We start from the raw sequence: 57671 nt of genomic DNA on the forward strand, positions 1-57671 counted from the left end.
CCCGCGGAGCGGGTACCACCTCGCTGCGCGAGGTGCAAGCGAACCCCCGCGCTGCGCGCGGGGGTTGCGCTCCCGCTCCGCGGGAGCGCTGGTGACCCGCTGCGCGGGTCACTCACTTCCTGCGCTGCGCTTCGGAAGTGATGCTCCGTTCGCTGCGCTTCCGGAGCTGCGGGGCTGTGCCCCGCTGGCCCGGGGGTTTCGCTTCGCTTCACCCCGGGCCGGCGAGTCCGCTGCGCTTCCTCGCCTGAACGGTCCTTCCTGCTGCGCCTCCAGGACCTTGGGCCCACTGCGTGGGCTTGGCTGGCTGCGAGGGTGGGGATGGTTCGTTCGTGCGAGTTCCAGTGCAGTGCATGCATCAGGTTGATACATGCATGTAGCTTTGGCGAAAAGGCGAGACACCCCCCAACCACCTGGACGGGGCGTGTTTTTTGGGGAAACGTCAGCGCCCTTGTTTTGCCACCCAGTCATGCAAGGAATCATGAATTGAGCGCCTTCGGGCCTTAGCTACAAGACAGTATCTCGGATTTCGGAGAGCATGAATTCCGACGTACGGAGGTACCGGAGCCGAATCGCCCTTTGGGCCGGGCTGCGGAACCCGCCTGGGAGGCTGGCCCTGCCTCCTGGTGCTTGTTGGTCACGGTCGGCACCGCCCGAGACCCACAGCCGCTGCCGCTCTGCCGCCGCCTACGGTCTGCGCGGTCTCACGGGCCCGCACGCGAAGCCGCCTCAGCCACCAGGGGTCCGGCCGGCGCCTGCGGGTGGACCTTAGCCACCTAATACTTACGCAGATCAAGAACCCGCTGGTCAGCGGCCTGCACATCCGGCGATCTGTCACCTCAGGAGGTACACAACGTCTGCGATGTGTACCTCCTGAGTAGTCACATCGCAGACGAAATGTCAGCCAGACCGACAGGTTTGGGCTCGAAACGTCAGTCAGGCTGACGTTTACGATGGCGTCCCGCTGAACGGTCTGCCATCGCCTGGAGGGGGGAGATCTGTCCCCCCTGGGGAGACACAACACGCCGGAATGTCAGTGAGACCGACATATCTGTCGGCCTGGCTGACATACTGCTGGCGTCCAAGATCAGCGAAGTGGAGAGCAGCCTCGTGACACCCGAGCCACAGCGCCGTCGGCCCGCATCGAAGCGGGCAGTGCGCCGTACGGAGCTGCCCCACGGTGATGAGATCCAAGCGTGGTCCAAGCCGGTGCAGCCGGTTGAGGACCTCGACTCGGTCGCTCGCCGCTACCCGCGCCGGAAGCTCTCGCTGAGCAGCGAGCGCAAGCCGCTGGAGTTCTACGAGCACCCGGAGCGCCCCAAGGCGTTCTCCATGGACTCGCTGGAGTTCTTCTTCCTGATCGCGCAGTACTTCCGTGAGGCGCTGCCGCTGCGGCTGATCCTGCTGCTGATCGCTTGCCAGAAGGCCGGCGGACGGATCCGGCTGACGCAGGAGGAGATGGCTACGGTCCTGGACGTGCCCCGAGCGAAGACCAACGAGGCGCTGCAGGAAGTCATGAGCCATGGCATCGTCTTCAAGGTGCGCCGCGGTGTCTACCAGTTCAACCCGCCCTACTCGTACCGTGTAGCGGAGTTCATCCCGGGCACGGAGCTGGTTGAAGCTGAGTACGTGCAGGTCGACCAAGACAAGACGATCGCGAAGATCCGCAGGGACGAGAGCCTGCCGGATCTAGTGCGGTTCCCGTCGCTGGAGCACATGCGCGAGGCGATTGAGGAACTGCGGAAGAAGCGGGCCGAAGAACGCGCTGCACGCCGACTGGCCCGTGCGCAGCGCCAGGAGGAGGGATCAGCCCAGTGAGTACCTTGAAGTGGTCGGCGACCAACGCCGACGGTCTTCTCGCTGACCTGGACCTGCCGCCCGCCGCCTACCGGGCGCTGCTGAAGCTCCGGGCGCGGAGCGAGGCCGGCGGACGCATCGCGATGGACCAGGCCACCCTCGGCGAATTGCTCGGGCTCAGCCGTCCCAGCGTGAACGCCGCACTGCGGGAACTGGAGCTGGCCAAGCTCGTCAAGAAGGTCCGCAACGGCGTCTACCAGATCAACCCGATGCTGGCCGGCTACAACTCCCCCGAGGACGCCCTCGACGCCGTCAAAGCGATGCCCAAGGCAGACCGGCTGGACAGCAAGACCTACGTGACGGACTACCACCGGGCCGTCGCCGCCTACCAGGACCAGCTCGCCGAGCAGCGTAAGAAGCGCGCGGCCGTGGCCGCTGCCAAGAAGGCCGCGGCCACCAAGAGGCGCGGTTCGCTGCACGCCGTCAGCTGATCCGGCAGGCTCCTCCCACAGGTATCGGCGCTGCACCCTCCACTGGCGCAGCGCCGATCGCGTGCTAGTCCTAGGTCCTCCTTGTACTCGGGCGATCCCTCACCAACTGATAGACCCGATCCCTCACCAAACGAAGGACACGCGCAGAGGCCGGCCGCGTCAGCAGCGCGCGGTCCACCTGGTCCAGGACGTCGCGAGTCAGACCTCGATGAAGGCGACCACGAGCCGGACGCGTTCGACATCGTCGACGTACTGGCGCAGCCGCGGGCCGGTGCTGTCGCCGGGCAGGTGTTCGCCGGCCTCGGGGTCGACGGAGATGACGACCAGGGCGCGGTCCAGGGCGTGTAGCTCGGCTTCGCTGGTGATGGGCGTCCAGCTGCTTGGCGGCGGAGACGGAGAACGCGATCCGGGCGCGGCGGGGGCCGTGCGCTGCGGGCATCAGGCGACGGCCGGGCGCTGGGCGGCGAGCCGGGCGAGGTGGGCCTCGCGCAGCTCCTCCCACGGCGTACAGTCCTCCACCGAGGGCAGGCCATTGGCGGCGATGTCCTCCAGGGCGGCGGCGAGCGGCTCGGCGCTCTCGCGGGTCTTGGCCGCGTACGCGCGCAGAGCCGGGGCGTGAACACCAGCTCGTCGACGGCGGCGCCGGGGACCAGGCGGGCAGGTTCGGCAAGCAGCGCGGCGTGGGCGAGGACCGGCGGGGCGAGAAGGCCGGCGGCGGCTTCACGGGCAGCCGGGGCGCGGTAGTGCCTGCGGGGCGCGGCCAGGGCGTGCGCGAGCCAGGCGTCGACGTCGACCTGGACGTACCCGCCGGCTCGCCGGGGCAGCTCGTCGTGCACGGCTTCGTCCCCGTCGCGAGGCTCGGTCTGCTCCAGGGCGTTCAGCGCGCGCAGCGCCTGGAGCTCGTCGACGCGGGCCGCGACCCGGGCGGCTTCGCGCAGCTCGCGCCTCGCGGTCTGCGGCGGCCGCAACTTCGGCGGCGAGCTCGTCCCGGACGACATCGTCGGCGTCCGGGACGTAGACGGTGCCTGCCGGCGCGGCCGCGAGCAGCTGGTCGAGGCGGTCCCACTCCGCGAGCTCCGCCCGGCCGCGGACGTCGTCGGCCAGGTCCTCGTGGCGGGGGTCTTGGCGCGGGTCGAAGCGGGCGTCGTCGAGGGCCACCGCGGCAACGGAGGCATCCATGCCCTTCGCCCGGCGCCGTACGGCGCGGCGGCCGATGCGGGCCGGGTCGACCGGCTCGCGGGGCGCGGCGACGCGCGGGGCGAGCGGGCTGCCGGCGGTACGCCGGGGCGGCCAAGGCGTGGTCATCGTCGGCTCTCGTCTTCGTGGTGCGGATTCGGGGAGCGGGCCGCCGCCAGAGCGCTGTGCGGCGGCCCGTCGGATATGTTTCTGGCAGGTCGTGAATTCGTCCGGGTCAGAATCGTAATTCCATTTTCAAGACCTGTGTGAAATCTGCGGCCAGACCATGGGCACGGGTGCCCCAGTCGGTGAAATACCACTCCGTGATGGCCTCCGCGACGATCAGATGCAGGTCCTCCTCCGTCGCACTGGCCTCCTGGAGCTCCAGGATCTGCTTCGCGTAGGCGGGCGAGATTGCCGTGGTGACCTGGCGCTCGCGGCCGTCGTCCGAGCTGCCCTTGCACGTGAATCCGAAGGCCGTCACGTTCACCATCATCCCTCTGGAGGTGACCGCCGCCTCACGTACCTGTGCTCTGACCTGGGGTTGCCACTCGGATTCCGCCTCCTCCGCCAGGGCGGCTTGCAGGCGCTTCTGCCGGGTCGTCAGGTCCCGGCGCGGTAGCGCTCCACCGTTCGGCGCGAGACACCCGGCGCTCCGCCAGGGTCTTGGTCGAGCCCTTCGTCCGCGTGAGGAGGAATTTCACCTGAGCCTTTTCGGGTTTTGGCGCGGGCCGGGTGAACACCTGGCGCTCCGCCCGGGCGAGGGCTTCCAGGACGTTGCCGCGGCGCGGGGCCGGCTGCTGCTGTTCGTGATCGCTCATTCCCAACACGGTCGTGGTCATCCCCCACGTGGTCGTCGATGAAATCGACAAGAAGTCCTGCGCCACGAGCGACACCATCCGGCGGCGAGCCCGGGGCGTCTTCGCCCTGCTGGAGCAGACCCTCACGGAGCAGCGCCAGGGCCAGGCGACCGCCGGCGGGGTACGGATCGAGGTGCTCCTCGACGAGCCCCAGCACGTGCGGCTGCCGAACATCGACGACGAGATCGTGGCCGGGCCTGCGAACTCCAGCAGTCCATCGCACCGGTCCAGGTCACGGTCCTGACGGGCGACAACGGCATGAGGGCGCGAGCGCTCGCCTGGGGTCTGGACGCCGAGAAGCTGCCGGAGAAGTACAAGATCGAGCAAATCACGGCCGGGCAGAAGGACGAGTACCTGCGGACTATCACGGCGCCGGACGAGTCGGAGCCCGCTTCCGTACCCTGACCGCAGAAACCGAGCGGGCCCGGACCAAACGGTCCGGGCCCGCTCGCGTCCGGGGTTCTACAGGTCGAACTCGAGGTGCTCGATGTCCGTGAACCGGACCTCCTCCAGACTCCCGGCGCGGTGGCCGCCGTCCTGGAAGTACACCTCCTTGAGGGCTTCCGCGGCGATCTCCTGGAGCTGCTGGTCGCTTGCGCCGACTTCTTGGGCTTCGAAGAGGCGAGCGGCGTAGGTCGGGGGCAGGGCGACGGTAAGGTGCCGGATGCGGTCCTGGTCCGTGGACCCGATCGGCGCGGTGTAGCCCATGCGAGCGCGGGTGTCGATGACGATGCCGCCTGTAGAGGCCGCCTTCGCCCTGGCCCTGGCCCGGATCTGCGGCTGCCAGCGGGCTTTCACCTCACGCTCAAGGCGCGCGGCCAGGTCGGCGCGGGGCTTCTTGATCTGGTCCTTCACGTAGCGCTCGACGGTGCGCTGGGTGACCCGCAGCATCTGCGCGACTGCCTTCGTGCCGCCGAGCTGCTTGACGAGGTACCGCATCTGCGGGCCCGCATTCTTGGGCGCCGGGCGGGTGAACGCCTTCTGCACCGCCTTCTCCAGGCCGTCCCCGAACAGGCTCATCGTGGCCCTCTCCTACTCTCCGTTGTCGGCGTCGGTGACGGTGCCGTCCTTGATGTAGCGGGCGAGGTTGAGTTCCGGGGCATTAAACCGCTCGCGGACTTCCTCGCCCCACAGGACGGGCTGGGTGCCCTCGTGCTTGACCAGGCCGGGGTTGATGCCGAGCTTGAACCCGCCGGGTAGCGGCTTGTCCTCCCGGTAGGGCAGGAAGTCCAGCGGCGAAGGCCCATCGGAGGCGTAGACGACGCAGTCGGACAGGATCGCGATCGGGTACTGGCCGGTGAACGCGGCGTGCTTGACGATCTTCCTGTGGAGGTTGATGCGGGTGCGGGAGATGACCGCCGCCCGGATGTCCGGCCGCCAGGTCGGGCGGGACAGGGCACGCCACGGTTCGCCCGGACGCCAGCCCTCGGCCCGGGGCCGCTCGCGCAGCTTGCCCAGACCGCCCTTGACCGTCGCCTTGACCGCCGAGACGACGATTCCCAGCTCCGGGTCGCGGGCCTTGTAGCCGTTCATCGCCGTGAGGAAGTCGGCCGGGGGGAGATCGGCTTCGACACCGAGGTCCGCCATCGTGGCGAGGTAGGCGTCGCGGAGCCGCTGGTACCAGCCGTCCAGGTACCGGCCCGTCTCGTACCGAACCCATGCCTCGACTGGGCGCACCTCGTAGCCGAGCTCCGCCGCGTAGGCGACGGTGGGCGTCGCGTACCAGGCCGGGCCCTCGGGCCGCTCGCCCTTAGGCGTGAATGGGGAGGGCAGCAGCGAACCGTCCAGGTTCACCCACTCCTTGCCGACCTTCACGCGGGACAGGTCGACGTGGGAGAGGTCGACCAGCCAGGAGCCGGGCAGCTTCGGGTCGAACACGGGTGCCTTGGCGTGCGTCGCCTCGCCGAGGCCGACGGTCAGTCCGTTGGCGCCGGCGGCGAAGGCCATGTTGACGTCAATGCCGACCAGGTGGCGCAGGGTGCACTCCGCATCGGTCATCGGACGTGCCCGAACAGCTTCTCCGCCGGGCCGCGTACGTGGAACCGGGGCAGGTCCTTGAGGGCGGGGTGGCCGTCGGGGACCTCGCAGGGCGGGAAGGCCATCGGGTCGATGGCGTCCTTGCCCAGGCTGCCGGGGTTGTGCTCCGAGTGCCGCTTGCCGTCGGCGTCCGGCGCGGAGGCCCGGGTCGGCGGGTGCAGGGCGGTCATCAGCTCTAGGCCGGTGACTGCGGTCGAGCCGCGCGGCGTCATCACACGCGAGGCGTACACGCCCAGGACGCGGGCGAGCTCCGCAGGGGGCAGCTGCCCGGCAGTACCCCAGAACCGGGTGTCCAGCGCGTTCCACGACGGGATGCACAGCTGCACGCAGGCCCGCTCCGACCCGGTCGCGGGACGGTAGATCCGCGCCCACGGACCGAAGCCGCGCTTGGTCAGCTTCCACTCCGCACGCGCGAGTTGCTTGGTGACCTTGTGGCCCTCCGGTAGCCGGCCGGCGGTCCGCTCCTCCTCCGTGAGCGTGACGGGCAGGCCGTAGCGCTCGCACGCGGCCTCGGTGAGCACGATCAGCGGGTCGGCGTCCTTGCCCGGTCCGGACAGCTTCGGAGCACCGAGCTTGGCCTCGCGCAGCGTCCAGTCGACCAGGGCCGGGATGGACTTGGCGGGCACGTCCAGGACCAGGCCGCCGGTGCAGTACGCCAGCACCTTGCCGTCCTCGACGTCGACGACCGCCAGCGGGCCGTGCTCGAACCGCGGATCGGCGCCGCCCGCCGGGGCGCCGGCCGGGGCCGCCTTCTTCGCACCCGGGCGGCGCGACGTCGACGTTTCCCGGGTGGTGCGCGCCGGACGGGGCTCGGGGGCCGGAGCAGGGGTGGCGGGGGCTTGGGGGTGCTCGGGTGCCGACGCGCCCACAGCCTCGTTCGGCTTCTCCGTGGACACTTCGGCCGAGGCGGGCGAGTTGGTGAACGTCTCCGGGACCGGAGCGGTCTCGGCAGGCGCCGGGGCAGGCCCGGTCGTCGCAGGACCGGCCAAGCTGGGGCCACCGGCGGCGGGGTAGAGCTTGGCGAGCCCGTCCAGGAGCCGGGCGTACGCGTCACGCTCGGGCGGGCGCGGTTCGGTCTTGCCGGACTCCCAGTTCGTGACCGTGGCCCGGCGCACCTTCAGCGCGGCCGCGACCTCGTCGACCGTCAGGGCATGGGCCTGCCGCAGACGCTTGCGCTCCTCGGGCGGCGGCAGGACGGCGCGGGACGCGAGCAGCGCGTCGACCGCGTCGAACAACTCGGACATGAAGCACCTCCTGACCCACCCTACCTCGCGGACCGCACATCCTGCGTACGTTCTACGTACTTCTCGCGTACATAGAACGTGCGGTGATGCATCTGGGGTGACGGTGATCCTGCCGCTCGTGTCTGTGCCCGCTGAGCCTTGGCCGTTCTTATGTCCAGCCGGGCCTTCGTCGCCCACACCGACGAATCCGCCGGAGCGGACCGGAAACCTGCAGCAGAGTGTCGCGGTCAGGCAGAGGGACGCTGCCTGGTGCCGCCGCCGCTGCCGTTCAGCGGGATCAGGCTCTCCAGGTGAGAGCCCTTTACCCAGGAGCCCAGCAGGTCGCGGTGCAGGGCCACGACGTCCTGGCGCAGCGCCAGGCCCAGCGCGTCCCTCGTGAACGCGCGGCAAGTGGTGACGAACAGGGCGACGTCCGCCCGGTGCTCGAGACGGGCGGTGCCGACGAACTTCTGCATGTCCTGGGAGGACACGCTCCGATGCGCCGCGTACTTCTTGCACTGGATGACCAGCTTGCGGCCGTCGGCCAGATAGCCGACGACGTCCGCGCCCAGGTCGCCGCTCTTGCCGCTGACGACGACCTTTGTGCAGCCGTCCCGCCGGCACAGCTCCGCGACGTACGTCTCGAATTCCTGCCATGTCAGGGCGTCGACCTGGGCCATGGACAACTCGCGCGCTCGGGCCTCTTCCTGTGCCCGCCACGCGCGGTCCCGGCTGACCGCCTGGCGGTGCGCCCGCAGCAGCGCCCAGCCGGACCCGCCCAGCGCGGCCGCGGCGAGCACCGTCACCAGGGCGGGCCACACCGTCGACCAGTTCGCGGCGACCCACACGATTGCGGCCAGCGCCGCCACCGCGCCCCAGCCCTGCAGCTGCCTGCGGGGCTGCTTCTTCAAGCGCTGGCGCCGTCGTCGTGCCGCCATCACTCCCCCGCCCCTTGGGGTCGTGATCCGCAGTGCGCGCCGGCGGGCGCTGTCCAGACGGTGTGTGGGAAGGGGCTCATCGGCTGGCCTGAGTGACGCCGCTCGTGAGCTGCCCCAGGATGTTCAAGATCCCCTGACCGGCCGGGGTGGGGGCGAGCAGGACTCCCAGTGCCAGGACGATGACAACGGTCAGCTTCTCATCGAAGCGGCTGCGGGCCTCCGTGCGCCGCCGAAGCCTCCAGATGACGACGACTGCGAGTAGCACCGCCACGTTGATGGTCACCAACCGCCCCGACCTCCCGCCGACCGGCTTTCACCCCACGGACGGCTGGATGCTGCCGCCAGCCTTCTTGTGTAGCGGCACCTTCGTGATGGTGGAGGCGGGTTGTCGACGAATGGCACAAAGCCATCGGACCTGGCCGAATAGCACGGCGGCGCACTTCGGCCATCACGGCTCGCTCGGCACGCCTTGCACAGCCGGTAGTCCCGTCCTGCGCGCGGTCCGACGCGGTAGCCCCCGGCGTCGTGCACGTCGATGGCACCACTCACCCGCAGGTCCTTGAGGGGGATGAGGCGCCGACGGTGGCTGGACAGCTGGACAGACTGTCGGCCCTGGACCATCCGGCGGTATTTCTCAACACGTCGTTCAACGGCCGTGGCGAACCGATCGTGAACACGTCGTACGACGCACTGTGCGCCTTCCGGAGGATGGACCTGGACTTTCTGGTCCTGGGCGACATGCTCTACGAGAAGCGGAACGGGTGACCGCTGCTAAAACGAGTCAGGTGGGGTGGTTTTCTGCTCGGTTCGTTGTGCTTGGACTGCTTGGGGGCCTATCACGCCGTGATAGGCCCTCCCCTGTGTGGTCGGGTGAGGGTGGGTGAGGGGTTATCACGGCGTGATAGCCCTGGGAGAGTTCGTAAGTTTGCTAACGCGTCAATGGCAGAAATTGATCTAAGTCGTTAGTAGAGTGACGTCCATGACGTCACCTGACACGGGCGGCGACCGGGAGAAGGTCGTCACTAAGCTCACCAGCACCCTTCGGCAGGACCTCAAGGTTCGTGCCGCACTCCACGGCCTCGACATGCAGGACGCCGTCGAAGCCGGCATCACCACCTGGCGGGGACTGGGTTCGAACCCCGCAGCCGTCGACACCGGCGGAGCTGAGACCTACTCCACCTTCCTTCCCGAAGGGCTGTGGGACGACTTCCGGGACGATTGCAAGGGCCGCGGCGTCTCGCTCACCCAAGGCATCGCCCAGGCCGTCAGCATCTGGCTCGAGACCAACCCTGTTCCCGAGGTCAAACGTCCTGCGATGGTCCGGCGCATCGTCGTCTGCAACCAAAAGGGCGGCGTCGGCAAGACCGCCATCACCGCCGGCCTAGGCGAAGCCCTCGCCGAGGACCCTGCCGCGCTCGTGCCGGTACGTGTCTCCAAGCACTTCGCCGCACTTCTGGAAGAAGGCGACCGGCCGGAGGACCCGCTCGCTCTGGAGGACCTCCCCGGCCTCGGCCAGCGAGTCCTCCTCGTGGACTTCGACCCGCAAGGCCACCTCACCAGGCAGCTCGGGCACGAACTGCTTCCCATGGGAGGCGACTCGCTCACCAACCATATGGCCGCTGACGGCAAGGGAGAGTTGAGCGACCTCGTCGTCACCGTCAACGAAGGCCGTTTCGGCGACAGGCTTCACCTCCTGCCCGCCTGCACCGACGCGTTCCTCCTTGACGTCCGCATCGCTTCCGTCCGTGCGAGGGAGGCCGCGCTCGAGCGCGCCCTGCGCTCGATCGAAGCCGACTACGACGTCGTGCTCATCGACTGCCCGCCGAGCCTAGGCATCAGCATGGACGCCGCCCTGTACTTCGGTCGTCGCAGGGACAACGAGGACACCGGCAACTCCGGCGCGCTGATCGTCGTCCAGGCCGAAGACAGCAGTGCCGATGCCTATGGTCTGCTGACCTCCCAGATCGAGGACATGCGGAACGACCTCGCCCTGGACATGGACTACCTCGGCCTCGTCGTCAATCACTACGACGCCCGCCGCGGTTTCATCGCCACCTCGTCGCTCCAGGCCTGGATGGACATAAAGGATCCCCGAGTCGTCGGCGTCGTCGGCGATCTGAAGGAGCAGAAGGAAGCCGTTCGGGCCAAGCGCCCCCTGCTCGCCTACGCACCCAGGTGTGAGCAGTCCATCGCAATCCGAGCCCTCGCCCGGGAGATCAGCAAGTGAGCAAGGCCAAGAACCTCGGCGTCGGTGCCTCCTTCGCGCAGGCCCGCCCGATCAGCGCCCGCCGCGCCGCGATCGGAGCCGCCACGACCGCCCCCACCGAGGGAGTACCCGACCCCAGCGAGCTTCCGCTCGACCTCATCAGCCAGAACCCCGACAACCCGCGCGAGGAACTCCGCGACCTCGACGGCCTGGCCGAGAGCATCCGTGAGATCGGCCTCGTCAACTCCATCACGGTCGCCACCGTCGACGCCTACCTGGCCGAGCGGCCCGGGCGGGCAGCGGAACTCGACGATGGAACCCGCTACATCGTCATCGACGGCCACCGCCGCCTCGAAGGCGCGCGCCTCGCCGGGGCGTCCACGATCCGAGTCAGCGTCAACAACAAGCTCGTCGCTACTGACGAAGCCCTTCTGGAAGCCGCGTTCGTCGCCAACATCCAGCGCGACGACATGAACCCCATCGAGCAGGCACACGCCCTCAAGAGCCTCGTCGAGTTCTACGGTTCCCAGAACAAGGCCGCCAAGAGACTCGGCATCGGACAGTCCACCATCTCCTCCAAGCTGTCCATCCTCGATCTCGACCCGGCCCTCCAGGCTGACCTCGTCGAAGGGCGCCGGACGATCGAGCACGTCCGCAACCTGTCCAAGCTGCCCCCCGACGAACAGCGGGCCAAGGCCGACGCTCGTGCTCTGGCCGCCGGTAAGAAGGCCACGGCCACCCGCGACCTATCACGCCGTGATAACCCCCGCGCTGAGGCGCTCCCCTCGAGCGCCGGAACTTCCCGGCCTGATGAGGCGGTGGCCGAGCTATCACGCCGTGATGACTCCAGCAATGCTCCAGATGCCACGAACCGCTCGGGAGACGACGTTCCGGCCCAGAGAGATGGCTCGGATCCTCGGGATGAGACTTCCCCGTCGGCTTCCGGCCAGCCGGTGGTCGCCACCGCCCCCGATGCCGCCCATGACCTCCAGCTGCCGTGGCACGACGGCGCAGCCCTGATGGACACCGCCTTCGACCGGCTGGACGCCGACCAGCGGAGCGCGCTCATCCTGCGGTACTTCCAACGCAGCCAAGGAGTCGAGGCCGTCATCACGGACATGAGAGGAACCCTCCCGCCGCAGGCCCGCTCCTCCCTCGCGGCCATCCTCCAACAGGTCTCCGCCGGTCTTCTGAACGACGCTTAGCAGCACCGCGAGAAGCCCCTGCTCTCCGCATTCAGGGCGGTGGGCAGGGGCTTCGGCGCACTCAGAGAGCGGAAAGCCTGCTCCCGCCACAAGGCAACGGCCGAGCGGGGGAGGAGGAGCAGGCTGGTGCAGCAGCCACAGAACGGCGTCGAGGTGTGGGCCCTGCGCGTACCGGGCGTCTCTGTGTCCTCACTTGATCTGTCGGCGCTCGACGTAAGGGAGGTCGCCGCATGGACACGTTCGTGCGCGACGCCGACCGGGCGCGCTACGGCTTCGCTCATGCGGCCCTTCGTACGGTTCTGGCCGGCCTCACCGGCTCGGCGCCGGAGCTGCTCCGCTTCGCCCGTGCTTCCCGCCCATGCTGTGGCGGGCCGCACGGAAGGCCCGTCCTCACTTCCTCCGCGTCGGTGCCGCATCAAACCCGATCGGTGTCGACGTGGAGCCCGCGCCGCAGCTCGAGGTCGCGGAGCAGCTCGCGGCAGTCCCGCATCCGGCGGAGTTCAAGGAGATGGGGACCGTACTCCCGGATGACCGACCGGCTGTCATCGCCCGCCTATGGCACGCAAGGAGGCGTACCTCAAGGGCCTGGGCATCGGACGTGGCCGCGAGTCCTCGGCTGACGGTGTCCGTGGTGACCTGCCGGGCTGGTGCCTGACCGACCTTTCCGTGGACAGCGGGTACGCGGCCGTACTCGCGGTCAGCTCCCCCACGCTGTCCACGGTCCGGCTGCGCGTTGCCGGCCTGACCGACCTGTCGAGCCGTCGGAGCGACGATTGCGCACGAATGAAGGTGCCTGCCCGGACCCGGGATCCATAGCGTGGCCATGCGTCACTCAGGAGTGACTGACTGGAACCCGGACAAGGAGTCCCACCCATGTACCTCGCGCAGACAGCTCATGGAGCGCACGGCGCGGCTGGAGCGGCCGGCGCGCACGCAGGCCACGACATGGGAGGGGCGGCCGTCTCGACCCTCGACACATTGGGAGCCGTCCTCTTCATCGGATGGACCGTGGCGATGTGGCTGGCCGTCGTCGTGCTGGCCTATGCCAACCGAGGCCCGGTCCGGCCGTGGCTCTACAAGACTGCGGTCGGCCTCATCGGTCTCGGCGTGGTCGGGCAGCTCGGTCACTTCCAGGAGCACGTCTCGCAGGCCGGCTACTGGGTGGCCAACCCGACCTCCCCCGCCTGGATGACCCCCTGGGCGATGAGCCTCGCACGGGGCATGGGGCAGATCGACTCGACCAAGCCCGCACTGGGCATGGAGATCCTCCACCTCACCGGCAACTTCATCTTCCTCGCGGGCCTCGTCGGCATCGTGCTGATCACCAAGCGGGCAGTCGGGCACCTCAAGTCCCGCAAGTGGGCCAAGATGGGCGTCTGGATGCAGACCATCCACGGCATCGAGCACATCGTGCTGACCGCGTCCGTGGCGTTGGGCGCCAGCCGAGCGATCGGCCTGTCCACCTGGTTCGGCACGATCGATCCGGGGCCGGCGTTGGTGACGTACCGGGTGTGGTGGCACTTCGTCGCCAACCTGATCGGTTCGGGCATCCTCGCCGTCTCCCTCTACCACCTGTGGAAGGAGAAGCGAGCGGTCAAGAACGGCTATGTCGAGGTGCAGCCGGAGCAGAAGCCCGCCGACATCCTCTCCTGCGATCTGTTCCCCGTGTCCGAGGGAGACGTCGTACGCTCGCCCGCTCTGACGAACCGCTCGTAGCGAGCCACAGACCGTGACGTGTGGGGCCGTGCAACGCGCGGCCCCACACGCGTTTTCGTCAGGAGCCGGCCTCGCTCGCTCCCGACGCCACGAACGCATGGGCCGGGGGAGTGCCTCTTCCCGCCCGGGCCAGGCGGCGCAGGGCGGACAGAAGGCTGTCACCGAGTACGGTGCCGACGACAAGGCTCTCGGCGAGGCTTCGGGCGTCGTCGCAGGAGCGCAGGACCTCCTCGTCTACTGCCGCGACCTTCTCGGCCGCCTCCGCGTAGTCGGCGAGGCGATCGGCGAAGCGCTCCTGGCCCAGCTCGCACAAGATGTCCAGAAGCTCCACGACCATCGCGAACTCCGGACCGTCCACCGGGGCGTCCCACCCCTGGCGCTCGGTGAGTGAGCGGACCGACTCGACGGTCCGCGGGTCCGCGGTGAGCGGGGCGAGCGGTCCCGCGTAGGACGCGACGGCTGTCATCGACCCTGGGTCGAACGTGCCGTCGGGCTCGTCCAGGGTGGTCACGATGGACCGAATCCTGGAGATGGTCAGGCCGCCGGGGTCCAGGAGCGCACGGATCAAGCGGAGCCTGTGCACGTGGTCTTCCGTGTAGTGAGCCTGGTTGCTGCTGGTAAGGAGTCCAGAGGGAAGCAGCCCCTCTCGGAGGTAGTACTTGATCGTGGCGGTGGACACGTCGGTGGTGCGGCTGAGTTCCGCGATGCGCATGCGTGCTCCTAGAGATGCGGGGATTTCCGTGTGCCGGCGGGGACGCCCTTGGCTTGCGGTGCGCCGGTCTCTGATTCGATGCGGCAACGCCAGCACAGACCTCGCGGTGCAGGGCGGCCGCATGTGCCGCCGCGGCCCCGGCAGCCAATGCCGACCACGGCGGCAGGTGCGGGTTCCAGTGAGGGCGCCGGGTGCGGACGACAGCTCGCGCAGAGGCCAGACCTACCGGGGTGGTGGGGCCGGTCGCAGTCCGGGCAGCACTCCGCGATGAGCAGGGCGGTTGCCCCGGGACGAGCCGCAGGGATCCAAGGCAGGTCGGCTTCGGAGGTCAGGGCGACGTCCACAGCCGTGGTCTCTTTCCGGGCTTCCGCCCGTTCCATGATCGTTTCTCGGCACGCCCGGCATTCCGTTCCGGTTGACCAACGGGTTCCCGATTCGCAGTCCGGGTCGGCGCAGCCCCAGCGGGGGAGTGCGACGCCCAGGAGCCAGCGTCCAGGGTCCCGAATGTCGGCGAGGAGGGTCTGTGCGAGGCGTTGGGTGAGCCGGGCCCGCAGGCGCTGAACCTGGGTGCCGTCGTTGAGCTGGCGGGCGATCTCCTGGCCGATGCGCCGCTGCACGTAGGTGTTGATCTCAGGAAGCAGGAAGCGAACTGGCGCTAGGACGGCGTGGAGTCGTGCGCTGAATGTGAGTTGGGGCCCCCGGTAGGGGCTCGCGCTGGTGCTGTGAATGGTGGGGGAGGCGGTCGGGATCTTGCTGCCCGCGCGCAGCGCGCGATCCCCCGGTGTCCCGGTGGGGTGCGGTGTCGTGTGGCGGTTTTCCACAGCGTTGTCCACCGCTACTTCGCCTACGGCGGGTGAGACAGGCATCGCTTCGTTCTCAAGTCGGTCAATCCTTAGGTCTTCCTTGTTCGCGAGCGAACGCGCATCAGGTTGGGAACCTGACCGGTCATCAAGAACAGAAGAAGGAACAGCCTGTTGGCCGTGGATGAGAAAGAGGTGGCGTCCCCGGGCTCCGGCTCGCCTGTGGACACTGATCCAGCCGGATTCCGCCAGCTCGTCGACGATGCGCCCGGCCGCTTCGGCGGTTAGTGCCTGTCCAGCGCGCGGACCGGAGTGATGGCGCAGGAAGTTGGCGAGGACTCCCTCGGTGAGGGGGATGCCGCGGACGACGGCGTAGGCGATGACGGCGTAAGCGCGGAGAAGCCGGGGACGCAGGTGTTCGCTCGCCGCGACGGGCAGCCAGATGAACCGCTCGGTGGGGCGCAGCGGACGGACCCGGCGGCGTGCGGTGGTGCCGCATCCGCCCGGGAGTGAGCGGCGCTGGCTGTCGGGGAGCTCGATCACACCGTCGGGAGCCGTGGCGCGCAGCTGCGCGAGGCCGCGCTGCACGGTCGAGGGAGAGACGCCGAGGTACGACGCGAGGGTGGCTACGCCTGCCGTACAGCCCTCGGGGCGCAGTCCGAGTGCCTTGACCTTCATGTAGACGCTCAGGGCTGCGTCGGAGTAGTGCGGCGATTCGATAAGCCGCATCGGGACCTTCACGCGTCCGCGAGGGAAGGGAGCGAGCGTCGATCGGTCGATCGTTGCCCGGAGTTGGCCGGAATCTGTGGGTGAAGAATAGCCATCAATGCCACTTTCCGTCTCGGAAAGGCGTGCAGAGGGCTGGAGAATCGCAGAACTTTGGTTCATCATGAGGTGGTCTCCTGGCGGGAGGCATAGGGGCCGCTGTGCGGCGGCTTCCTGGCTCTGGCAGAGCCTGATAGTGCGCGTTTCTGGGGTGGCACCCAGAACGGGCCTTCGCCCGTCGAGTTGGCAGCTCGGCGGGCGGTGTGAATGACCTCTCAGTGGTGGCTCACTGAGTTTCGGTCGGCGGGGTCCGCCTTGTGGCGGCAGAAGGCCGCCTTGTGACATAGATCACTCCCCCCTTTTGGGTGCTCGTTCGATGGCAGGGTTGTGCTCAGAGAGAGGACACGTCCGCCAGCTCGGCGCTCGCGCTGAGCGCGATGGATCCCCCCTGGAGCGCGTTGACGCGGATGGTCTGGCGGCTGCTGTTCGACGAGTCCGTGCCCGCCGACTCGGCCTCGATCCAACACGGCTCGTCGAACTCGACGTAGCGATGGAATGAGACATCCATCGAGGTGGGCAGAACGGCGCCGGTCTTCGAGGGCTGCATGGCGTGTCCCGCCTGCCGTACCGACTCCAGCAGCAGCATGCCCGGGACGTGGTCGAGCGCGTGGTCGAAGAGCACCGGGTGACTCGTGTCGACGCGAAGCTGCCAGCGCAGGCGGTCCGAGGTGGGAGCGAGGACGATGTCCTGCTTCCGAAGGCGGCCCACAGCGGCGCGGGAGACGGGCTCAGGCGGCTGCGGCGCCCGCGCGAAGATCTCGCCGGCCTCGCCCCGGCCCGTGCGCAGTCGCTGGTACACGGCGGGGGAGTGGCTGCCGAAGCGCACGCTGGCCATGGCCAGCAACGAGCCACGACGGACGGCCTCCATGTGCATGGACATCGTGACCGGAACCGTGCGGTTGTACCGGATGTCGGAACAGGTCACGTGCAGTTCGATGTCCGCCGGTGTGTCCTCCACCCGTAGGGCCTGCGGGTTGACCGCGAACTGCAGCCGCGACCAGGACAGGCTGTGCCCGAACGGAACGTGGTAGCCGACGTGTGCGAGCAGAGTGCTTGTTTGCCGGATGGTCTCGCAGAGCAGAAGAGGGTCGTGCAGCCCGTGCTCCGGGACGTAGAAGCTGTGGCTGCGGGGCCATTGTGCGGTGACCCTGAACCTGTCGTGGCCTTCCTTGTTCCAGCCGGTGAGGAACACTTCCGACAAGGCCGCCCGGTGAACGTACTCCCTGGCGACCGTCGTGGTCAGCGCGGGTCTGGCCTGTGGTTCCTTGGGTTTTGTCAGCATGCCTCTCCCCTAGGGCGTGCGTGTGGGGTTCCCCCCCAGTGCCCCCTACCGGTCGATGGGGGACGGGCTATAAAATAGTGGTTGTTCTTTTTTTTTGTCGAGAGGGAGGCCGGCATTGGTGGCCAGACCGCAGCAGGACCGTGCGCTGAGGACGCGGGAAGCCATCGTCATGGGGGCGGCGGAGGTCTTCGACGAGTTCGGGTTCAGCGGTGCCAGCATCAGCAGGATCATGAAGCGGGCCGGAGTCTCCCAGGGCGCGATGTACTTCCACTTCAAGTCGAAGGAAGACCTGGCGCGCGCGGTGATGAACGCGCAACCCGAGACGGTCATCCCGCGACTGGAATCGCACGGGTTGCAGCGCATCGTGGACATGACCTTCGTGTGGGCGTGGCAGATTCAGAACGACGTCCTGCTGCGCGCGGGTGTCCGCCTCACCAATGAGCAGGACGGCACCAGCGTGCGCGACGCGACGCCGTACACGGAGTGGGCCCAGATCCTCGAAGTGACCCTTCGGGAGGCTCAGTACGACGGCGAGCTGCGGGAGTCCGTCGACGTCGGTCGGTTCTCCGAGTTCCTCGTCAGCGCGTGTACCGGGATGCAGATGTACTCGAACGCCGTGAGCTCGCGCCGGGATCTGCCGGCACGGACCGTTGCGATGTGGCAGCTCCTTCTCCCTGGCGTCGCGACGCAGCGGGTCGCCGAGTCCATCGACTTGGACGTGAACCGCCTCGCCTGACCGCAGCGATGCCCGGACTCTCTCTCGCACACTTCCACCGCCCAGCTCCGACCGACTCCAGGAGATCCCTCGTGTCCTCAGGACTCAGACAGTTGCGCCTTGCCGCGGTCAACATCGACGGCGTGTTGCTCAACGACACATTCAGCCCGGTCATCCACAACTTCGTTGTGAGCCGGGGCGGCGCGTACAGCGCCGAGGTGGAGCGTCAGATCTTCTCCCAGCCCCAGCGGGTGGCCAGCGCCTACCTGACCGGCGTGGTGAGCGTGCCGATGACGGCGCAGGAGGCCCTGGAGGCCTACTTCGTCGAGCGTGAGGCCTATCTGCGTCAGGACCCGGTACGTCTGCTCGACGGCGCCGTGGACCTGGTGCGTCGTCTGCGGGGCCTCGGGCTGAGCACGATCTGCTACGGAGGACTCGGCAAGGAGCACTTCGACCGCTTCCTCGGGGAGTGGGCTCATCTCTTCGACGGGCCGGGGTACGTGTGCACCAACGACTTCCGACCTGGTATCCGTGAGATCACGAACCAGGTCTTCGGACTCGCCTACGACCAGGTGGTGTTCATCGACGACGTGGCCCGGGTGGCGGAGTCCGCGAAGGAGCTCGGCGTTCCGTTCATCGGTCACCCCAGCACCTTCGAGCACAGCCACCAGCGTCAGCTGATGAGGGAGGCGGGCGTGCGACACCTCGTGGACTCGCTCCACGCGATCGATGAAGCGATGCTGCGCACGGTCGACGCCGAAGCTGCTCACGGCACCATCTGGGCCCGTTCAGAGGCGAGTCTCGTACAGGTATAGGGCCGAGTAGCCCGACATGATCTTTTCTCGCATGAAAGCAGGGGGTATGCGCAGTGAACGAGAATACGCGTAGAGCGAGCGGTCTGCTGAGCGGCAGGGTCGCCATGATCACCGGGGCATCTAGCGGTATCGGTGCAGCGGCGGCCCGCCTGTTCGCCGCAGAGGGAGCGGCCGTCGTGCTCATGGCGCGGCGCGGGACGCAACTGAAGGACCTGGCGATCCAGATCGAAGCCGAGGGCGGCCGGGCCCTGGCGGTACCGGGCGACGTCGCCCGCTCGGAAGACGTGCGCCACGTCGTGAACGCGGCGGTGGAGGCGTACGGGCATCTGGACGTGGCCTTCAACAACGCCGGCTGGGGGACGGCCGGTACCGACCTGCACGAGACCGAGGACGCGGTCTTCGACCAGGTCATGGACGTGAACGTGCGCGGCGTGTGGAACTGTCTGCGCCACCAGGTCCCCGCGATGCTTGCGCACGGGTTCGGATCCATCGTCAACACCGCCAGCACGGCGGGCGTGGTGGCGACCGGCGCCGGAGCACCCTATGTGGCGGCCAAGCACGCCGTGATCGGCATGACAAAGGCCGCTGCGGCTGAGTACGGCGAGCGCGGCATCCGAGTCAACTCGCTGGTGGTCGGCTGTACGAGGACCGAACTCATCGAAGGGGCGATCGCGGAGCATCCCCACCTGGAGCAGGCCTTTGTCGCGCGCCAGATTCAGAAGCGCATGGCGGATCCTGACGAGGTCGCCCAGGCCGCGCTCTGGCTCGCGAGCCCGCGTGCCTCGTTCGTCATGGGGGCCGCGCTGGCGGTGGACGGCGGGCTGACCGCAGTGTGATGGCGGGAAACTGACGGTACGGCGGGCGGACGGGAGAGGTCCGCCCGCTGCACCGTCAGTGTGCTGTCTCTCCCTGGTCCGCCTTCTCCCAGGCAGGCGGATCCGCTTGCCTGGGCACGCCCGACGCCTCGGCCGAGACACCCACGAGCGCCAGGTGCCAGACGCGCTTGAGCTGGGCGACGGCGCTCTCGAACGCGGGATCCGAGCCCATGCGCGTGCGCAGGTACGCCTCTGCCCCGCTCGTCAGGTGCTCGACCAGGGTTGTCACGTCCGCGGGGAGGGCGTCCGTGTGGAGTTGACCGCTTTCGTAGGCCCGGTCCAGCAGCCCCCGGACCATGGGCAGCCAGGCGTCCGACCAGGCCTCGGTTCCCGGACGTTCCCGGCCCAGGCGGATGGCGGAGCGCACGGTCGGCTCCTGCTCCATCAGCCTGGTCAGCTCGAGGGTCAGGTCGATCACCATGCGCAGCGGTGCTTTCGGCTCGACTGCCAGGCGTTCCAGGGCGGCCAGGGTGACCGCTCGCCCTTCCTGCTGCACCGCATCCGCCAGGTGCACCTTGGTCGGGAAATGGAAAGTCATCGCGCCGAGCGACATGCCCGCCACCGAGCTGATCCGCGAAAGCGTCGTCCCGTCGTACCCGTAGAGGTCGAACTCCTCGGCCGCCGCTCTGACCAGGGCCTGGCGTGTGCGCAAGGCCCTCTCCTGTTTCACCACACCGTCTCCCGAAGAGGGCTCATCGCTGCCTGACATGTACGGACTCTGACTCTGGCCCGTCGGCGCACCGCCGGGACGTCCCGTGAGGAACAGACGTGCACCCTCCCGTCCAACGCTCGCGCCTCCTTCCTCTCCTGGGCAAGGGCGAGTTGCCCAAGGTGTTGTGAATCAGTGCAGGTCACAGGGGTGAGTCGACCTCCGTCGCGGAGTGCAGCGGAGGCCGACTTGGCGAAGTGCATGCGGCAACTCTCCTGAGTCGCAAAAAAAAGAGGGCGTTCGCTATTATTTTAGCTGAGACGGCCGCCAGGGGCCGAGAACAGGGGAGGGAACAAGCCATGGTTGCGTACGCTCACAAGGCCCGCACCTCGGTGCCGGTGTTCGCTGAGAGGGTCTTCGAAGGCCTTCTGCGGGCGGATCAGCGTCGTTGGGCGCAGGCCTACATGCAGGGCCTGTTGACCACGCCTGGCAAGAAGTCGGTCCGCCGGCTCGCGGCCGCCATATCGCCTGAACCTGCGGTCTCCCAATCGCTGCACCAGTTCGTCAACGCCAGCCCGTGGGACTGGATGCCGGTGCGGGCCGAGCTCTCCCGATGGGTCGAGCAGGAGATGACGCCGCGTGCCTGGGTGATCGGCCAGGCCGTCCTGCGCAAGCGCGGCGAGCACTCCTGCGGTGTGCACCGCCGTTTCCTGGCCTCCACCGGCCGCTCGGTCACGTGCCAGGTCGGCGTCGGCATGTTCCTCTCCTCGTACGACCAGGCCGTTCCCGTCGACTGGCGCCTGCTGCTTCCCGGCTCTTGGACGAAGGACCCGGAGCGCCGCGTCCGCACGCGCATCCCCGCCGAGGTGAGCCCCCGCTCCGTCGAGCAGCACGCCCTGGACCTCGTAGACACCCTGGCCGACACCAGCCGTACCGTGCCCCTGCCCGTCGTCGCCGACCTGGAGGCCCTCGGTGGCACCAGCGCGACGGCCCTCGTCCACGGACTTGCCCTCCGGGGTCGCGACTTCGTGGTCGCCGTCCCCGAGAGCCTCCAGGTCGCCGTGGGGCGTCACCTGAGGGTGCAGCGTCCCCAGGGAGGCGACGGCCAGGGACTGGTGCTCGCGGCCCGCAACCTCTTCGAGTTCGACGCGGGTACGTTGACCCGCGTGGAGAACGTCGGTCCCTGGGACGGTCGGGGCCGGCACACCACGGTCATGTCCAGCTTCGTGCGCCTTCCTCAGCCCGGACGGGGCGGCGAGCGGATCCACCGCACCTACCGGCTCTTCGCGGTTCGCCCTGACAACGGACGGCAGCCCGTCCAGCTGTGGCTGACCAGCCTCACGCACGCCCGTATGGAGTCGGTGCTGGCCCTGACCCGGACGCTCGCGCACGCGGGGGAGTCCGTGCGGGAGATGTCCGACGACTTCGGCCTCCAGGACTTCGAGGGGCGCTCCTACCCGGGCTGGCACCACCACATGACCCTGGTCTCCGCTGCGTACGCCTACAGCCGCTTCAACCGGCGGTCCGCACCCACCGGCGGCGGAGAGCGCCTGCTGGTCGCTGCCTGAACAAACGGGCGCGTCCTGCGACGACTTCGGCAACTCGGGGTTCCTTCACGCAACCCTCCCCGCCCTAGAGTGAGCGCATGCTGAAGCACACGTACGAGGGACAGGACTGCAACCTCGCCCGCTCCCTGGAGGTGATCGGCGAGCGCTGGACCCTGCTGATCATCCGATCGGCGCTGCTCGGCATCACCCGCTTCGACGGCTTCCTGTCCCACCTGGACATCGCGCGCAACGTGCTCTCCACCCGGCTGACCCGGCTGGTCGAGCACGAGATCATGGAACGCGTGCCCTATCAGGACAAGCCCGTGAGGTACGAGTACCGGCTCACCCCTGTGGGCCGGGACCTGACGCGGGCCGTCATCGCCCTGATGCAGTGGGGGGACCGCAACCTGCCCCAGGAGCTGGGTCCGCCGCGCCGCGCCGATCACATCGGCTGCGACGGCTCCGTCCACGTCGAACTTCGGTGCACCGACTGCGGGCGCGCCGTGCACGACGAGGAAGTGGACGTCCGCCGCATCCGCTGAACACCACGCGGAAGCGCAACAGGGAAGATGCCGCTGCGCGGCCGGCCTGCCGACGATGACAGCCCCCGCCGCCCATGACCGGAGCGGGCTCGTACGAGGAGGCATCTGTGCCCGCACTGGGAGCGCTGCGCAGGCTGATCATGGCCCCGTCCCTGGACGACGTGAGTTTCGCCGGGCGAGGGTTCACCGTGGAACCCACCGAACGCACACGGCAACTGGAAGCCGTGCCGCAAGCCGTCGTGACCGGCTTCGAATGGGGCATCGAAGACAAGGACCTGGCGACGACCGAGCGCCGTCTCGCGCTCGTCGACCCGCTGAACCGGGGATTCGCGTACGAGGGCGCGACCATGGCCTGCGCGATTCGCGACACCATGGGGCCCCAGGGGCGTCGTGCGAGGGACCTGCTGCGAGGCGGCGGCCGACCGCATATCTTCCTCAACTACATCGGCATCGGCTTCGCCATGGCCAAGCTGCCTCGGCCGCTGTGGAAGAAGCTCGTCCCCGACCTGACCGAGCCGGACCTCTATCCGGCGATGAGCTGGCTGTGCGTGGACGGGTACGGCTTCGACCGGGCCTACTTCGACACCGAAACCTGGGTCGGCGGTCAGCGCCTGGACGCCCCGTACGACTGGGACGGTGATCCGTCCTACTGGCAGCGGGCCTTCGACCAGGGCGTCGGCCGCGCGCTGTGGTTCATCCACGGGGGCCACGTCGCGAACGTCTCCGCGGCCGTGCGGGCGTTCGCGGGCGACCGGCGGGCAGACCTGTGGAGCGGCGTAGGACTCGCCGCCACCTTCGCGGGCGGCACCACAGCTGCGGACCTGGACGCTCTGCGCCAGGAAGCGGGGGAGCACGTCGGCCATCTGGCACAGGGAGCGGTCTTCGCGGCCAAGGCCCGGCACCACGCGGGCTTCGTCCCGGAGCACAGCAGCGCCGCCGTGCACGCGTTCACCGGCCGCACTGTCGAGGCCGTGGCCCACCTCGCCGACGACTGCGCGGCATCGGCGCCCGAGGCCGGCGTCGGACCCGCCTACGAGGTCTGGCGTGCCAAAGTGCGCACGCAGCTCGCCGTCGCGGTCGTTTGAGCACATCTGGAGTAGACGCCCCTCCTGGCCCCCTGGCTAGATTCGATTCGCTGTGGGATTTCAGGGATTCGAGAGGGGCGGTTTACTGCCGTGTCTAGTGCTTTTGGTGCGCTCCGCCGCAGGTTGCTTACGCCTCCTGTTTCCGAGACGACCATGGAAGTACGTGGCTTCCATGTGAAGAACGCGGAAGCGAAAGCGCGACTTGAATACGTCGGGGAGGTATTTCTCCGGGGGTATGCCTATGCCGTCGAAGCGGGTTCGCCCGCTGAGGCCGAGGAGCTCCTCGAGACCGTTCCGAGAGACATGCGGGGCTTCGCCTACGAGGGCGCCGGCATGGGTGCGGCGGTGTACGACTCGCTGCCGGGCCACTCCGGCCGCCTAGACGGGCTGCTGGCCGGCCGGGGTCGTGACCACGACTACATGATCTTCGTCGGCGTAGGCTGGGCCATGGCCCGGCTGCCGAAGTTCCTGTGGCCCGACATCTCGGTCACCGACCCATTGCTGCGCTGGCTGGCTCTGGACGGTTACGGGTTCCACCAGGCGTACTTCAAGACCGACGCGTACGTGCGGACGCCGGACATCCAGCATCCGTTCCGCTGGAACGGCGGGCACAACCACTACACGCTCAACGCTATAGACCAGGGCATCGGCCGGGCGCTCTGGTTCGTCGGCGGCACCGATCCCGACGTCGTCACCTCACTGATCCGCGCCTATCCCGAGCGCCGTCACAGCGACCTCTACGCGGGCGCCGGGCTCGCCTGCGCGTATGCGGGCGGCGTGACCGAGGACGAGCTCGCGCGCTTCGTCGAAGGCGCCGGCGAGCACCGCTGGGCGCTTGCCCAGGGATCCGCCTTCGCCACCGAAGCCCGCGTCAAGGCGGGCACGGTCATCGACCACACCCACCTCGCGGCCCGTGTCGTGTGCGGCACGACGGCCGAGCGCGCTTCCCAGGCGTGCCGGGACACCCGGCCCCAGGTGGTCTCCGGGGCCGCATCCCCGGCCTACGAGACCTGGCGGCGCGACATCGCCGCGGAACTCGCTTCTCTCTCGCTCATCTCGAAAGGTGCCGACCAGTGACGGTCACTAAGAACTGGCTCCGCAGGAATTCACCGGGAATCGTCGCGCTCGCCCTGATGGTGAGCACGTTCTACGCTGTCCGGCTGCCCGAGTCCTCGGCTGCTGATATCGACAAGCTGGCGAAGAACTTCGCATTCGAGCCGATGTCCATCGCCATGCCTGCCGGATTCGAGAAGCAGGAAGTGCGGAAGGTCAACAAGGCGTATCAGCACATCGAGGCCTGGATCTCCTCGGTCGGCGCCGGCATCGCCGTCAACGATCTCGACGGCGACGGTCTGGACAACGACCTTTGTGTGAACGACGTGCGGATCGACCAGGCCGTGGTTACCCCAGCGCCGACGCGCAAGGACAAGTACGCGCCCTTCGCGCTCAATCCGGCGCCGCTCGGCACCAGCAAGACGATGGCGCCGATGGGCTGCATGCCCGGCGACTACAACGAGGACGGCCGCATGGACCTCCTCGTCTACTACTGGGGCCGCACGCCGGTCATCTTCGTGAACAAGGGAGAGAAGGGGCAGCCCCTGACCGCTGCCTCCTTCACGCCCACGGAGCTGCTGCCCGGCAAGCGCGGTGCGACGTACACCGGCCCGCTGTGGAACTCCAACGCCGCTGCCGTGGCCGACTTCGACGGCGACGGCCACGATGACATCTACATCGGCAACTACTTCCCGGACAGCCCGGTCCTCGACCCGTCCAAGGACGGCGACGTCACCATGAACGCCTCGCTGTCGCACGCCCAGAACGGCGGCGGCGGCCACTTCTTCCGGTGGACGAAGGACGGCTACGAGAAGACCGACGACGCCATCCCGCAGAGTCTGAACAAGGGCTGGTCGCTCGGTGCCTCCGCCGCGGACCTCGACGGCGACCGGCTGCCCGAGGTATTCCTCGCCCACGACTTCGGCACCTCGGCGCTGCTGTACAACACCTCCACCCCCGGCAAGATCAAGTTCTCCGAGGTCAAGGCCGTCCACAGCGGCACCGTTCCCAAGTCCAAGGAACTGGGGCGCAGTTCCTTCAAGGGCATGGGCGTCGACTTCGGCGACCTCGACCACGACGGCATGTACGACATGTTCGTCAGCAACATCACGACGTCGTTCGGCATCCAGGAGTCGAACTTCGCCTTCATCAGCGAGGCCGACAGCCGCTCTGAGCTCCAGGGCCGCCTCAAGGAGGGCGAGGCCCCGTACAAGGACGAGTCCTCCGACCTGCGCCTCGCCTGGTCCGGCTGGGGCTGGGACGTGAAGATGGGCGACTTCGACAACAACGGAGACCTGGAGATCACCCAGGCGCTCGGCTTCGTCAAGGGCAAGAACAACCGCTGGCCACAGCTCCAGGAGCTCGCCACCGCCAACGACGCCCTCACCTCGAACCCCCTCTGGTGGCCCAACGTCAAGCACGGTGACGACCTCGCCGGAAGCCAGCGCATGCGCTTCTTCGCCAAGGACCCCGACACCGGCCGCTACCACAACCTCTCCGTCGCCCTCGGCATCGGCGAGCCCGTCCCCACCCGAGGCCTCGCCACCGGCGACGCCGACGGCGACGGCCGGCTCGACCTGGCGGTCGCCCGACAGTGGGGCGAGCCGATCTTCCTCCACAACCTCAGCAAGAACCCCGGTTCCTATGTGGGCCTGAAGCTCACCCACCCGGACGGCTCGCCCGTGGTCGGCGCGGAGGTCTGCGTCGAACTGCCCGACGGCAGCAAGCGCATCGCCCGTCTCGACGGCGGCGGCGGCCACTCCGGCAAGCGCAGCACCGACGTCCACATCGGTCTGGGCAAGGACATCCAGGGCTCCGTGCCCGCCATGGTCACCTGGCGCGACCGGGCAGGCCAGGTCCACGAGCAGAAGCTGAAGCTCACGCCGGGCTGGCACAGCCTCGAGCTGGGCACCCAGGTCAAGGAGAAGTGACGATGTCCGCACAGAAGACCGCCGCACCACGCCACAACCCCAAGGTCACGAAGGCGCTGCGCCGCTTCGCGATCTCCATCTCCGTGCTCAACATCTTCGGATACACCGTCCTCGGCTTCGAACAGCCCTGGACCTGGCCGTTCATCGCCCTTGCGACCGGCTACACCCTGGAGATCCTCCTGGAACTGCTCGGTGCCCGCGTCGAGGGCCGCGCGCCGCGCTTCCTCGGCGGCGGGGCCAAGGGCGTGATGGAGTTCCTCCTGCCGGCCCACATCACCGCGCTCGCCGTGAACATGCTGTCGTACGTCAACGACCTCGTGTGGGTCATGGTGTTCGGTGTCATCGTCGCCGTCGGCACCAAGTGGGTCCTGCGCGCCCCCGTCAAGGGCCGCCTGCGGCACTTCATGAACCCGTCGAACTTCGGCATCGCCGTCATCCTGCTGCTCTTCCCGTGGGCCTCGATCGCCCCGCCGTACCACTTCACCGAGTACCTCGACGGCGGCTTCGACTGGCTGGTGCCGGCGATCATCATCACCCTCGGCACGATGCTCAACGCCAAGCTCACCGAGCGCATGTGGCTGATCCTCGCCTGGGTCGGCGGCTTCGCCCTCCAGGCGATCGTCCGCGGCCTGCTGTTCGACACCTCCATCCCCGCGGGCCTGGCGATGATGACCGGCGTGGCATTCGTGCTCTTCACGAACTACATGATCACGGACCCCGGTACCACGCCCTCCTCGAAGTGGGGCCAGATCGCCTTCGGCGGCGGTGTCGCCGCCGCGTACGGCGTGCTGACCGCGATGAGCATCGCCTACGGCCTGTTCTTCGCCACCGCCCTCGTCTGCGGCATCCGCGGCGCCTTCCTGTGGACCGCGGACGTGGTGTCCAAGAAGCGTGCCGAGGAGGCCCTCGCCCTGGCCGCCGTCACCCAGGCCGTCGCCCAGGCCGACGCCGCCCCGGCGACCGCCGAGGCCGCCTGCGCGTGCCCCGAAGGCGCGTGCGCCTGCCCGGCCCCGGCGACCGCCGAGACCCCCGCGTGCGGGTGCCCGGAAGGCGCGTGCGGATGCGCCGCTCCGGTGACCGCCGAGGCCGAGACCAAGAAGATCCCGGTGGCCGCATGAGCAGGATCGCGATCGTCGGCATGGCCTGCCGCTACCCCGACGCCAAGAACCCGAACGAGCTGTGGGACAACGCCGTCGCCGGACGGCGAGCGTTCCGCCGTCTCCCCGACGTCCGGATGAACCTGGACGACTACTGGGACGCCGACCCGGCCACCCCCGACACCTTCTACGCCCGCAACGCCGCGGTCATCGAGGGCTACGCATTCGACCGGATCGCCCACAAGATCGCGGGCAGCACCTTCCGGTCGACCGACCTCACGCACTGGCTCGCCCTGGACACCGCGGGCCGCGCGCTCGCCGACGCCGGATTCCCCGGCGGCGAGGGCCTGCCCCGCGAGCGCACCGGCGTCGTCGTCGGCAACACCCTCACCGGCGAGTTCGCCCGCGCCAACGTGATGCGGCTGCGCTGGCCGTACGTGCGACGGGTGATGGCCTCCGCCCTCAAGACCGAGGAAGGCTGGGACGAGGACCGGATCGCCGAGTTCCTCGCCGACGTCGAGACCTCCTACAAGGAGCCGTTCCCGGCGATCGACGAGGACACCCTCGCCGGCGGCCTCGCCAACACCATCGCAGGCCGGATCTGCAACCACTTCGACCTCAACGGCGGCGGCTACACGGTCGACGGCGCCTGCTCCTCGTCCCTGCTGTCCGTCACCACGGCCGGCACCGCCCTGATCAACGGCGACATCGACGTCGCCGTCGCCGGAGGCGTCGACCTGTCGATCGACCCGTTCGAGATCATCGGCTTCGCCAAGACCGGCGCGCTCGCCAAGGGCGAGATGAAGCTCTACGACCGCGGCTCCAACGGCTTCTGGCCCGGCGAGGGCTGCGGCATGATCGTCATGATGCGGGAGGAGGACGCCCTCGCGGCGGGCCACCGCATCTACGCGACCGTCGCCGGCTGGGGCGTCTCCTCCGACGGCCAGGGCGGCATCACCCGCCCCGAGGTGAGCGGCTACCAGCTCGCGCTCAAGCGGGCGTACGAACGAGCCGGTTTCGGCATCGAGACCGTCGGGCTCTTCGAAGGCCACGGCACCGGCACCGCCGTCGGCGACACCACCGAGCTCACCGCCCTCATGGGTGCGCGCAAGGAGGCCGACCCCGACGCCCCGGTCGCCGCCATCACGTCCATCAAGGGCATGATCGGCCACACCAAGGCCGCCGCCGGCGTCGCCGGTCTGATCAAGGCGGCCCTGGCCGTCGACAACCAGACTCTCCCGCCGGCCATCGGCACCACCGACCCGCACGAGCTGCTCGCCGACGAAAACGCCAACCTCAAGGCCCTGCGCAAGGCCGAGGTCTGGCCCGAGGGAACGCCCCGCCGGGCCGGCGTCACCGCCATGGGCTTCGGCGGCATCAACACCCATGTCGTCCTCGACGAGCCGGCTTCCCGGCGCCGCACGGCCCCCGGCCGGCGCTCCGCCACTCTGGCGCACTCGCTCCAGGACGCCGAACTGCTCGTCGTCGACGGCGACTCCCCGAAGGCGCTGCGCGCCCGGCTCGCCGAGGTCGCCGCGTTCGTCGCGACCGTCTCCTACGGACAGGTGGCCGATCTCGCCGCCACCCTCCAGCGCGAACTGCGCGGGCTGACGCACCGCGCCGCGGTCGTCGTCACGTCCCCGGAGGACGCCGAGCGTCGGCTGACGCACCTGGCCGACCTCCTGGAGGCCGGTGAGAGCACCCACACCGCCGCCGACGGCCGCAGCTTCCTGGGCCGGGCCACCGGCCGTGCCCGCGTCGGCTTCCTTTTCCCCGGCCAGGGGTCCGGCCACGGCACCGGGGGAGGGGCGCTTCGCCGCCGCTTCCCCGAGGTCGCCGAGGTGTTCGACCGGGCCGCGCTGCCCGCCACCGGCGACATGGTCGCCACCGACGTGGCACAGCCGCGCATCACCACCGGCTCGGCCGCCGGCCTCCGGGCACTCGACTCGCTGCGGCTCGAGGCGTCCGTCGCCGTCGGGCACAGCCTCGGCGAACTGTCCGCGCTGCACTGGGCGGGGGCCCTCGACGAGGAGACCCTGCTTCAGGCCGCGCGTGTGCGGGGCCGTGCCATGGCCGAGCACAGCGCCTCCGGCACCATGGCCTCGCTCGGCACCAAGCCGGAGCGGGCCGAGGAGCTCGTATCCGGCCTCGGCGTCGTCATCGCCGGCTACAACGGTCCCGAGCAGACCGTCGTCGCCGGCCCGGTCGAGGACATCGAGGAGGTGCGGCGACGGGCCGAGAGGGCCGAGATCGCCTGCGTCCGCCTGAACGTGTCGCACGCCTTCCATTCGCCGCTGGTCGCCGCCTCCGCCGCGTCCTTCGGGTCCTGGCTCGACACCGCTCGCCTCGGCTCCCTCGCCGGCCGGGTCTTCTCCACCGTCACCGGCGAGGAACTCGCGCCCCGAGCGGACCTGGCGGCCCTGCTGCGCGACCAGATCACCGGACCCGTCCGCTTCACCCAGGCGGTGAGCGAGGCGGCCCGCCACGTCGACCTCTTCGTCGAGGTGGGCCCCGGCCGGGTGCTCAGCGGTCTCGCGCAGGCCACTACCAGCGTTCCGGTCGTCGCGCTCAACACCGACGACGAGTCGCTGCGCAGCCTCCTACAGGTCGCCGGCGCCGCGTTCGTCGCGGGCGCCCCGGTTGCCCTCGAACGGCTCTTCCAGGACCGACTGATCCGGCCCCTGGAGGTCGGCCAGGAGTTCTCCTTCTTCGCCAGCCCCTGCGAGCAGGCGCCGCTCGACGCGGCTCCGGCCGAGCGTCGGCCCCGCCCCGTCCGCGCGGCCGCGCCTGTACCCGAACCCGCCGCCCCGCGCGCGGAACGGACGCAGAAGGCCGAGGAGACCACGGCCGTCACGGCGGACGGCGGGGACGGCCCCGACGCGCTCGACGTGCTGCGCACCCTCGTCGCCGAACGCGCCGAGCTGCCGGCCGAGCTCGTCGACCCGGACAGCCGGCTCCTGGACGACCTGCACATGAGCTCGATCACCGTCGGACAGATCGTCAACCAGGCGGCGTCCCGCCTCGGGATCCCCGCGGCGCAGGTGCCGACCAACTTCGCCACCGCCACCCTCGCCGAACTGGCCGAGGCGCTGGACACCCTCGTCAGCACCGGAGGCGTCGAGGAGCCGACCGCTCCCGTCGTCGCGGGCGCGGCCCCCTGGGCACGGCCGTTCGCCGTGGACCTCGACAAGGTCGCCCGGCCGTACGCCGTGCCGGACGGCACCGACGGGGACTGGGAGCTGTTCGGCTCCGAGGGTGACCTGTACGCCGAGTCGCTCCGCCGGGAGCTGGCGACCGCCGGTCTCGGCGCGGGCGTCCTGGCCGTACTGGCCAAGGGCTGCGCGCGGCAGGAGGTGGAGAAGGTCCTGGCCGCCGCCAAGAACGCCCTCGCCGGCGACCGCAAGCGGCGCTTCGTCCTCGTCCAGGACGGCCGCGGCGCGGCGGGCCTGGCCAAGACCCTCCACCTGGAGGCCCCGCACCTGCGCACCACCGTCGTCCACACCACGGCGTCCGAGGAGGCCGTGGAACGGGTCGTGGCGGAGGTGGCCGCGACCACGCGCTTCGCCGAAGTCCACTACGACGAGGCCGGTGTGCGCCGTGTGCCGACGCTGCGGGCCCTGCCCGTGGAGCCGGAGCGGACGGATGTCCCGCTGGACTCCTCCGACGTCCTGCTCGTGACGGGTGGCGGCAAGGGGATCTCTGCGGAGTGCGCCCTGGCCGTCGCCCAGAGGACCGGGGCCAAGCTGGCCGTGCTCGGCCGCTCCGACCCGGCCGGGGACCGCGAACTCGCCGAGAACCTCGACCGGATGCGCGACAGCGGCGTCCGCGTGCACTACGCGCGCGCCGATGTCACCGTGCGCGAGCAGGTCACGGCTGCCGTGGAGGAACTGCGCGAGGCACTCGGCCCGATCACCTGCCTGCTGCACGGCGCCGGGCGCAACGAGCCGGGCGCGCTGACGGCGCTGACCCCCGAGGACTTCGACCGGACCTTCGACCCCAAGGTCGACGGGCTGCGCACGGTCCTCGATGCAGTGGGCGCCGAGGGCCTCAAGCTGCTCGTCACGTTCGGCAGCATCATCGGCCGGGCGGGACTGCGCGGCGAGGCCCACTACGCCACCGCCAACGAGTGGCTGGCCGACCTCACCGAGGAGGTCGCCCGCACCCACCCGAACATCCGCGCCCGCTGCATGGAATGGTCGGTGTGGTCAGGCGTCGGCATGGGCGAGAAGCTCTCCGTCGTCGAGTCACTCTCCCGCGAGGGCATCACCCCCGTCTCCCCGGACCAGGGCGTGGACATCCTGCTGCGCCTCATCGAGGACCCGGACGCCCCCGTCGTCACGGTGATCAGCGGCCGTACCGAGGGCATCGACACCGTCCGCCGGGACCTTCCCGAGCTGCCGCTGCTCCGCTTCACCGGCAACGCGCTGGTGCGCTACCACGGCGTCGAGCTGGTCACCGAGGTCGAACTGAACGCTGGCACCGACCCGTACCTGGCCGACCACCTGCTCGACGGCAACCTGCTGCTGCCCGCCGTCATCGGCATGGAGGCCATGACCCAGGTCGCCTCCGCGGTCACCGGCCGCACCGGCACCGCACCGGTCATCGAAGGCGCGAAGTTCCTGCGCCCCATCGTCGTGCCGCCGGCCGGCAGCACCCGGATCCGGATCGCGGCGACCGTCACCGGCACCGACACCGTCGACGTCGCCATCCACGCCGAGGACACCGGGTTCGTCGCCGATCACTTCCGCGCGCGCCTGGTCTTCTCCGGGACACCGGCACCGGACGGTCCGCCGCTCCAGGTGCCGGACGACACCCCGGTCGTCCCGCTCGACCCGGCCGCCGACCTGTACGGCAGCGTCCTGTTCCAGGGCGCCCGCTTCCAGCGGCTGCGCCGCTTCCACCGGGCCGCGGCACGACACGTGGACGCGGAGGTCGCCGTCCAGCAGCAGCCGGAGGGCTGGTTCGCCGGCTTCCTGCCCGGTGAACTGCTGCTCGCCGACCCGGGCATGCGCGACGCGCTCATGCACGGCAACCAGGTCTGCGTCCCGGACGCCACGCTGCTCCCCTCGGGCGTGGAGCGGATCCACACCCTCGGCTCCGGCGACCACGTCCCCGAGCGACTGCGGTACACCGCGGTCGAGCGCAGCCGCGACGGCGACACGTACGTGTACGACATCGCGGTCCGCGACGAGGACGGCACCGTCGTCGAACGCTGGGACGGTCTGACCCTGCATGCCGTACGGAAGACCGACGGGTCCGGCCCGTGGGTCGCCCCGCTGCTCGGCCCGTACCTGGAGCGCTCGCTGGAGGACGTCGTCGGCAGCCGCATCGCGGTCGCTGTCGAGCCGCACGGGGACGCCCCCGCCGGCTCGGTCGCCCAGCGACGCGGCTTCACGGCCGACGCGGCCGCCCGGGCGCTCGGCAGCCCGGCCGCCGTCCGGCACCGCCCGGACGGACGTCCGGAGCTGGAGCCCGGTCGGCACATGTCGATGTCGGCGGCGCACGGCCTGGGAGTCACCCTCAGCGCCGTCTCCGACACCGAGGTGGCCTGCGACATCGAAGCGGTCAGCATGCGCTCGGCCCACGAGTGGCGCGGGCTGCTCGGGGACCACGCGCCCGTCGCGGAGCTGGTCGCCAAGGAGACGGGGGAGGCGCCGGACACCGCCGCCACCCGGGTGTGGGGTGCTGTGGAGTGCCTGCGGAAGGCCGGCATCATGGCCGGAGCACCGCTGACGGTGCTACCCCGCCGCAAGGACGCATGGGTGGTCTTCGCCGCCGGCGACCTGCGGATCGCTACCTTCGTCACCGCACTGCGCGACGCCCTGGAGCCCGCCGTCTTCGCGTTCCTCACCCATGAAACGCCTCTCGTCGAAGGGCGGCCCTAGGCCATGGCGGACGACTATTTCGAGTACCGGCACACCGTCGGCTTCGAGGAGACCAACCTCGTCGGCAACGTGTACTACGTGAACTATCTGCGCTGGCAGGGCCGGTGCCGGGAGCTGTTCCTGCAGCAGAAGGCACCGGACGTGCTGGCCGAGGTGCAGGCCGACCTCAAGCTGTTCACGCTGAAGGTGGACTGCGAGTTCTTCTCCGAGATCACCGCGTTCGACGAGCTGTCCATCCGGATGCGGCTTTCGGAACTGGGTCAGACACAACTGGAGTTCACCTTCGACTACGTCAAGGTGACGGGTGGTGCCGAGGTGCTGATCGCACGCGGCCGGCAGCGGATCGCGTGCATGCGCGGCCCGAACACCAACACCGTGCCCTCCCGCATTCCCGAGGGCCTGGCGCGCGCCCTGGAGCCGTACGCCGCCCACGGGCCGGCACTGGCCGGGCGGACGGCATGAGCACCCTGGCCGCCGCGCCGCCGCGGGACGCCGTCGCCGGCGACCCCGCGGCGCTGCGGCGGGCCCTCGGGTCCTTCGCCACCGGCGTGACCGTCGTGACGGTCGGCGGGGCCTCGCCGCGGGGCATGACCGCCAACTCCTTCACCTCGGTCTCGCTGGACCCGGCCCTCGTGCTCCTGTGCGTGGGCAAGGACGCGGTCATGAACCGCGTCCTCGCCGAGGCCGACACCTTCGCGGTGTCGGTCCTCGGCGCCGGTCAGGAGGACGTGGCCGGGCACTTCGCCGACCGGTCCCGCCCGCCGGGCGCCGCCCAGTTCGACCCCGTCGACTGGCTGCCTGGCGAGGCCGCCGACGCCCCCCTGATCGCGGGGGCGTCGGCCCACTTCGAGTGCGCCCGATGGCGCACCTACGACGGCGGCGACCACACCATCCACGTCGGACGTGTGCTCGCCCTTGACGCCCAGCCGGACCGCGAGCCCCTGGTGTTCCACGGCGGCCGCTTCCGGCGGCTCGCCCCGGCACCGCGAGGAGGCCGACCATGAGAGTCCACCCGCCCGGTCCACCCGTATGGGCCCTGCCCGGTCTGCTGCGCAAGCTGGCGGTCGACCGGCTCGGCATGATGCGGGACGCAGCCGAACTCTCCGACGCCGTGCGCGTCTCCATGGGCCCGAAGAAGCTGTACATCTTCAACCGGCCCGATTACGCCAAGCACGTGCTGGCCGACAACGCCGCCAACTACCACAAGGGCATCGGCCTGGTGGAGTCCCGCAAGGTCCTCGGCGACGGGCTGCTGACCAGCGAGGGAGACCTGTGGCGCGCCCAGCGCCGCAACGTGCAGCCCGCGTTCAAACCGGGCCGGATCGCCGCCCAGGCCGGGGCCGTCGCGGAGGAGTCCGGCCGTCTGGTGGACCTGCTGCGAAAGCGTGCCGGGGACACACCCGTCGACGTCCTGCAGGAGGTCACCGGGCTCACCCTCGGTGTTCTGGGCAGGACCCTCATGGACACGTCGCTAGAGGGGCACGGCGGCATCGAGCACGCTTTCGAGGCTGTCCAGGACCAGGCCATGTTCGACATGGTTTCGCAGGGCCTGGTGCCGACCTGGGTGCCCTTCGGTACCCAGCGGCGGTTCCGTGCGGCACGCCGGGAGCTTACTCGGATTGTCGACGAGCTGGTGGCCGACCGCAGCGCCCGCATGCGCGACGGGGACGGGGCCGACGACGCGTTCGCCCGGATGATCCTCGCCTCCCGTGAGCGTGAGGATCCGGCACTCGGCCGCCGCCTTCTCCAGGAGGAGCTCGTCACGCTGCTGCTGGCCGGGCACGAGACGACGGCGAGCACGCTCGGCTGGACCCTGCTGCTGCTTGCCCGCCACCCGCACGTCCGTGACCTGGTACGCGAGGAGACCCGCGCTGTTCTGGCCGGGGGACGTCTGCCCGAAGCCGACGACCTTCACAAGCTGACGTACACGACGCAGGTCGTCCAGGAAGCGATGCGCCTGTACCCGCCCGTGTGGATCCTGCCCCGGATCGCCCAGGCGCCCGACGATGTCGGCGGGTTCACCGTGCCGGCCAAGGCCGATGTGCTGGTGTGCCCCTACACGCTGCACCGCCACCCGCACCTCTGGGACGACCCGGAGCGGTTCGACCCTGGCCGATTCGAACCGTCGCGGGTCGCGAACCGGCCCCGGTACGCGTACATCCCCTTCGGGGCTGGACCGCGGTTCTGTGTCGGCAGCAACCTCGGGATGATGGAGGCGGTCTTCGTCACCGCGCTCGTCACCCGCGACCTCGACCTGACCCTGGTGCCCGGGCATGAGGCGGTCGCCGAGCCGATGATGTCGCTGCGGATGCGGGGAGGTCTGCCGATGACGATCCGCTCGGCGGACTGAGCGGGACGGAACGCGAAGAGGGCCGGCCACGGTGAATGCCGTGGCCGGCCCTCTCGGTATGACGGACGATCAGCCGGCAAGACGGTCCAGGGCGTCGGCCCGCAGATCGAGCAGGGCCATCAGAATCGGCGGGTCCAGGGCGTCCAGCGGGCGCAGGGTGATCTCGGCCGGCATCAGGAGCGTGTCCTCGTGCGCGGTCACGGGCCCGTAGGTGCCGACCGACACGATGTCCTCGGCGCCGGTGCCGGAGGGCACGTGCTCGTGCCCGTACGGGACGGAGTGGACGAGGACGTACCAGGTGCCGGCCGGGACGTCACGGAACTCGAAAGAGCCCGGCCCGTCCAGGACGGCACAGCGCACCGGCTGTCCCTGCGGGACGGGGGTGGGGAAGAGGCCCACGAAGCAGTGGCCGGGCATGCGGTTCTCGGGCAGGTGCACCCGACCGCGCAGGATTCCGCGGGTGCCCTCGACAGGGGGGCCCTGGTGCTGCACCGGGCTGATTTCCGGGGTGAATCCATCCAGCTCACGGAACATGCTCGGAGATACGCCCACACATGATTTGAATCGGGAACTGAAGGTTCCGACGCTGCTGTATCCCACCTGGCTGCTGATGTCCGCCACGCTGAAATCGGTTTCGATCAGGAGGCGCTTGGCCTCCTGAAGGCGTAGTGCGGAGAGAAATCGTCCGGGCGACGTCCCCATCACGTCCCGGAATACCCGGGTGAAATGGAACTTGCTGAACATGGCGGTGCGCGCCATGTCGTCGATGGTCAGTTCCTGGCCGAGATTCGCATGCATTTCGTCGATCACTCGAAGGACGGCGGCTTCGATGGGGGTGGTGGTCACCGTTTCTCCCTGTCGTTGAATCATGCTGCCGGCCTGGATCCGGAGGCCGTCTGCGGGAACGGAGCGGGGGTCGAGTCGGTCAGCCGCCGTCGGCCGAGGTCGTCGGCGAACCTCTTCCAGGCGTGGGAACACTGGAGGGCCAGCTCCGCGACGGTGTCCGTGCAGTGCGGGGGTATCGCGTCGGCCTGCTGGCGCCAGGCCTCGTCGACCACGAAGTGGGTGTGGAGCCAGCGCAGGAACTGGCGTCCCGAGTCCGAGTGCCTCAGCGACGGGTCGCCTGCGAGCCGTCGCAGGGTCTCCAGCGAGCCGCGCGAGCGGTTCGAGCCGGAGGGCGTGGTCGTGGTGGAGGGCTCGGCCGTGCCGGCGCGAGGGGGCGGCGCCAGCGGGAGGGGCGGGTCAGGGACGTTCGGCGCCGGAGGGCGCGGGCCGGTCGCGGGCCGACGGCCCTGGGGCACCGGTGCTTCACCGCGAAGGAGCCGTCGGCGCACGTCGTGGGCTGTCCCGAGGGACAGGCCGGTCTCCTGGACGATCGCGCGCAGGGGCAGGTCGGGGCGCTTGGTCATGAGTTCTGCGGCACGGAGCCGCTCGGCCGTGCGGTCGAGCGGGTGGACCCGGCCGTCGGCCCCGATCCGGATGTTCGCGTGCGGAGAGTCCGCGGTCGAACGCGGACGGATCGAGGCGACCGTCTTCGCGTCGAGGCCGGTGGAGGAGGCGACCGATCGGTCCGAGAGTTCCGGGCGGGCACGCAGAATGCGTTCGGCGGCCGCCTTGCGGTCCGTGACCGACAGCGGAAGACCGTGGGTGATGTTGGCCGTCACCGAGCGGAGAAACGCTTCCTCGTCGGCGCCGTCGAAGTACTGCACCTCCACCGAGGACAGCCCCATCGAGGCGGCGGCGGCGACGCGGTGCATCCCGTCGACCACGCGCATGGTCGTGCGGTGGACGAGGACCGGGGGCAGAGAGCCGTAGATGTCGGCGAGACGACGCACGTGCTCCGCGTCCACGCCGTTCAGGCGCGGCGAGTCGGCCGGCAGCAGCGCCTCGATCCGCACCTGGTGGGTGAAGTTGGCCGGCAGCGTCAGAGATCTGTCGTTGCTGTCCACCTCTCCCCTTCCCCCTGGCGAGATCGAGGCGTTTTCTGCTTGCCCCTGAGAACCCCGCGGAAATAGGCCGCCCCACTGCGGAGATCGTTCATCCCGGATGAGCATAGTGAACGTCCTGTTTGTTTCTGAGGCCCTCGCCGGGAGATATCGCGACTCCGGTTAGTTGCGTGACGAGACCCATGTTCGGGTGAACGGTCCCGGGGTTGGTTGTTTGAAAAGACTCAACGCTTCTAGCTTTCTTCTCACGCCACCAGGAACACCCCCCACCTGACCGGGAGAACGAGTTGCAGACAGTACGGAGAATCCCCGAACGGAGGGTCGACATCGGGGACGAAGCGACGATCACCCTCGAGGCCTACGCGGACACCATCGTCCCGGGCGAGAAGCGCTGGCCTGGGGACCGGGCGATCGCGGGCGTCAGCACCGGTGGCGGCTCCGTCACCGCAGGCGCTCTCGATCTCCTGCGCTGGGACGCCACCGGCATCCACGACGGCCTTGAGGATCTGGCGAAGCTGGTCAACGGCCACGCCAGGACCTACGCCGAGAAGACCGGCCTCACGCTCGACACCGACGTGCCGCCCTTCGTCGCCCTCGACTACGACGACCGTGTCGCGCTCATCGTGGAGCTCACCACTCCCGGCCACGAGGAGAAGGACTTCTGGGTCCTGCTCTCCCTCTTCTGCAACATGGCCTACGACTCCGCCGCCCACCTGCACACCGCCGAGGCCCTCGCGGCCGGCCACCCGGGACTCGAGGCCATGGGCATCACGCAGCCGGACGCCGACGGACTGTGGCGATTCCAGGACTTCGGTTACGGCAGGCAGCTCGCCGACCTCCACCCCGACACCACCCTCTCCGGGAGCCCAGCATGAGCGACACGATCGAGAAGACCGACGTCCTGGTCATCGGGAGCGGCTTCGGCGGAGCCATCGCCGCCTACCACCTGGCCGCGGGCGGAGCGAAGGTCACCGTTCTGGAGCGGGGGCCCTGGCTGAAGAACGACGAGTTCGAGCACGACTACAAGCTCGGCTCCTCCTACACGCGGATCTTCGACTTCGTCGTCGGCGACGGCATGAGCGTGCTGGGCGGCAACTGCGTCGGCGGCGGCAGCGTGGTGTACTTCGCGGCCATGCCGCGGGCCCCGAAGTTCGTCTTCGACCGGAACGGCAGCATCGGCCGCAGGATGTGGCCGAAGTCCATCAGCCGCGAGACCCTCGACCCGTGGTACGACCGCGTTGAGGAATCCCTCTCGGTCAGCAAGCAGGGCTGGGAGGACGCCTCCTACGCCGGCGGACTCTGGGCCGCGGCCTGCGACCACGCCGGGCGCACCGCCAACCCGCTCGCCGCCGCGATTGACAACTCCAAGTGCGTCAACTGCAACTTCATGATGGCCGGCTGCCGCTTCGAGGCGAAGCAGTCGCTCACCGTCAACTACCTGCCCGGCGCGCTCGCCCACGGCGCGGAGATCCGCCCGCTGCACGAGGTGCAGTACGTGTCGCGGACCCCCGAGGGCGACTACCGCGTCCACTACAACATCGTCGACGACGAGGACTACCGTCTCCAGCACGGATCCGGCGTCATCGAGGCCAAGATCGTCGTGATGGCGGCGGGCGCCGGCGCGACCCCCGTCATCCTCCAGCGCAGCGAGGCCCACCTCGGCACGATGCCGCACGCCGTCGGCCGCTACTTCTCCGGCAACGGCGAGCGGCTCAACACGGCCATCATCAACGAGGACAAGGCCGCCGAGATCCTCGGCCTGAGCCGCGGCGAGGGCGACCTGCCGTACGGTGCCAACGCCATCGGCAAGGGCCCGACCGTGGCGAGCTGGGACAAGCTCGACGGCTCCCTGCCGGAGTACGCCCGCTACTCCCTGGAGCAGCTCTACTTCCCGCCGGGTCTCGGCACCATCCTCGCCCAGGTGCCGGACGCCACGGGGCCGACCTGGTTCGGCAAGGAGAAGAAGGAGATCCTCAAGAACTGGAAGTCCTGGCTGACCATCTTCTGCATGACGGAGGACGACAACGAGGGCGTCTTCGGACCGCCGCCGGCCACCGGCAACTCCCACCGCATCTCGCAGCAGATGCTCGGCCGCGGCAACCTGTCGTACAAGCCGACGAAGAACACGTGGCACGGCTGGAACCAGGCCGACGCCGACGTCAAGGAGATCCTGGAGAAGGACGGCCTCGCCAAGGTGATGCCGTGGACCAACGACCTGGTCGGCGCCTACACCGTCCACCCGCTGGCCTCCTGCCGCATGGGTGACGACCCGGAGACCTCGGCGCTCGACGACACCAACGAACTGCGCGGCCACTCCGGCATCTTCGTCACCGACGGCTCCGCCGTCCCCGGTGCCCTGACCGTCAACCCGGCGATGACCATCGCAGCGCTCGCCGAGCGGGCCGTGCCGCACATCGTGGCCGCCGCCCAGGCCAAGGGAATCGCGGTCACCTACGGCGCCCCGGCGCCCACGGGCTACAAGAACGGACGCAAGGGCGTGCTGCCTCTGCTGAAGCAGAAGAGCCTCGCCACCGTGTGACACCCCCGACCGGTTTTCCGCCGACCAGTGGGTTGCTTCAGAAAACTTTCCCTGACCAGTGAGTTGCTTCACGCGACTCGAAGCCGAACCAGGAGGCGGCGGTGCGACCGCTCGTAAGAATCATGCTGAGGGACTCCCTCCGGCAGATCCGGCACATCGCGGCCGTCCCGCACGCAGAGGCCCGCGGCCCGGTGGCCGAGGTCTACGCCCAGGCCCGGCGCGAGTTCGGCGTCGTCGCCCCGCCGCTGGCACTGCACTCGCCGTCCCCCGAGGCGCTCGCCGCCTCATGGCTCCTGCTGCGCGAGACGCTCCTCGCCCAGGGCCGGGTGAGCCGGGCTGCCAAGGAGGCGGTCGCCACCGCGATCTCCCGGGCCAACGACTGCCCGTACTGCGTCGAGGTCCACGAGGCCAAGCTCGCGACCCTCACCGGCGCGGACGCCCACGAGCCGCTCGCCGGCTGGGCGGACCGCAACGCCCTGGGCCCGGCCGAAGGGGAGGAGCAGCGTCCCTTCGACGCGGCCGACGCCCCCGAGATCCTCGGCACCGCCGTCACCTTCCACTACCTCAACCGGATGGTCCGGCTCTTCCTGCCGGACTCGCCCGTCCCCGACGCGGCTCCCGCCAAGGGGCGCGGACCGGTGATGCGGATGGTCGCCCGCGCCATGCGCCCCGACGCCGGTACGACGGTGACACCCGGAACGGCGCTCGACCTGCTCCCCACGGCGCCGCTGCCGGACGGACTCGACTGGGCGAGGCCCAACCCGGCCATCGCCGGTGCCCTCGCCCGGGCGGTCGCCTCCGTCGACGCAGCGGCCGAGCGCTGGGTCCCCGAACCCGTACGCGACCTCCTGCACACCGAACTCGCCGTCCACGACGGCACCGCCCCCGGCCCGACCCGGGCCTGGCTCGGGGAGGCGACCGACAGCCTCGACGCGGGACATGTGCCCGCGGCCCGGCTCGCGCTTCTCGTAGCCCTCAACCCCCACCAGATCACCGACGCGGACCTCCAGGAGTTCCGCGCTCTCCACCCCGAAGACCGGGAGCTCGTGGAGCTGGCCTCATGGGCGGCGCTCACCGCCGCCGTCCGCATCGGAGCCCGCTTCGCCGAGCCCACCCGGCCCCTGACATCCACCGCCGGCTGACCGGCCCCCCCCACACACACCGACACCCCCGCTTCGCCTCTGAGGAGACAACGATCATGACCCCGCTGAACGACGTGCTGAAGGACCTCGCCATCGAGATCGAGGAGACCGCCCGCCTCGTCGAGGGACTGGACGAGCAGGCCTGGCACACCCCTACACCCGCCCCCGGCTGGAGCATCGCCGACCAGATCGCCCACCTCACCTTCATCTTCCACCTGGCCGGCACCGCGGCCTCCGACCACGAGAGCTTCGCCCAGATCGCGGCCGGCGCCGCCCGTGACTTCGACGGGGCCGTCAACGCCGCCCTGAAGCAGTTCAACCCGTTCCCGCCCGCCGAACTCCTGGGCCGCTTCCGCGCACTGGGCCGCACGTCCGTCGACGCGCTCGCCGCCGTCCCCGAGGGCCAGGTCGTGCCCTGGCTCGTCAACCCGCTGCCGCCGACCGTTCTCGCCTCCGCCGGAATCATGGAGATCTTCGGCCACGGCCAGGACATCGCCGACGCCCTGGGCGTGCGCCGCGAGCCCACCGAGCGCCTGCGCCACCTCGTCTTCTTCACCTTCCTCACCCGGGACTTCGGCTACCTGTCCCGCGGCCTGACCCCTCCGGCCGAGCCCTTCCGCTTCGAGGTGACCGCCCCGAACGGCCAGATCTGGGCGTACGGCCCCGAGGACGCCGCGAACAAGATCACGGGACCCGCCGAGGACCTCTGCCTCCTGGTCACCCGGCGCCGCCACCGTGAGGACCTCGCCGTCGTCGCCGTCGGCGACGAGGCCGAGCGCTGGCTCGACATCGCCCAGGCTTACCGCGGCCCCGCCGGAGAGGGCCGCACGCCCGGCCAGTTCGCCCACGCCCACTGCGAGCACTGACCCGGCCGTGACCGTCCGTCCGGCGGCCGAGCGCCGCGCCCCGACCGCGTTACCCGGCCCGCTCACGCGGGCCCGGAGCCCACCAACCCCCCCCAGCCGCAGCCTCTGCCAGGAGCCCCCCCATGACCGCCACCTCCCTGCGCACCGCCGTCGTCATCGGCTGCGGCACCACCGGCACCTCCGTCGCCCTCGCCCTCACCACCGCGGGCGTCGACGTCGCCCTGATCGACCAGGACCCGCGGGCGACCGACGAAGCCGTGGCCCTCGGCGCCGGAGCCGCCTGGACGTCGCGACGCCCGCCCGCCGACCTCGTCGTCGTCGCCACTCCGCCGTCCGAGGTCGTCGACACCCTCTACAGCGCCCAGAGCCGGGGGCTAGGAAACGTCTACACCGACACGGCCGGCACCAAGGAGATCGTCTCCGCCGAGGCAGAGCTGCGCGGCTGCGACCTCAAGGGCTATGTGCCCGGACACCCGCTGGCCGGACCCGACGCCCCCGGCCCGGCCGCCGACGCCGCCGACGCCGACCGCTTCGTCGACCGGCCCTGGATCCTGTGCCCGTACGAGACCACGCCCGACTGGGCCCTGGAGACGGTCGCCGCACTGATCCGGCTGTGCGGGGCGGACCGCCTGTACCTGGCGCCCCACGTGCACGACCGGATCGTCGCCGAGCTGTCTCACGGCCCGCACCTGGTCGCGGCCGCCCTCTCCACCCGGTTCGCCGACAGCTCCTCGGCGTTCCTCGGCCTCGCCGACCAGGGGCTGCGGGACGCCGTCCGCACGGCGGGCGGCGACCCGTGGCTGTGGAGCGACCTCCTGGCACACAACGCCGGCCCGGTGGCCGACGTGCTGGAGCGGATCGCCGACCAGCTCGCGGGCGCCGCCGCCATCCTCCGCGAAGGAGACGACTCGGCCCCACTGGAGCTCGCCCTGACCTTGGAGGAGGGACGGCGGGGGGAGACGGCGCTGCGGCAGGCCGGTGACCTGCGCACGACGCGAGATGCGCGCACCGGCGGAAGGGTGTGACGGTCGCGTGATGACCTCCCCCTCACCGACCTCCGCGTACGCCGCCGAGGACCGATGGCCCGCCTCCGCCCTCCGCGTGGTCAAGCTGCTGTTCCGCTCCGCCTACTGGACCGTGTCCGACTTCGGCTGGGTCTGGCTCGGGATGACGACGCTGACGGTGCCGCTCATCGACGAGCCAGCCCCCGACGGGCCGCCCCCCGGCCACCCCGAGCGGCTGAGCGGACTTCCCCTCACCTCGGTGGAGCGCGCCCTGGAACAGCAGCTGACGGGCTGACACGACGGCGCCGATGTCCCAGAAGAGGTGTCCCGCGGGGCAGAGCAACGTCAGAGATGCTCTGTCCCGCCCCTGCTTGAAGCATGAGGGACGAAGGGTGACCCACCCGTGAACCGGCCCGAGGACGAGGTGCTGAGAGCAGTGACGGTTGACATCGCACAGGGCAACGCACGCGGCATTGCCTCCATCTACAACTCCGCCGTGGCGGCCTGGGCGATTGCCGCCGCCTGGGAGATCGGCGCGCTCGACGAGCTGCACCGGGCGAGGACGCTGGACACCACGGAGTTCGCCGAGCGCAACGGCCTCGACCCGCAGTCGACCACCGGCCTGTTCCGCGCGCTCTCGGCGGTCGGCCTGGTGCACCGCGACGGCGCGGTGGTCCACACCCTCGACGCCTTCGACGACATGTACCGCAACAAGTCGTTCTTCCACTGGCTCACCCGCGGCAGCGCCGAACTCTTCCGGCAGATCCCCTCGGTCCTGCGCACCGAGAACCGCACCGGAGGCGACCGCCACCGCGATCCCGCGGCCATCGCCTACGCGTGCCGCGAGATCGACCAGGTCACCTACGCCCCCACCTTCTGGGCCGCCGTGGACCGGGTCGACTTCCCCTTCACCCGTGTCGCCGACCTCGGCTGCGGCAGCGGCGCCCGGCTCATGCAGGTCCTCGACAGGCACCCGGGCACGACGGGTGTCGGCGTCGACATCGCCCAGCCTTCCATAGACGTGGCCCGCAGAGAGGCGGCGGAGGCCGGGTTCGCGGACCGGGCCGACTTCGTGCAGGGCGATGTGCTGAGCCTGGAGCCCCGTCCCGAGTACGCCGACATCGAGCTGCTCACCTGCTTCATGATGGGCCACGATTTCTGGCCCCGGGAGAACTGTGTGGCCACGCTGCGCCGGCTGCGCGAGGTCTTTCCCGCGGCCAGGCGTCTGCTGATCGGCGACGCCACCCGGACCGCGCTGCCCGACACGGAACTGCCCGTCTTCACCCTCGGCTTCGAACTCGGTCACGACCTGATGGGTACTTTCCTTCCCACCATCGACGACTGGGAGTCGGTCTTCGAGGAGGGGGGCTGGAAGCTCGTGCGCACCAACCGGATCGAGATGACCGTCGGAGAGGTCATCTTCGAACTCGCCTGACCCGTACGGTGAAGCGCCGCCTCACGCGGCGCTCTCTCCGTGATCAGTAAGTTGTTTCACGCAACCAGGGAGTCACGTACATGTCCACACTCGCCGAAGCCGTCGGGCAGACCCTCGCCGACAGCGGGATCCGGCACGCCTTCGGGGTCGTGGGCGGCGGGAACATCCTGGCGACGGCCGCGCTCACCGCGGCCGGCGTGCACTACACGGCGGCCCGCCACGAGGGCGGTGCCCTGGCGATGGCCGACGCCTACTTTCGGGCGACCGGAGACGTCGCGATCTGCACCACGACCCACGGGCCCGGCATCACCAACACCGTCACCGCTCTCGCGGACGCGGCCAAGAACCGCAGCGGCCTCGTCCTGCTCTGCGGCGACGCGCCGGTGAGCGGCCGGAGGCCGCACGACATCGACCAGAGCGCGCTGATGGCCGCCGTCGGCGTCCGCGTCGTCCGGCTCACCGACCCGGCGACGGCCCGCGAGGAGACCGCAGCGGCGGTACGGACGGCCCGCGAAGGTCATTGCCCCGTCGCCCTGTTCCTGCCCGGCGACCTGATCAACCGTCCGGCTCCCGACGGCGAGACCCCGAGGGCGCCGGTCGAGGAGGGCGGCCCGACGGTCCTGGACGACCAGGACCTGGAACCGCTCCTCGCCGCCCTGGCCGGCGCACGCCGTCCGCTGATCCTCGCCGGCCTCGGGGCCTGGCACGCGGGAGCCGGAAAAGTCCTCGGTGAGCTCGGCGACCGTCTCGGGGCGCTGTTCGCGACCACTGTCATGGCGAGCGGGCTCTTCCGTGAGAGCCCCTGGTCGCTGGGGGTCTGCGGCGGATTCGCGGCACCGTCGGCCGCCGCCCTGATGGGTGAGGCCGACGTGGTCGTCGTGTTCGGGGCGAGCCTTGACACCTTCACCCTGCACGGCGGCCGGATCCTCGACCCCGCGGCCGCCGTCATCCAGGTCGACCTCGCCGGGGACAACTGGGCCCGGCGGGCCGACCTCACGGTGCGCGGAGACGCCCACGCCGTCGCGGTACGGCTCCTCGACGCGGTCGAAGAGAGGGCGCTCCCGGTGTCGGAATGGCGCGAGCACCGCGCACCGGCCGTGGCCGGGGCGCGCGCCGGATGGGCCGCTCTCGCCTCCGACGACGCGTCCAGCACCGAGCGGATCGACCCGCGCGCCCTGACCCGGACCCTGGCCGGCATGCTCCCCGAGGAGCGCACGGTGGTGCTGGACGGCGGGCACTTCATCGCCTGGCCGGCGATGTACTGGCCCGTGCCCGACCCCGCCGGCTTCGTGTTCACCGGCGCTGCCTTCCAGAGCATCGGCCTGGGCCTCGCCGGTGCGGTCGGCGCCGCCGTGGGGCGCCCCGACCGGCTGACCGTGGCGGCGGCAGGCGACGGCGGCGCGCTGATGGGCCTTCCCGAGTTGGACACCCTGGTGCGATCGGGGCGGCCGGCTCTCGTCGTGGTCTACGACGACGCGGCCTACGGCTTCGAGGAGCACATGTACCTGCCCCAGGGCGCCGATCCGGCGACGACGTCCTTCGCCGACACCGACTTCGCGGCGGTGGCGCGCGGGCTGGGCGCCACCGCGGTCACCGTGCGCTCCGCCGACGACCTGGACGCCGTACGCGAATGGCGTGAGGCGGGCTGCCCGGGCACGCTCGTCCTGGACTGCAAGGTGGTCGCCGGCGTGGTCGCGCCCTTCCTGACCGACCTGCTGGCCCGCGCCTGACGGCGCGACCGGCCCTCAGCCGCCGAGCAGGCCGCTCCGCGCATCACGCAGATCCTTGAAGGAATCGAGGTCGGGGACCGTCCAGCCGTCTAGGTCGTACTCGGACAGGCACTGGTCGACGAACGCCTTGTAGTCGTCGATCTGCCCGCTCGCCGTCTGGGCGAACAGCAGCTCGGCGCGAACGGCCTCGTGGTTCCCCGAGTAGTTGCGCTCGTACAGTTCGTGGCGGCCGCCGAACTCGGTGCCGACCGCGTCCCACAGCAGCTTCAGGACCTTGACGCGCTCGACGGCTTCGATGCCGTTCGACCCCCGCACGTACTTGTCCAGGTAGGGGCGGATCGCGGGGTTCTTGAAGTCCTCCGCGCTGGAGTTCAGGTAGATCAGGCCGCTCGCGACGTCCTGCTGGATGATCTCCTTGATCCGGGGATAGCCGATCTGCATGAACCAGCGGTACGCCATCCCGTACTCGGGGTTGGGCAGGACCGCCCCGTTGCGCCACTTCACCGGATTGCGCGCGGCTGCGTCGGACAGCCCCCAGAACAGATTCCGCCAGGCGAGGACCTCACCGAGCCGGGTCTGCACGCCCCGGAAGTCCTGCGTGCCGGTGATCTCCAGAGCCTTGGCCAGCGCGCCGGCGATGAACTCCAGCTTCACCGCGAGGCGGATGCACCCGTGGAAGGTGAAGCGCTCCAAGAACCCGGACTGGCCCGAGAACATCTGGATCTTGGCCATGTCACCGTAGACGAACACGTCCTCCCACGGGATCAGGACCTTGTCCATGACCAGGATCGTGTCGTTCTCGTCCAGACGCGACGACAGGGGATAGTCGAACGGACTGCCCATGACGGCGGACGTCGCGGTGTAGGACGGACGGCAGATCAGCTTCACGCCGGGCGCGCCCGTGGGCACCGTGGCGACGAGGGCGAACTCCTTCTTCCTGACCGGGAGTCCGTAGTGCGCGATGAAGTTGTGATGGGTCAGCGCCGAGCCGGTCGCGACCACCTTGGCGCCGCTGACGACCAGGCCCGCGTCCGTCTCCTTCTCCACATGGACGAAGACGTCGGAGACCTCGTCCGCCGGAAGGCTCCTGTCGACCGGCGGGTGCACGATCGCGTGGTTCCAGTAGAGGACCTTCTCCTGCGACTCGCGGTACCAGCGGCGCGCGTTGTCGGAGAACGGCGCGTAGAAGTCGGCATTGGCACCGAGCGTGCCGAGGAAGGCGGCCTTGTAGTCGGGGCTGCGACCCATCCACCCGTAGCTCATCCGTGACCAGGCGGCGATGGCCTTCTGGTCGGCCACCAGGTCCTCGGCACTGTGCGGCGTGGTGAAGAAGCGGTGGGTGTAGCCGCCGCTGCCGGTGTCCGTCGTGGTGGTGAGGACGCTCTGGTGAGCCGGGTCGTGCAGCGCGTCGTACAGGCGGGCTGTCATCCGCACCGGGTTGCGGAAGGCGGGATGTGTGGTGACGTCCTTGACGCGGTCCCCGTAGATGTAGACCTCGCGGTCGTCCCGCAGGCTCTCCACGTATTCGTCGCCCGTCAGAGGGCGCGTGCGGGACGCCCCCTCCTGGCCTGCCGCGGCGTGCTGCTGATCGGTCATGAACCTCATCGTGGCAGCCGCGGCACCGGGAGGCTTCTTGCTGCGTGCGGCAGCCGGGGCCGCCTCCGCGCGGACGTGCCGAAGTCGCGCCGAAGGGCCGATTGCGCAATCCGGGAGGTGTCCCGGAGGCGGCCGCGATGTGAGCGTCGGAGGCGGAAACTGTCCCGCTTCGACGACCGACACCTCTGTCACCTCCCGGGAGGACCCCACGATGCTCACCGCCGACATCCCCACGCGGACGGACCTGGTGCAGCGCGCCGGCGAGCTCGCGCCGCTGCTGAAGAAGAACGCCGCGCAGGCGGAGGAGGACGGGCGGCTGCAGGACGAGACGATCGAGGCACTGGCCGGCGCGGGCCTGTTCAAGCTGCGCGTGCCCAAGCGCTACGGCGGCTACGAGGCGGACACCCGCACGCTGGTCGAGGTCGCCGCCGAACTCGGCCGCGCCGACGGCGCGACCGCCTGGACGACGTCGGTCTACTGGATCCCCACCTTCATGGCCTGCCTGTTCCCCGACAGCGTCCAGGACGAGGTGTTCTCCACCCCCGACGTGCGCATCTGCGGCACCCTCAGCCCGTCGGCGTTCGCGGCCCCGGCCGAGGGCGGCATCGTCGTCAACGGAAAGTGGAGCTTCGTCAGCGGTGCCCGGCACGCCCACTGGCAGGAGATCATCGCCGTCCAGCCGACGCCCGACGGTCAGCACCTGCCCGTCATGGCGCTCGTGCCGATGTCGGACCTCCAGATCATCGACGACTGGGACACCTCGGGCCTGCGCGGGACGGGCAGCGTCAGCACCGTCGCCCAGGACGTCTTCGTCCCGCAGGAGCGGGTCATCCCCCTCCCGGCGATCCTCCAGGGCCAGTACGCCTCCGAGCTGAACGCCGCGAGCCCCGTCTACCGCGTCCCGCTGCTGCCGGTCGCCGCCGCCTCCTCGGTCGGCACCGCCCTCGGTCTCGCCCGCGCCGCGCGCGACGTCTTCTTCGACCGGCTGCCGGGACGCACCCTCACGTACACCGCGTACGAGACGCAGGCCGAGGCGCCGATCACTCACCACCAGGTCGCCGAGGCCACCCTCAAGATCGACCAGGCGGAGTTCCACGCCTACCGTCTCGCCGATCTCGTCGACTCGAAGGGCGTCGCCGGCGAGGAGTTCACCCTGGAGGAGCGGGCCCGGGCCCGCGCCGACATGGGCGCCGTCGTCCGCCTCGCCAAGGAGGCCGTCGACATCCTCGCCTCGGCCTCGGGCGGCTCCTCGGTCTACCGCGACGTCCCGATCCAGCGGATCAGCCGCGACATCCAGGCCATCAGCCTGCACGCACTGATGAACCCCAACACCAACATCGAGCTGTACGGCCGGGTCCTGTGCGGCCTCGAGCCCAACACCTTCTACATCTGAGCCACCGGTCCCTACTCCAGGAGCAGCAGACATGACCACGCAGACCATCGAGAACACCGTCACCGTGACCGACGAGGACAAGGCTGCCATCGCCGCCCTGCCTCAGCGCATCGTCGAGGCCTGGGCCGCGCACGACGCCGACGCCTTCGCCGAAGTCTTCACCCCCGACGGCTCGATGATCATCCCGGGCGTCTTCCAGAAGGGCCGCGAGGCCATCCGCGCCTTCATGGCACAGGCCTTCGAAGGCCCCTTCAAGGGCACCCGCGTCACCGGAACCCCCGCCGATTTGCGCTTCGCGAACAGCGAGTCCGGCATCCTGATCACCCAGGGCGGCATCCTCGCCCCCGGCGAGAGCGAGCCGAGCGCCGAGCGCGCGGTCACCGCCTCCTGGGTGGTCGTCAAGCGTGAGGGCCACTGGTTCCTCGCCGCCTACCAGAACAGCCCCCGCAACGCCGCCTGACGGCCCCCGAATCCGCGAGAGAGGTTGAAGGTCCATGACCAACAGGGTGGGCGAGCGCGCGGTGGTGCTCGGTGCCAGCATGGCCGGTCTCCTGGCCGCGCGCGTCCTCGCCGACGCCTACGACGAGGTCCTCGTCGTAGAGCGCGACGCGATCACCGGGACGACTACGGCCCGCAAGGGCGTGGGGCAGGGACGTCACGTCCACGGGCTCCTCGCCCGCGGGCAGCAGATCCTCGACGAGCTGTTCCCCGGGTTCACCCAGGAGGCCGTCGAGGCGGGCATTCCCACCGGGGACCTGGGCGAGCTGCGCTGGTTCTTCAACGGGCGCCGTCTGAGCCCGGGCACGACCGGTCTGATCTGTGTCTCCGCCACGCGTCCTGTGCTCGAGAGCCGGGTCCGCGAGCGGGTCGCGGCACTGCCGGGCGTGACCCTGCTGGAGCGGCACGACATCGTCGGACTTGTCGCCGACGAGGGCCGGGACAACGTCACCGGTGTCCGCGTCCACGCGCAGGAGCAGGGCTCCGAAGAGCGGACAATCGACGCCGATCTCGTCGTCGACGCGACCGGCCGCGGATCGCGCACCCCGGTGTGGCTTGAGGAGTTCGGCTACGAGCGCCCCGACGAGGAGCGCATCCGCATCGACCTCAGCTACACCACGCGCAGGTTCCGGCTGCGCGACGAGGCGGTGCTGGACGGCGATCTGTCGATCAACCCCGTCTCCTCGCCGAGCCACCGGCGTGGCGCGTTCCTCTCACGGATCGAGGACGGCCTGGTCGTGGTCTCCCTCACCGGCGTTCTGGGCGACAGCGCCCCCGCCGATCTGGAGGGCTTCCTGGAGTGGACCCGGACGCTCCCGGTGTCCGACATCCACGACGTCATCCACGACGCCGAGCCTGTCGACGACGGGACGGTGTTCCGCTACCCGGCCAGCCAGCGCCGGCGCTACGAGCGGCTGTCCCGCTTCCCGGGCAACTTCGTGGTCCTGGGCGACGCCGCGTGCAGCTTCAATCCGGTGTATGGGCAGGGCATGACCGTGTCCGCGCTGGAGGCGCTGGTGCTGCGCGAGCACCTGGGCCGCGGCCCGGTGGACCCGAAGGCGTTCCTTGCGGACATCGCCGGGACCATCGAACTGCCCTGGCAGCTCTCCGCGAGCGCCGACCTCGGCTACCCCGAGGTCGAGGGCGAGCGCACTCCCGAGTGGGAGGCGGCCGGCGGCTACATGGCCGCGCTGCACGCTGCGGCCACCGTCGACGGTGAGGTGACCGCCACGTTCATGCGTGTCATGGGCCTGGTTGCGACGCCGGACGCGCTGATAAGCCCGGACATGCTGCGGCGCGTCGAGGAAGGCGCGCAGAAGGCCGCGGCGGTCCTCGCCGCGTAACGGTCCACCGGCCATGACGGAACCCGCCCCGCGTCGCGCGGGGCGGGTTCGTACGTTCAAGATCACGCCTGTCTACACTGCTGCGACCGGCAGGGAGACGACGACATGGGGGCCGATGTGAGCACGGTGGCGGTGGCGGGGGACACCGGGGACACCATGACGGCGTCGGAGCCCCGCTGGCTCGACGCGCAGGAGCAGGAGGTCTGGCGTGCCTACCGTCAGGCCGTCGACCTGTTCGAGGACGCGCTGGACCGGCAGCTCCAGGGCGACGCAGGCATCCCGCACCTGTACTACGGGCTGCTGGCCCGGCTGTCGGAGGCACCGCGCAGCCGGATGAGGATGACCGATCTGGCGGTACACGCCAACATCACGCGCTCCCGGCTCTCCCACGCCGTCACGCGCATGGAGAAGAGCGGCTGGATACGCCGTGACACCTGCCCGTCCGACCGCAGGGGCCAGTTCGCGGTTCTCACCGACGAGGGTGCCCTGCTGGTGCGGCGTGCCGCACCCGGCCATGTCGAGGCCGTGCGCCGCGGGATCTTCGATCGGCTCACGCCGGATCAGGCCGCGCGGTTCGGTGAGCTGTGCGGGCTCATTGCCGCGGGTTTCCGTGACGAGGACGGCGACCTGCCCTGGCGGCGCTGAACACCCGCATGACGCGAAGGGGCTGCCGGGACACGTGTCCCGACAGCCCCTTCGCAGTACGAGCCGTCAGCGGGCGCCCGCGCCCGCCGGCACCCTGGCGTTCAGCCGGACCGGCAGGCTGCGGTGGCCGTTCATGATGAAGGTCGGCAGCGGCTGCAGCTCGTCGCGTTCGACGGCCAGCTCCAGGTCCGGGAAGCGCTCGAACAGACGCGACAGACCGGTCGTCGCCACCAGGCGGGCGATGCCCGCGCCGAGGCAGAAGTGCGGACCGAACCCGAACGACAGGTGCGACTTGTCGGTCCGCGTGAGGTCGAACGTGTCGGGAGCGTCCGCGTGGAGCTCGGGGTCGCGGCCGACACCGGCGTAGTTGACCAGGATCGGGTCGCCCTTGGGGATGGTCACCCCGTCCAGCTCGATGTCCTCCGCCGCGTACCGCAGCGGCAGATGGGCGAGCGGCGACTCGACGCGCAGCGTCTCGTCGATCACGTCGTCCCAGGTGGCGCGGCCGGAGCGGACCAGATCCAGCTGCGAGCGGTCGCTCAGCAGCGCGGTGATCGCGTTGTCGAAGAAGTTGATCGTGGTCTCCGAGCCCGCGCCAAGGATCGCGAAGATCGTATCGGCGAGCTCGTCCTCGGTCAGCCGTGAGCCGTCCTCGTCGCGCGCGGCGACCAGGTCGCTGGTGATGTCCTCGCCCGGCTCGCGCCGCTTCTCGGCGATGAGGTCGGCCATCGCGCCGCGCCAGCCCGCGAGTACGGCCTGGGCCTGCTGCGGCGTGATGGTGGTGTCCACCATCGCGTCAATGACCTTCGCCGTCCTGGCGCGGGCCTCTTCCTCCATGCCGATCAGGTCGGCGACCAGACGGGCCGGCAGCGGGTAGGCGAACCGCTCGCGCAGATCCACCGTCTCACCGGGCTCCGCCTGCTCCAGCGCGTCCAGGAGCTGGTCGGTGAGCTCCTCCACACGAGGGCGGAAGGCCTCGGTGCGGCGCGGCGTGAACGCCTTGCCGACGAGCTTGCGCAGCCGCACGTGGTTCTTGCCGTACGCCGTCACCATGTTGTCCATCGCGACCCAGCTGATCAGCTCCCAGTCCGGCGGCACCTCGCCGTTGACGAAAGCCGGCCAGTGGTTGCGGGCGCTCTTGGTGACGCGCGGGTCGGCGAGCACGCGCTTGATCACGTCGTGGCCGTTCAGCGACCAGGCGAGTACACCGCCCGGCAGCTCCACCTGGGTCGCCGCACCCTGGGCCCGCAGGGCCGCGGCCTCGGCGTGGATGTCGCGACCGGTGGTGTCGAGGGCGAAGGGGCAGCCTTGTGCCATGGGTTCTTCCCGATCTGTACGGAGTGAGGTCTGAGGGCCGCCGTGCGGCCAGGGGACGACGGCGCCGCTCATCGGCCGGCCCCCCCGAAGTGCGCCTGTGCAAGCTCGCGGTTGGCGAGCGTCGACAGGAAGACGCCGTTGCCGGCGTGACTGTGCAACGTGGAGAGGTCGCGCCAGACGCGTTCCACGCGCTCACCGGCACGGACCGAACTGGAGCCGGCAGTGGGGAACAGCTGACCCTCGACCGCCCGCCAGGCGAGGCGCACGGCCTCCCGGCTGATGGTGGCCAGCCGCAGTTCCTCCTCGCGGGTGAAGGCCTCCACGTCCCGCAGACACAGCGCCTGCCACTGCTGTGTGGCGTGCAGCACCGCTGCCTCGGCCGCCGCGATCAGGCCGGTGGCCTCGCCGTAGCGGAACTGGAAGTCGGGGTCCTCGGTGCGCGGGACGATGGGGAAGAACGTCGTCGTACGCGTCCGCATCAACTCCTCGTACGCGTCCAGGGCGCCCTTGGCCATGCCGACGGCGAGGACGCCGAGTTCGAGCAGCATGAAGCTGAGCGGGCCGCCGCCGTACTCGGGACCGTGCAGGGTCCGGCCGGGCGTCTCCTCGGTGATCGCCATCTGGCTGAGGTGCCCGCCGAGGGCGAAGTGACCGGGGATCCGGCCGCCCTCGATACGGATGCTGTGCGATCCGCTGCCCTTGAGGCCGAGCTGGGCACCCCAGTCGTCCAGGCGCTCGAACTGATCGCGCGGGGCGATGAACAGCATCGGAGCGGGCGGCTGCCCCTCACCCTGGGAGACCAGGGTGTGGCCGATGAAGTGGGTCGCGTAGGGGGCGCCGGAGCAGTAGCTCCAGGTGCCGTCGACGATCCAGCCGCCCTCGCCGTCGGGCCGGGCCGAACCGGCCGGGGCCACCGTCGCGGGGCAGATGAAGTCGCCGTCCGCGAAGAGCTCGGCCTGGGTGGCCTCGTCGAAAAGGGTGCCCACCACCAGCGCGTGCGCCGCGCCGAAGAGGTACATCCAGCCGGTCGACGGGCACCCCCGCGCCAGTGCCATGGAGACCTTCATGAAGGTCTCGGGGCCGAACTCGTACCCGCCGTAGGCGCGCGGCACGAGGATGCGGTAGAAGCCGGCGCGGGCGAAGGCCTCGTGGGTGTCCTCGGCGTAGAAGCCGCGGCGCTCGGTCTCGGCCTGCCGCTCGACCAGGGTCGTGGCGAGGGCGTCGGCCCGGGCGACGATCTCGTCGGGGGTCAGGTCGGGCTCCGGGGGAGCCACGGGAGCGAAGGGAGCCAGGGTGGTCATCGTCGATCGGATCCTCTTGCGTCGGAAGGCCTTCGGCCCGCGGTCAGGACAGCTGGGTGTGCGGATCGGCGACCAGCGAGTCCAGCAGCTCGCGGAAGCGGCCCACCAGTTCCACGGCGGTGGACTCGTCGAAGCGGTTGTGGTCGAACTTCAGGCTGCCTGCGAGCTCGCCGCTCGGCAGCACGTCCATCGCCCACAGGCCGCCGTCCGGGATGGCAGAGCTCACCTTCTGCGACAGGTGACGGCCGCGGATCTCGGCGAACTCCAGGCCTCCGACCCGGCTTCCCTCCATCGGGAACGCGGTCTGCAGGACCTCGAACGCGACGACGGCGAGGAATCCGTTGGCGAACGGGGCGAGGAGCGCGGGGCTGTCCTCGGCGATCCGGGCGAACGGGATCTCGTGCTGGTAGGCACCGACGCACGCGGAACGCGCTTCGTCCAGGACGTCGCCCAGGGTGGCGCAGCCGGTGGTGTCGATGCGGATCGGCACGAAGTTGAAGAAGGGGCCGACCGAGTCCGTGAACCGCTCCTCGTAGCGTCCGGAGGAGAAGGTCGGGAAGACGATGTCGGTGGCGCCGGTGCGTTCGCGCAGCAGGGCGCTGTAGGTGGCCGCCATCACCATGAACGGCGTGGAGCGCGTGGCCTTGGCGAACTCGATGACGTTCGAGGAGAGGTCCGCGTCGAAGACGAAGCGGTGCACGCCGTAGGCGCTCGCCAGGTTCTCGTCGCGCGGCCGGTCGGAGGTGATGCCGGTGATCTCCGCGCCCGCGAGCCGCTCGCGCCAGTACGCGCGGGCGGTGTCCACCCGTCCGCTCCCGGCGTTGTCCTGCTGCCAGCGCGCGAACTCTTGGTACTGGGTGACCTCGGCCGTCTCGGCAGGCAGGCCTTCGACCCGGGCCGCGTACGCGGCGGCGAGGTCGCGCATGACGACCTGGAGCGACCAAGCGTCGGTGGAGGTGTGGTGGGTGGCGAGGACCAGGACGGCGTCGGTCGCGTCGAAACGACCCAGAGCGGCGCGCAGGTGCGGAAGCTCACGCACGTTGAACGGGCGGGCGTCCAGCTCGTTCAGGAACTCCTCGGCCCGTACGTCCCGCGACGCCTCGCCGTCCGCGTCCAGGTCGCGGATCTCCAGCGCGACCGTGGACGGTGCCCGGACGACCTGGTGGCCGCCGTCGTCGTCGTTCAGCAGCGCGGTGCGCAGCACCTCGTGGCGGACCACGACGTCGTCGAGGGCCTGCTGGAGGGCGGTGAGGTCGATCGCGCCGGAGACCCGCCAGCCGCAGACCAGGGTGTGACGGTGGCCGAACGCACCGTCCGTCTCGCCCTTGTCGAACGCGCGCAGGAACTCCTGGTTGTACGAGAGCGGAATCCGCTGGTCTCGTCCGGTCGCCTCGGGCGGCGCGGCGGTGATGCTCACAGTGACGGGTCCTTTCGGGGTATGGCTGAGGAGTTCAGGCCGCGGAGGCCAGCTGAGGAGCGATACGGCCCGGGCTCGGGGACCTGCGGATGAAGTCCAGGCACTCGCTGCGGACGGCGGGCCCGTGCGCGATGGGCCAGCCCACCGGCGTGTCGTAGACCCCGGGCCACAGCGTGTGGGTGCCCAGTTGGTTGACCAGTACGAGGTACGGGCGCGGAGGCGCTCCGTAGGTGCCGACGTCGTCCGGGTTCATCGGGCCGCTCCTGTCAGCTCGGGCGCCTGCGCGAGGTCCTGGATACGGCCGTCGAGCTCGGCGACCGTGGGGTGGTTGAGCACGTCGCCGACCGAGATTCCGAACCCGAGCTCGGCCTCGATGCGGGAGGCGAGACGCATGGCCTGCAGTGACTGCCCACCGAGGGCGAAGAAGCTGTCGTCGACGCCCACATCTGGCACGCCGAGCACCCGGGAGAACAGCTCGCACAGGGTGTCCTGGCGTCCGCTGCGTGACGGGGACGTGGATCCGGTGCCGGGTGCGGCGGGATCGGGCAGTGCCGCGCGGTCCAGCTTTCCGTTGGCGGTCAGGGGCAGTGCGGAGAGTTCGACGAAGGCGGCGGGCACCATGTAGTCGGGCAGCACCGCCAGGGCGGCCGCCCGCAGGCCTGCCGAGTCGAGGCCGGGGTTCTTGGGCACGACGTAGGCGATGAGGCGCTTCTCGCCACCCTGCTGCTCCCGCGCGACGACGGCGGCGTGGGCCACGCCCGGCTGACGAGCCAGGACGTGCTCCACCTCGCCGGGCTCCACGCGGAAGCCGCGGATCTTCACCTGGTCGCCGACCCGGCCGGCGAACTCGAGGAGTCCCCCGGAGCCGAGGCGCATGAGATCGCCGGTGCGGTACATCCGGGAGCCGGGCGCATCAGGCACCTCGACGAAGCGCTCGGCGGTCAGGTCCGGTCGGCCGTGGTAGCCGAGTGCGAGCCGCTCACCCGCGATGTACAACTCACCCACCTCGCCGACCGGCACCGGCCGCAGGTCCTCGTCGAGCAGCCGCGCGTCGACGGTGTCCATCGGGCGGCCGACGGGAATCGCCGCCGCCGGTTCGTAGGGCGCGGTGAGCGTGGCGTATGCGGCGAACGACGACACCTCGGTGGCGCCGTACATCGCCCGGACAACCAGCCCAGGGCAGGCGTCGAGGACACGTCGCACAGCGGTGGGGGAGATCACGTCACCGCCGGTGAGGACCTCCCGGACCGTCGCGAAGCTGTCCGGCGCCTCCTCGGCGAAGAGACGGAACAGGCCGGCGGTCACGTGCAGCGCGGTGATGCTCTCCTGCTCGATCAGCCGGCGCACGGTGCGCACGTCGAGGTCGCCGGGGGGCGGCAGCACGATCGTGCTGCCGCGCAGCAGCGGCACCCAGACCTCGTACGTGGAGACACCGAAGGCGTACGGCGCCAGGGCCAAGACCCGCCGGTGCGCGTCCCCGTCCCAGCACGAGTCGTCGACCAGACCCAGGACACCGCGGTGCGTGACCGCGACCCCCTTGGGCTCGCCGGTCGAACCCGAGGTGTGGATGACGTACGCCGTAGTGTCGGGGCCGGTCGTCACGCTGACGTCGGTGGTGAGGGCCACCGCCGTGCCACGGTCGATGGAGGGAAAGAGGACCGTGCTCGTACGCGGCAGCCCGCGCCGGTCC

The 57671-nt window shown here is 70.1% G+C and carries 50 protein-coding genes and 2 pseudogenes (1 of these 52 running past the window's edge); 34 read left to right on the forward strand and 18 right to left on the reverse strand.

Annotated features, from left to right (window positions below):
- Nucleotides 1-1092 precede the first annotated feature (1092 nt).
- The gene (locus AMK27_RS37910) at nt 1093-1815 is read left to right on the forward strand and encodes a hypothetical protein (RefSeq protein WP_445194894.1); all 723 of its coding nucleotides are present in this window, start codon (nt 1093-1095) and stop codon (nt 1813-1815) included.
- Complete coding sequence (locus AMK27_RS37915; RefSeq protein ID WP_073918677.1) at nt 1812-2285, forward strand: helix-turn-helix domain-containing protein; 474 nt, start codon at nt 1812-1814, stop codon at nt 2283-2285. The genes AMK27_RS37910 and AMK27_RS37915 overlap by 4 nt, the downstream gene beginning before the upstream one ends.
- Before the next feature lie 198 nt (nt 2286-2483).
- On the opposite strand, the pseudogene AMK27_RS43885 reads toward AMK27_RS37915, so the two are convergent.
- Nucleotides 2484-2724, reverse strand: a pseudogene (locus AMK27_RS43885) (hypothetical protein).
- Between the two features lie 972 nt (nt 2725-3696).
- Nucleotides 3697-4068, reverse strand: a complete 372-nt coding sequence (gene tpg, locus AMK27_RS43890) for a telomere-protecting terminal protein Tpg (RefSeq protein ID WP_445194896.1) — start codon at nt 4066-4068, stop codon at nt 3697-3699.
- Between the two features lie 227 nt (nt 4069-4295).
- Here tpg (AMK27_RS43890) and AMK27_RS37940 point away from each other — a divergent pair, with 227 nt between their 5' ends.
- Nucleotides 4296-4565, forward strand: coding sequence for a hypothetical protein (locus AMK27_RS37940; protein WP_158076960.1), 270 nt, complete (start codon nt 4296-4298; stop codon nt 4563-4565).
- A 14-nt stretch (nt 4566-4579) separates the two neighbouring features.
- Nucleotides 4580-4726: a hypothetical protein gene (locus AMK27_RS42845; protein ID WP_158076961.1), complete on the forward strand. Its 147-nt coding sequence runs from the start codon at nt 4580-4582 to the stop codon at nt 4724-4726.
- A gap of 57 nt (nt 4727-4783) precedes the next feature.
- On the opposite strand, the gene tpg (AMK27_RS37945) is transcribed toward AMK27_RS42845, so the two are convergent.
- The 4 genes and pseudogenes from tpg (AMK27_RS37945) to AMK27_RS37960 all read right to left on the reverse strand — a co-directional run bounded on the left by tpg (AMK27_RS37945) (nt 4784) and on the right by AMK27_RS37960 (nt 8805).
- Nucleotides 4784-5341, reverse strand: coding sequence for a telomere-protecting terminal protein Tpg (tpg, locus tag AMK27_RS37945; RefSeq protein ID WP_073918683.1), 558 nt, complete (start codon nt 5339-5341; stop codon nt 4784-4786).
- A 12-nt stretch (nt 5342-5353) separates the two neighbouring features.
- A pseudogene (tap, locus tag AMK27_RS37950) lies at nt 5354-7602 on the reverse strand (telomere-associated protein Tap).
- Between the two features lie 227 nt (nt 7603-7829).
- Entirely contained in the window at nt 7830-8519 is a 690-nt protein-coding gene (locus AMK27_RS37955) for a restriction endonuclease (RefSeq protein WP_073918685.1), read from the reverse strand.
- A 76-nt stretch (nt 8520-8595) separates the two neighbouring features.
- The gene (locus AMK27_RS37960) at nt 8596-8805 is read right to left on the reverse strand and encodes a hypothetical protein (protein WP_073918687.1); all 210 of its coding nucleotides are present in this window, start codon (nt 8803-8805) and stop codon (nt 8596-8598) included.
- Nucleotides 8806-8966: 161 nt separating this feature from the next.
- Between AMK27_RS37960 and AMK27_RS37965 the strand changes: the two genes are divergently transcribed.
- From AMK27_RS37965 to AMK27_RS37985, 5 genes are all read left to right on the forward strand, one after another.
- Nucleotides 8967-9284, forward strand: coding sequence for a carbamoyltransferase C-terminal domain-containing protein (locus AMK27_RS37965; protein ID WP_274535766.1), 318 nt, complete (start codon nt 8967-8969; stop codon nt 9282-9284).
- Between the two features lie 214 nt (nt 9285-9498).
- Nucleotides 9499-10746: a ParA family protein gene (locus tag AMK27_RS37970; protein ID WP_073918690.1), complete on the forward strand. Its 1248-nt coding sequence runs from the start codon at nt 9499-9501 to the stop codon at nt 10744-10746.
- Nucleotides 10743-11930, forward strand: a complete 1188-nt coding sequence (locus tag AMK27_RS37975) for a ParB/RepB/Spo0J family partition protein (protein WP_073918692.1) — start codon at nt 10743-10745, stop codon at nt 11928-11930. Before AMK27_RS37970 ends, AMK27_RS37975 begins: the two co-directional genes overlap by 4 nt.
- 555 nt (nt 11931-12485) lie before the next feature.
- Nucleotides 12486-12746, forward strand: a complete 261-nt coding sequence (locus AMK27_RS37980; protein WP_073918694.1) for a hypothetical protein — start codon at nt 12486-12488, stop codon at nt 12744-12746.
- Nucleotides 12747-12875: 129 nt separating this feature from the next.
- Nucleotides 12876-13646 (forward strand): DUF6008 family protein, encoded by a 771-nt coding sequence (locus tag AMK27_RS37985; RefSeq protein WP_241847766.1) that lies wholly within the window; start codon nt 12876-12878, stop codon nt 13644-13646.
- Nucleotides 13647-13704: 58 nt separating this feature from the next.
- Here AMK27_RS37985 and AMK27_RS37990 read toward each other — a convergent pair whose 3' ends face one another.
- The 3 genes from AMK27_RS37990 to AMK27_RS38000 all read right to left on the reverse strand — a co-directional run bounded on the left by AMK27_RS37990 (nt 13705) and on the right by AMK27_RS38000 (nt 17265).
- Nucleotides 13705-14358 (reverse strand): MerR family transcriptional regulator, encoded by a 654-nt coding sequence (locus AMK27_RS37990; protein ID WP_073918696.1) that lies wholly within the window; start codon nt 14356-14358, stop codon nt 13705-13707.
- Nucleotides 14359-14366: 8 nt separating this feature from the next.
- A complete protein-coding gene (locus AMK27_RS41440; protein ID WP_198956014.1) occupies nt 14367-16049 on the reverse strand; it encodes a hypothetical protein in 1683 nt (560 codons plus the stop codon).
- A gap of 265 nt (nt 16050-16314) precedes the next feature.
- Nucleotides 16315-17265 carry a ScbA/BarX family gamma-butyrolactone biosynthesis protein gene (locus tag AMK27_RS38000; RefSeq protein ID WP_079188777.1) on the reverse strand — a complete coding sequence of 317 codons (951 nt, stop codon included), beginning with the start codon at nt 17263-17265 and terminating at the stop codon, nt 16315-16317.
- A gap of 145 nt (nt 17266-17410) precedes the next feature.
- Here AMK27_RS38000 and AMK27_RS38005 point away from each other — a divergent pair, with 145 nt between their 5' ends.
- From AMK27_RS38005 to AMK27_RS38015, 3 genes are all read left to right on the forward strand, one after another.
- On the forward strand, nt 17411-18001 hold the full coding sequence (locus AMK27_RS38005) for a ScbR family autoregulator-binding transcription factor (protein ID WP_073918998.1): 591 nt from the start codon (nt 17411-17413) through the stop codon (nt 17999-18001).
- Nucleotides 18002-18072: 71 nt separating this feature from the next.
- On the forward strand, nt 18073-18795 hold the full coding sequence (locus AMK27_RS38010) for an HAD family hydrolase (protein ID WP_073918700.1): 723 nt from the start codon (nt 18073-18075) through the stop codon (nt 18793-18795).
- 53 nt (nt 18796-18848) lie between these two features.
- Nucleotides 18849-19631, forward strand: a complete 783-nt coding sequence (locus AMK27_RS38015; protein WP_274535763.1) for an SDR family NAD(P)-dependent oxidoreductase — start codon at nt 18849-18851, stop codon at nt 19629-19631.
- A gap of 55 nt (nt 19632-19686) precedes the next feature.
- On the opposite strand, the gene AMK27_RS38020 is transcribed toward AMK27_RS38015, so the two are convergent.
- A complete protein-coding gene (locus AMK27_RS38020) occupies nt 19687-20322 on the reverse strand; it encodes a TetR/AcrR family transcriptional regulator (protein WP_241847744.1) in 636 nt (211 codons plus the stop codon).
- A 356-nt stretch (nt 20323-20678) separates the two neighbouring features.
- On the opposite strand from AMK27_RS38020, the gene AMK27_RS38025 reads away from it, so the two are divergent.
- From AMK27_RS38025 to AMK27_RS38070, 10 genes are all read left to right on the forward strand, one after another.
- Nucleotides 20679-21887 carry an IS701 family transposase gene (locus AMK27_RS38025; protein ID WP_073918705.1) on the forward strand — a complete coding sequence of 403 codons (1209 nt, stop codon included), beginning with the start codon at nt 20679-20681 and terminating at the stop codon, nt 21885-21887.
- Between the two features lie 77 nt (nt 21888-21964).
- Nucleotides 21965-22408 carry a winged helix-turn-helix transcriptional regulator gene (locus AMK27_RS38030; RefSeq protein ID WP_073918707.1) on the forward strand — a complete coding sequence of 148 codons (444 nt, stop codon included), beginning with the start codon at nt 21965-21967 and terminating at the stop codon, nt 22406-22408.
- Nucleotides 22409-22515: 107 nt separating this feature from the next.
- Nucleotides 22516-23493, forward strand: coding sequence for a DUF1702 family protein (locus tag AMK27_RS38035; protein WP_073918709.1), 978 nt, complete (start codon nt 22516-22518; stop codon nt 23491-23493).
- A 90-nt stretch (nt 23494-23583) separates the two neighbouring features.
- Nucleotides 23584-24570, forward strand: coding sequence for a DUF1702 family protein (locus AMK27_RS38040; RefSeq protein WP_073918711.1), 987 nt, complete (start codon nt 23584-23586; stop codon nt 24568-24570).
- Nucleotides 24571-24626: 56 nt separating this feature from the next.
- Nucleotides 24627-26477: a CRTAC1 family protein gene (locus AMK27_RS38045; RefSeq protein WP_073918714.1), complete on the forward strand. Its 1851-nt coding sequence runs from the start codon at nt 24627-24629 to the stop codon at nt 26475-26477.
- Nucleotides 26478-26479: 2 nt separating this feature from the next.
- Nucleotides 26480-27595 (forward strand): enediyne biosynthesis protein, encoded by a 1116-nt coding sequence (locus AMK27_RS38050; RefSeq protein ID WP_073918716.1) that lies wholly within the window; start codon nt 26480-26482, stop codon nt 27593-27595.
- On the forward strand, nt 27592-33459 hold the full coding sequence (locus AMK27_RS38055) for a type I polyketide synthase (RefSeq protein WP_073918718.1): 5868 nt from the start codon (nt 27592-27594) through the stop codon (nt 33457-33459). Before AMK27_RS38050 ends, AMK27_RS38055 begins: the two co-directional genes overlap by 4 nt.
- Before the next feature lie 3 nt (nt 33460-33462).
- Nucleotides 33463-33921 carry an acyl-CoA thioesterase gene (locus AMK27_RS38060; protein WP_073918720.1) on the forward strand — a complete coding sequence of 153 codons (459 nt, stop codon included), beginning with the start codon at nt 33463-33465 and terminating at the stop codon, nt 33919-33921.
- Nucleotides 33918-34463, forward strand: a complete 546-nt coding sequence (locus AMK27_RS38065) for a flavin reductase family protein (protein ID WP_073918722.1) — start codon at nt 33918-33920, stop codon at nt 34461-34463. Before AMK27_RS38060 ends, AMK27_RS38065 begins: the two co-directional genes overlap by 4 nt.
- Nucleotides 34460-35809 (forward strand): cytochrome P450, encoded by a 1350-nt coding sequence (locus AMK27_RS38070; protein ID WP_073918724.1) that lies wholly within the window; start codon nt 34460-34462, stop codon nt 35807-35809. The genes AMK27_RS38065 and AMK27_RS38070 overlap by 4 nt, the downstream gene beginning before the upstream one ends.
- A 69-nt stretch (nt 35810-35878) precedes the next feature.
- On the opposite strand, the gene AMK27_RS38075 is transcribed toward AMK27_RS38070, so the two are convergent.
- Both AMK27_RS38075 and AMK27_RS38080 read right to left on the reverse strand, forming a co-directional pair.
- Nucleotides 35879-36655 (reverse strand): helix-turn-helix domain-containing protein, encoded by a 777-nt coding sequence (locus AMK27_RS38075; protein WP_073918726.1) that lies wholly within the window; start codon nt 36653-36655, stop codon nt 35879-35881.
- A gap of 20 nt (nt 36656-36675) precedes the next feature.
- Nucleotides 36676-37758, reverse strand: a complete 1083-nt coding sequence (locus AMK27_RS38080; protein WP_241847746.1) for a ParB/RepB/Spo0J family partition protein — start codon at nt 37756-37758, stop codon at nt 36676-36678.
- 284 nt (nt 37759-38042) lie between these two features.
- On the opposite strand from AMK27_RS38080, the gene AMK27_RS38085 reads away from it, so the two are divergent.
- From AMK27_RS38085 to AMK27_RS38120, 8 genes are all read left to right on the forward strand, one after another.
- Complete coding sequence (locus AMK27_RS38085; RefSeq protein ID WP_073918728.1) at nt 38043-38630, forward strand: DUF5987 family protein; 588 nt, start codon at nt 38043-38045, stop codon at nt 38628-38630.
- Entirely contained in the window at nt 38627-40294 is a 1668-nt protein-coding gene (locus AMK27_RS38090; RefSeq protein WP_073918730.1) for an FAD-dependent oxidoreductase, read from the forward strand. Before AMK27_RS38085 ends, AMK27_RS38090 begins: the two co-directional genes overlap by 4 nt.
- Nucleotides 40295-40395: 101 nt before the next feature.
- Nucleotides 40396-41436 (forward strand): carboxymuconolactone decarboxylase family protein, encoded by a 1041-nt coding sequence (locus AMK27_RS38095; RefSeq protein ID WP_073918732.1) that lies wholly within the window; start codon nt 40396-40398, stop codon nt 41434-41436.
- Nucleotides 41437-41492: 56 nt separating this feature from the next.
- Nucleotides 41493-42302: a TIGR03084 family metal-binding protein gene (locus AMK27_RS38100; RefSeq protein ID WP_073918734.1), complete on the forward strand. Its 810-nt coding sequence runs from the start codon at nt 41493-41495 to the stop codon at nt 42300-42302.
- 122 nt (nt 42303-42424) lie between these two features.
- Nucleotides 42425-43327, forward strand: coding sequence for a prephenate dehydrogenase/arogenate dehydrogenase family protein (locus AMK27_RS38105; protein WP_073918736.1), 903 nt, complete (start codon nt 42425-42427; stop codon nt 43325-43327).
- 10 nt (nt 43328-43337) lie between these two features.
- Nucleotides 43338-43601, forward strand: coding sequence for a DUF6059 family protein (locus tag AMK27_RS38110; RefSeq protein WP_073918738.1), 264 nt, complete (start codon nt 43338-43340; stop codon nt 43599-43601).
- Between the two features lie 141 nt (nt 43602-43742).
- Nucleotides 43743-44741 (forward strand): class I SAM-dependent methyltransferase, encoded by a 999-nt coding sequence (locus AMK27_RS38115; protein ID WP_073919005.1) that lies wholly within the window; start codon nt 43743-43745, stop codon nt 44739-44741.
- An 80-nt stretch (nt 44742-44821) separates the two neighbouring features.
- On the forward strand, nt 44822-46471 hold the full coding sequence (locus tag AMK27_RS38120) for a thiamine pyrophosphate-binding protein (protein ID WP_073918740.1): 1650 nt from the start codon (nt 44822-44824) through the stop codon (nt 46469-46471).
- Between the two features lie 15 nt (nt 46472-46486).
- Here the strand turns inward: AMK27_RS38120 and AMK27_RS38125 are convergent, their stop codons facing one another.
- The gene (locus tag AMK27_RS38125) at nt 46487-48067 is read right to left on the reverse strand and encodes a 4-hydroxyphenylacetate 3-hydroxylase family protein (protein ID WP_073918742.1); all 1581 of its coding nucleotides are present in this window, start codon (nt 48065-48067) and stop codon (nt 46487-46489) included.
- Nucleotides 48068-48278: 211 nt separating this feature from the next.
- On the opposite strand from AMK27_RS38125, the gene AMK27_RS38130 reads away from it, so the two are divergent.
- The 4 genes from AMK27_RS38130 (at nt 48279) to AMK27_RS38145 (ending at nt 51946) form a co-directional block, all read left to right on the forward strand.
- Nucleotides 48279-49460 (forward strand): acyl-CoA dehydrogenase family protein, encoded by a 1182-nt coding sequence (locus tag AMK27_RS38130; RefSeq protein WP_073918744.1) that lies wholly within the window; start codon nt 48279-48281, stop codon nt 49458-49460.
- A gap of 31 nt (nt 49461-49491) precedes the next feature.
- Nucleotides 49492-49920 (forward strand): SgcJ/EcaC family oxidoreductase, encoded by a 429-nt coding sequence (locus AMK27_RS38135; RefSeq protein WP_073918746.1) that lies wholly within the window; start codon nt 49492-49494, stop codon nt 49918-49920.
- Between the two features lie 34 nt (nt 49921-49954).
- Nucleotides 49955-51301 (forward strand): FAD-dependent oxidoreductase, encoded by a 1347-nt coding sequence (locus AMK27_RS38140; protein ID WP_073918748.1) that lies wholly within the window; start codon nt 49955-49957, stop codon nt 51299-51301.
- Nucleotides 51302-51406: 105 nt separating this feature from the next.
- Nucleotides 51407-51946 carry a MarR family winged helix-turn-helix transcriptional regulator gene (locus AMK27_RS38145; RefSeq protein WP_073918751.1) on the forward strand — a complete coding sequence of 180 codons (540 nt, stop codon included), beginning with the start codon at nt 51407-51409 and terminating at the stop codon, nt 51944-51946.
- A 66-nt stretch (nt 51947-52012) separates the two neighbouring features.
- Here the strand turns inward: AMK27_RS38145 and AMK27_RS38150 are convergent, their stop codons facing one another.
- The 5 genes from AMK27_RS38150 to AMK27_RS38170 form a co-directional block, all read right to left on the reverse strand.
- Nucleotides 52013-53263, reverse strand: a complete 1251-nt coding sequence (locus AMK27_RS38150; protein ID WP_073918753.1) for a cytochrome P450 family protein — start codon at nt 53261-53263, stop codon at nt 52013-52015.
- A gap of 68 nt (nt 53264-53331) precedes the next feature.
- Nucleotides 53332-54564: an acyl-CoA dehydrogenase family protein gene (locus AMK27_RS38155; RefSeq protein WP_073918755.1), complete on the reverse strand. Its 1233-nt coding sequence runs from the start codon at nt 54562-54564 to the stop codon at nt 53332-53334.
- A 43-nt stretch (nt 54565-54607) separates the two neighbouring features.
- On the reverse strand, nt 54608-55981 hold the full coding sequence (locus AMK27_RS38160; RefSeq protein WP_073918757.1) for a condensation domain-containing protein: 1374 nt from the start codon (nt 55979-55981) through the stop codon (nt 54608-54610).
- 34 nt (nt 55982-56015) lie between these two features.
- Nucleotides 56016-56234, reverse strand: coding sequence for an MbtH family NRPS accessory protein (locus AMK27_RS38165; RefSeq protein ID WP_073918761.1), 219 nt, complete (start codon nt 56232-56234; stop codon nt 56016-56018).
- Nucleotides 56231-57671 carry the 3' portion of a non-ribosomal peptide synthetase gene (locus tag AMK27_RS38170; RefSeq protein ID WP_241847747.1) on the reverse strand. It continues 344 nt past the right edge of the window, so only the last 1441 of its 1785 coding nucleotides appear in the window; the start codon falls outside the window, past its right edge — the gene reads right to left on this strand; its stop codon occupies nt 56231-56233. Before AMK27_RS38170 ends, AMK27_RS38165 begins: the two co-directional genes overlap by 4 nt.

Origin of the sequence: Streptomyces sp. CB02009 (assembly GCF_001905825.1) — a bacterium.
GTDB lineage: Bacteria > Actinomycetota > Actinomycetes > Streptomycetales > Streptomycetaceae > Streptomyces.

What these genes read in the sequence shown, in the direction of transcription:
- AMK27_RS38145 (WP_073918751.1), top strand. Translation starts at nt 51,407, where the DNA reads ATGGGGGCCGATGTGAGCACGGTGGCGGTGGCGGGGGACACCGGGGAC.
- AMK27_RS38025 (WP_073918705.1), top strand. Translation starts at nt 20,679, where the DNA reads ATGGTTGCGTACGCTCACAAGGCCCGCACCTCGGTGCCGGTGTTCGCT.
- AMK27_RS37990 (WP_073918696.1), bottom strand. Translation starts at nt 14,358, where the DNA reads ATGCGCATCGCGGAACTCAGCCGCACCACCGACGTGTCCACCGCCACG.
- AMK27_RS38135 (WP_073918746.1), top strand. Translation starts at nt 49,492, where the DNA reads ATGACCACGCAGACCATCGAGAACACCGTCACCGTGACCGACGAGGAC.
- AMK27_RS38125 (WP_073918742.1), bottom strand. Translation starts at nt 48,067, where the DNA reads ATGACCGATCAGCAGCACGCCGCGGCAGGCCAGGAGGGGGCGTCCCGC.
- AMK27_RS38030 (WP_073918707.1), top strand. Translation starts at nt 21,965, where the DNA reads ATGCTGAAGCACACGTACGAGGGACAGGACTGCAACCTCGCCCGCTCC.
- AMK27_RS38060 (WP_073918720.1), top strand. Translation starts at nt 33,463, where the DNA reads ATGGCGGACGACTATTTCGAGTACCGGCACACCGTCGGCTTCGAGGAG.
- AMK27_RS38055 (WP_073918718.1), top strand. Translation starts at nt 27,592, where the DNA reads ATGAGCAGGATCGCGATCGTCGGCATGGCCTGCCGCTACCCCGACGCC.
- AMK27_RS38130 (WP_073918744.1), top strand. Translation starts at nt 48,279, where the DNA reads ATGCTCACCGCCGACATCCCCACGCGGACGGACCTGGTGCAGCGCGCC.
- AMK27_RS37980 (WP_073918694.1), top strand. Translation starts at nt 12,486, where the DNA reads ATGGCACGCAAGGAGGCGTACCTCAAGGGCCTGGGCATCGGACGTGGC.
- AMK27_RS38100 (WP_073918734.1), top strand. Translation starts at nt 41,493, where the DNA reads ATGACCCCGCTGAACGACGTGCTGAAGGACCTCGCCATCGAGATCGAG.
- AMK27_RS38070 (WP_073918724.1), top strand. Translation starts at nt 34,460, where the DNA reads ATGAGAGTCCACCCGCCCGGTCCACCCGTATGGGCCCTGCCCGGTCTG.
- AMK27_RS38090 (WP_073918730.1), top strand. Translation starts at nt 38,627, where the DNA reads ATGAGCGACACGATCGAGAAGACCGACGTCCTGGTCATCGGGAGCGGC.
- AMK27_RS37970 (WP_073918690.1), top strand. Translation starts at nt 9,499, where the DNA reads ATGACGTCACCTGACACGGGCGGCGACCGGGAGAAGGTCGTCACTAAG.
- AMK27_RS41440 (WP_198956014.1), bottom strand. Translation starts at nt 16,049, where the DNA reads ATGATGAACCAAAGTTCTGCGATTCTCCAGCCCTCTGCACGCCTTTCC.
- AMK27_RS38050 (WP_073918716.1), top strand. Translation starts at nt 26,480, where the DNA reads ATGTCCGCACAGAAGACCGCCGCACCACGCCACAACCCCAAGGTCACG.
- AMK27_RS38155 (WP_073918755.1), bottom strand. Translation starts at nt 54,564, where the DNA reads ATGACCACCCTGGCTCCCTTCGCTCCCGTGGCTCCCCCGGAGCCCGAC.
- AMK27_RS38150 (WP_073918753.1), bottom strand. Translation starts at nt 53,263, where the DNA reads ATGGCACAAGGCTGCCCCTTCGCCCTCGACACCACCGGTCGCGACATC.
- AMK27_RS37955 (WP_073918685.1), bottom strand. Translation starts at nt 8,519, where the DNA reads ATGGCGGCACGACGACGGCGCCAGCGCTTGAAGAAGCAGCCCCGCAGG.
- AMK27_RS38110 (WP_073918738.1), top strand. Translation starts at nt 43,338, where the DNA reads ATGACCTCCCCCTCACCGACCTCCGCGTACGCCGCCGAGGACCGATGG.
- tpg (WP_073918683.1), bottom strand. Translation starts at nt 5,341, where the DNA reads ATGAGCCTGTTCGGGGACGGCCTGGAGAAGGCGGTGCAGAAGGCGTTC.
- AMK27_RS38065 (WP_073918722.1), top strand. Translation starts at nt 33,918, where the DNA reads ATGAGCACCCTGGCCGCCGCGCCGCCGCGGGACGCCGTCGCCGGCGAC.
- AMK27_RS38120 (WP_073918740.1), top strand. Translation starts at nt 44,822, where the DNA reads ATGTCCACACTCGCCGAAGCCGTCGGGCAGACCCTCGCCGACAGCGGG.
- AMK27_RS42845 (WP_158076961.1), top strand. Translation starts at nt 4,580, where the DNA reads ATGAGGGCGCGAGCGCTCGCCTGGGGTCTGGACGCCGAGAAGCTGCCG.
- AMK27_RS38045 (WP_073918714.1), top strand. Translation starts at nt 24,627, where the DNA reads ATGGTGAGCACGTTCTACGCTGTCCGGCTGCCCGAGTCCTCGGCTGCT.
- AMK27_RS38140 (WP_073918748.1), top strand. Translation starts at nt 49,955, where the DNA reads ATGACCAACAGGGTGGGCGAGCGCGCGGTGGTGCTCGGTGCCAGCATG.
- AMK27_RS37985 (WP_241847766.1), top strand. Translation starts at nt 12,876, where the DNA reads ATGGGAGGGGCGGCCGTCTCGACCCTCGACACATTGGGAGCCGTCCTC.
- AMK27_RS38105 (WP_073918736.1), top strand. Translation starts at nt 42,425, where the DNA reads ATGACCGCCACCTCCCTGCGCACCGCCGTCGTCATCGGCTGCGGCACC.
- AMK27_RS38000 (WP_079188777.1), bottom strand. Translation starts at nt 17,265, where the DNA reads ATGCTGACAAAACCCAAGGAACCACAGGCCAGACCCGCGCTGACCACG.
- AMK27_RS38165 (WP_073918761.1), bottom strand. Translation starts at nt 56,234, where the DNA reads ATGAACCCGGACGACGTCGGCACCTACGGAGCGCCTCCGCGCCCGTAC.